32 protein-coding genes and 2 pseudogenes (1 of these 34 cut by a window edge) are annotated in these 41,165 nt (G+C 72.9%); 13 read left to right on the plus strand and 21 right to left on the minus strand.

Features of this window, described 5'->3' with window-relative positions; translation table 11 throughout:
• The 7 genes from AB0I11_RS12885 to AB0I11_RS12915 all read right to left on the minus strand — a co-directional run.
• Positions 1–259, minus strand: partial view of a glycosyltransferase family 4 protein gene (locus AB0I11_RS12885; RefSeq protein WP_357318146.1) — the 5' end (the start) only. 956 nt of this gene lie to the left of the window's left edge; only the first 259 of its 1,215 coding nucleotides appear in the window; it begins with the start codon at positions 257–259; its stop codon lies off the left edge, out of view.
• On the minus strand, positions 217–1,410 hold the full coding sequence (locus tag AB0I11_RS12890) for an O-antigen ligase family protein (protein ID WP_357318149.1): 1,194 nt from the start codon (positions 1,408–1,410) through the stop codon (positions 217–219). Before AB0I11_RS12890 ends, AB0I11_RS12885 begins: the two co-directional genes overlap by 43 nt.
• A gap of 130 nt (positions 1,411–1,540) precedes the next feature.
• On the minus strand, positions 1,541–2,722 hold the full coding sequence (locus AB0I11_RS12895) for a polysaccharide biosynthesis C-terminal domain-containing protein (RefSeq protein WP_357318152.1): 1,182 nt from the start codon (positions 2,720–2,722) through the stop codon (positions 1,541–1,543).
• Positions 2,723–2,930: 208 nt separating this feature from the next.
• Positions 2,931–4,010, minus strand: coding sequence for a hypothetical protein (locus tag AB0I11_RS12900; protein WP_357318155.1), 1,080 nt, complete (start codon positions 4,008–4,010; stop codon positions 2,931–2,933).
• Positions 4,007–4,636, minus strand: a complete 630-nt coding sequence (locus AB0I11_RS12905) for a sugar transferase (RefSeq protein WP_357318158.1) — start codon at positions 4,634–4,636, stop codon at positions 4,007–4,009. Before AB0I11_RS12905 ends, AB0I11_RS12900 begins: the two co-directional genes overlap by 4 nt.
• A gap of 166 nt (positions 4,637–4,802) precedes the next feature.
• Positions 4,803–5,918 (minus strand): GNAT family N-acetyltransferase, encoded by a 1,116-nt coding sequence (locus AB0I11_RS12910; protein ID WP_357318162.1) that lies wholly within the window; start codon positions 5,916–5,918, stop codon positions 4,803–4,805.
• Positions 5,919–5,949: 31 nt separating this feature from the next.
• A complete protein-coding gene (locus AB0I11_RS12915) occupies positions 5,950–7,083 on the minus strand; it encodes an aminotransferase class I/II-fold pyridoxal phosphate-dependent enzyme (RefSeq protein ID WP_357318165.1) in 1,134 nt (377 codons plus the stop codon).
• 255 nt (positions 7,084–7,338) lie between these two features.
• On the opposite strand from AB0I11_RS12915, the gene AB0I11_RS12920 reads away from it, so the two are divergent.
• Positions 7,339–8,304, plus strand: a complete 966-nt coding sequence (locus tag AB0I11_RS12920) for a DUF389 domain-containing protein (RefSeq protein ID WP_357318168.1) — start codon at positions 7,339–7,341, stop codon at positions 8,302–8,304.
• Between the two features lie 6 nt (positions 8,305–8,310).
• Here AB0I11_RS12920 and AB0I11_RS12925 read toward each other — a convergent pair whose 3' ends face one another.
• Together AB0I11_RS12925 and AB0I11_RS12930 are read right to left on the minus strand one after the other, a co-directional pair.
• Positions 8,311–8,745, minus strand: coding sequence for a hypothetical protein (locus tag AB0I11_RS12925; RefSeq protein WP_357318171.1), 435 nt, complete (start codon positions 8,743–8,745; stop codon positions 8,311–8,313).
• A gap of 103 nt (positions 8,746–8,848) precedes the next feature.
• The gene (locus AB0I11_RS12930; RefSeq protein WP_357318174.1) at positions 8,849–11,242 is read right to left on the minus strand and encodes a Tex family protein; all 2,394 of its coding nucleotides are present in this window, start codon (positions 11,240–11,242) and stop codon (positions 8,849–8,851) included.
• A gap of 153 nt (positions 11,243–11,395) precedes the next feature.
• Between AB0I11_RS12930 and dgt the strand changes: the two genes are divergently transcribed.
• Entirely contained in the window at positions 11,396–12,907 is a 1,512-nt protein-coding gene (gene dgt / locus AB0I11_RS12935; protein WP_357318176.1) for a dGTP triphosphohydrolase, read from the plus strand.
• 60 nt (positions 12,908–12,967) lie between these two features.
• Here dgt and AB0I11_RS12940 read toward each other — a convergent pair whose 3' ends face one another.
• The 7 genes from AB0I11_RS12940 to AB0I11_RS12970 all read right to left on the minus strand — a co-directional run bounded on the left by AB0I11_RS12940 (position 12,968) and on the right by AB0I11_RS12970 (position 20,799).
• Positions 12,968–13,621 (minus strand): GNAT family protein, encoded by a 654-nt coding sequence (locus AB0I11_RS12940; protein WP_357318179.1) that lies wholly within the window; start codon positions 13,619–13,621, stop codon positions 12,968–12,970.
• 132 nt (positions 13,622–13,753) lie between these two features.
• The gene (locus AB0I11_RS12945) at positions 13,754–14,896 is read right to left on the minus strand and encodes an MBL fold metallo-hydrolase (protein WP_357318182.1); all 1,143 of its coding nucleotides are present in this window, start codon (positions 14,894–14,896) and stop codon (positions 13,754–13,756) included.
• A 65-nt stretch (positions 14,897–14,961) separates the two neighbouring features.
• Positions 14,962–15,906 carry an SDR family NAD(P)-dependent oxidoreductase gene (locus tag AB0I11_RS12950; protein WP_357318185.1) on the minus strand — a complete coding sequence of 315 codons (945 nt, stop codon included), beginning with the start codon at positions 15,904–15,906 and terminating at the stop codon, positions 14,962–14,964.
• Positions 15,903–17,087 (minus strand): zinc-dependent alcohol dehydrogenase, encoded by a 1,185-nt coding sequence (locus AB0I11_RS12955; protein ID WP_357318190.1) that lies wholly within the window; start codon positions 17,085–17,087, stop codon positions 15,903–15,905. The genes AB0I11_RS12950 and AB0I11_RS12955 overlap by 4 nt, the downstream gene beginning before the upstream one ends.
• Positions 17,088–17,421: 334 nt before the next feature.
• Positions 17,422–18,183: a succinate dehydrogenase/fumarate reductase iron-sulfur subunit gene (locus AB0I11_RS12960; protein ID WP_357318193.1), complete on the minus strand. Its 762-nt coding sequence runs from the start codon at positions 18,181–18,183 to the stop codon at positions 17,422–17,424.
• A complete protein-coding gene (locus AB0I11_RS12965; RefSeq protein ID WP_357318196.1) occupies positions 18,180–20,114 on the minus strand; it encodes a fumarate reductase/succinate dehydrogenase flavoprotein subunit in 1,935 nt (644 codons plus the stop codon). The genes AB0I11_RS12960 and AB0I11_RS12965 overlap by 4 nt, the downstream gene beginning before the upstream one ends.
• Position 20,115: 1 nt before the next feature.
• Positions 20,116–20,799: a succinate dehydrogenase cytochrome b subunit gene (locus tag AB0I11_RS12970; protein WP_357318261.1), complete on the minus strand. Its 684-nt coding sequence runs from the start codon at positions 20,797–20,799 to the stop codon at positions 20,116–20,118.
• Positions 20,800–20,876: 77 nt separating this feature from the next.
• Between AB0I11_RS12970 and AB0I11_RS12975 the strand changes: the two genes are divergently transcribed.
• Positions 20,877–21,809 (plus strand): LysR family transcriptional regulator, encoded by a 933-nt coding sequence (locus AB0I11_RS12975; protein WP_357318264.1) that lies wholly within the window; start codon positions 20,877–20,879, stop codon positions 21,807–21,809.
• 3 nt (positions 21,810–21,812) lie between these two features.
• Here the strand turns inward: AB0I11_RS12975 and hrpA are convergent, their stop codons facing one another.
• Positions 21,813–25,853, minus strand: coding sequence for an ATP-dependent RNA helicase HrpA (hrpA, locus tag AB0I11_RS12980; protein ID WP_357318199.1), 4,041 nt, complete (start codon positions 25,851–25,853; stop codon positions 21,813–21,815).
• A 122-nt stretch (positions 25,854–25,975) separates the two neighbouring features.
• Between hrpA and AB0I11_RS12985 the strand changes: the two genes are divergently transcribed.
• Positions 25,976–26,449 (plus strand): cytidine deaminase, encoded by a 474-nt coding sequence (locus tag AB0I11_RS12985; protein WP_357318202.1) that lies wholly within the window; start codon positions 25,976–25,978, stop codon positions 26,447–26,449.
• Positions 26,450–26,468: 19 nt separating this feature from the next.
• Here the strand turns inward: AB0I11_RS12985 and AB0I11_RS12990 are convergent, their stop codons facing one another.
• Both AB0I11_RS12990 and AB0I11_RS12995 read right to left on the minus strand, forming a co-directional pair.
• Complete coding sequence (locus tag AB0I11_RS12990) at positions 26,469–26,828, minus strand: YciI family protein (protein ID WP_357318205.1); 360 nt, start codon at positions 26,826–26,828, stop codon at positions 26,469–26,471.
• Between the two features lie 36 nt (positions 26,829–26,864).
• Positions 26,865–27,797: a MerR family transcriptional regulator gene (locus AB0I11_RS12995; RefSeq protein WP_357318208.1), complete on the minus strand. Its 933-nt coding sequence runs from the start codon at positions 27,795–27,797 to the stop codon at positions 26,865–26,867.
• A 124-nt stretch (positions 27,798–27,921) separates the two neighbouring features.
• Between AB0I11_RS12995 and AB0I11_RS13000 the strand changes: the two genes are divergently transcribed.
• From AB0I11_RS13000 to AB0I11_RS13035, 8 genes and pseudogenes are all read left to right on the plus strand, one after another.
• Positions 27,922–28,968, plus strand: a complete 1,047-nt coding sequence (locus AB0I11_RS13000) for an iron ABC transporter permease (RefSeq protein WP_357318212.1) — start codon at positions 27,922–27,924, stop codon at positions 28,966–28,968.
• Positions 28,965–30,041 carry an iron ABC transporter permease gene (locus tag AB0I11_RS13005; RefSeq protein ID WP_357318215.1) on the plus strand — a complete coding sequence of 359 codons (1,077 nt, stop codon included), beginning with the start codon at positions 28,965–28,967 and terminating at the stop codon, positions 30,039–30,041. The genes AB0I11_RS13000 and AB0I11_RS13005 overlap by 4 nt, the downstream gene beginning before the upstream one ends.
• Positions 30,042–30,046: 5 nt before the next feature.
• Complete coding sequence (locus tag AB0I11_RS13010) at positions 30,047–30,880, plus strand: ABC transporter ATP-binding protein (protein WP_357318267.1); 834 nt, start codon at positions 30,047–30,049, stop codon at positions 30,878–30,880.
• A gap of 37 nt (positions 30,881–30,917) precedes the next feature.
• Positions 30,918–31,862: an iron-siderophore ABC transporter substrate-binding protein gene (locus tag AB0I11_RS13015; protein ID WP_357318218.1), complete on the plus strand. Its 945-nt coding sequence runs from the start codon at positions 30,918–30,920 to the stop codon at positions 31,860–31,862.
• Positions 31,790–32,119 (plus strand): annotated as a pseudogene (locus AB0I11_RS13020) (IucA/IucC family protein); the annotation flags it as partial. The gene AB0I11_RS13015 and the pseudogene AB0I11_RS13020, both read left to right, overlap by 73 nt.
• A gap of 256 nt (positions 32,120–32,375) precedes the next feature.
• On the plus strand, positions 32,376–35,195 hold the full coding sequence (locus AB0I11_RS13025) for an AAA family ATPase (protein ID WP_357318221.1): 2,820 nt from the start codon (positions 32,376–32,378) through the stop codon (positions 35,193–35,195).
• 32 nt (positions 35,196–35,227) lie between these two features.
• Positions 35,228–35,377: a hypothetical protein gene (locus AB0I11_RS13030; protein ID WP_357318224.1), complete on the plus strand. Its 150-nt coding sequence runs from the start codon at positions 35,228–35,230 to the stop codon at positions 35,375–35,377.
• Between the two features lie 269 nt (positions 35,378–35,646).
• Positions 35,647–39,420 carry a S8 family serine peptidase gene (locus AB0I11_RS13035; RefSeq protein ID WP_357318228.1) on the plus strand — a complete coding sequence of 1,258 codons (3,774 nt, stop codon included), beginning with the start codon at positions 35,647–35,649 and terminating at the stop codon, positions 39,418–39,420.
• 166 nt (positions 39,421–39,586) lie between these two features.
• Here the strand turns inward: AB0I11_RS13035 and AB0I11_RS13040 are convergent, their stop codons facing one another.
• A complete protein-coding gene (locus AB0I11_RS13040) occupies positions 39,587–40,846 on the minus strand; it encodes an Nramp family divalent metal transporter (protein ID WP_357318231.1) in 1,260 nt (419 codons plus the stop codon).
• Positions 40,847–40,872: 26 nt separating this feature from the next.
• Positions 40,873–41,067: a hypothetical protein gene (locus tag AB0I11_RS13045; RefSeq protein ID WP_357318234.1), complete on the minus strand. Its 195-nt coding sequence runs from the start codon at positions 41,065–41,067 to the stop codon at positions 40,873–40,875.
• On the opposite strand from AB0I11_RS13045, the pseudogene AB0I11_RS13050 reads away from it, so the two are divergent.
• Positions 41,068–41,165 (plus strand): annotated as a pseudogene (locus AB0I11_RS13050) (antibiotic biosynthesis monooxygenase); the annotation flags it as partial.

Raw genomic sequence — 41,165 nt, forward strand, 5'->3', positions numbered from 1 at the left:
GGGCATAACTGAACCAGCTCAACACCCGACGATGGTTGTTGCGGGTGTAGCTGGTGACCGGCACGGCGATGAAGTGCGGGTCGTCCGGGACGTACGCCTGCTTGGAGATGTGGTCGAGACCGGCGGTGACGATCGTCCAGTCCCAACCCTCGAGCCGGCCGAAGAGCTCCACGTGCCGGGTACCGCCGGAATGGGAGAGCGGCTTGGCGTAGTGGTTCAGGATGAGAACTCGGCGTGCCGCCGGACGGTGCTCTGCCACGGTGCGGCCTCCTTCATCTGTCCGGGGTGGTCAGGTCTGGGTGCGGGGCGGAGGACGGCGGTGACGGCGAGGATCCAGCAGAATCGGGTGTCGAAGTAGTCGCCCGAGAACATGGCGGCGATCAGCACGTAGATGGCCCCGACGGCGCAGGTGAGCTGCTCCTTGGGGACCGACGTCCAGGGCCGGCCGTCCCGCCACCAGCACGCGGCCGTGAATCCGATCAGGATGAGGGCGGGCAGCCCGGACTCGGCGGCCAGCCCGGCCAGGTAGTTGTGCGGGTAGCCGATGCCGACGGTCGCGTAGAAGCTGTCCAGACCGCCGCCGAGGAGGGGGTGGTCGAGGAAGATCCGCCAGGCCGAACGGAGCAGCTCCGGCCGGGCGGAGAAGTCACTGCTCTGGATGCCGGTGCTGGAGTAGCGGGTCTCCATCATCGTGGCGAGCCAGGTGTCCACGAAGTAGGAGACGGCCCAGATGGCCAGCCCGCCGACCGCGAGGGTGCCGAGCAGGATGCTGAGCCGTCGGCGGGCGAAGACGACGAAGTACGCCGTCCCGGCGCCGATCAGGGCGATCAGTCCGCCCCGTGATCCGGAGAGCAGCGCGGCGACGGCCAGCAGAGGTATCGGCAACATCAACCACCACCGACGCCAGACGACCGACAGCCCGATCGAGGCGATGATCCCCAGCGAGATCACGCGCACGAAGACATTCGGACCGCCACCGAAGGCGGAGTACCTTCCCTGTCCCTGCGGGCCGACGGCGAGCGCGCCGAGTGCGTAGACCAGCGCGGCGACCACCATCAGGACGAGCAGCGTGCGGGCCGCCCGCCGCGGGTCGGCGGCCACCAGCACGGTGGCGACCAGCACGAGGAACCAGAGGGCGATCAGATCCCAGCCGGCCTTCTGCAGGCGGGCCCCGTCCGGGGCCCAGAACGCGGAGGCCAGCTGGAGCGCGATCAGCATGCTGAACAACGCGAAGACCCTGGGCCACGGCGGCGTCATGCCGTTCACGGATCGGTCGATCTGCCAGAGCAGCACCATCAGCAGCAGCAGGGCGTAGGCGGGAACGCGGGGATCGTGGATTCCGTACGTGGGGAGTCCGACCCGATCGAGGGAGAAACGTCCGGCGAGTGCCAACACGAACAGCAGCGTCATCAGCGTGACGGAGTACCGGGCCCCGGCGGCCCGCTGACCCGGGGCCGACATGGCCGGCCGACCGGCACTGAACAGGGTGTCCGGAGGGCGTGGGCGGGTGATCGACGGCATCGCTGCTCGCCTCCCTTGGTCAATCGAGCGCGGCCGAGGAGGCCGGCCGTCGGTCGTCGGTACGGAACGGGTGCGCTGCGGTGGCGGTCGTCCGACGGGGTTCCCTGGCGCACGCGCAGACCGCGAGGACAGCGCCGACGCCGTACGCGATCGCGGAACCGACCGCCGCACCGAGGGCCCCGTAGCGGGGGATGAGGAGGAGGTAGGCGACGAGAGCGACCGCCATGGCGGGTACGTCCGCGATCAAGGCACCCCGGGCACGCCCCGCCGCCAAGCCGAGTGCGATGGCCACCCGGCTGACGCTGTAGCAGGCCGCCGCCACGGCCAGCGGCACCAGCAACCCGACCGACTCCCGGTACTCCTCGCCGAACACCGGCACCACCAGCAGCCGGCCGGTGACCAGCAGGGCGAGCCCGGCCAGCACGCCGTACCCGGCGGCCAGGAACAGCGGGCCGGTCCGGCGCAGGTCGCCCGCGAGATGGCGTTGGTGCCAGCGCGGCGACTGGGCGTCGGTCCAGCTGATCACCGGCCAGATGGCGAACTCCGCGACGGTGGCGACGACGATGTAGAGCCCGAGCTGTTCGTAGGACCCGAGCCAGGGCAGCAACAGCCGGTCGGCGCGCAGCATCACCAGTCCGGCGACGGTGGCTGGTAGCAGCCGCAGACCGAGACGGCGGGCCGGGCCCAGATCGTGCGGTGGGTCGTCCGTGGCGGGGGTCCGACGCAGCAGCACCCAGGCGACCGCCGGTCCGGCACCCAGCGCGACACCGTAGGCGAGCAACCAGAGCTGTGGCGTGTCGATCTTGGCCGTCGCGAGCAGCACGGCAATCGCGACCAGGGCGGATTGACCGACCACCGTGGAGACCACGTACGGCCGCAGCATGCCGGCCGCCGTCGCGCCGGTCCGCAGCGTCGCCGCCGTGAGTACCGTGAAGCCGGTGACGAGGCAGCTGGCGACGGTTGCCAGGCCGCCGGCCGGCGTCCCGCTGCCCAGCGCGTAGAGGATAGGTGCGGCGGCCACTGACACCAGCAGGGCCGGCGGTATCACCAGCCGCAGCGCGTCCGCCGCGGCGCCTCGGGCGCCGCGCCGCAGCGGCACGGTCGCCAGATAAGACTTGTCGGTACCGGCCATCGCAAGCAAATTGGCCAGGTAGGTGACCTGGAGCAGTAGTGCGAAGCCGCCCCGACCGGTGGGACCCATGGCACGCGCCGACAGCGCGTTCACGGCGAGGCTCGCCGCCCCGGTGATGAGCTGTCCGGCGACCAGATGGCCGGCGGTTACCAGCGAGGAGCGCCGACGGGCTCCCGTCGTCGCATCTCCCGTTGCCGCGGACGGTGGCGTGGCGGCGAACGGTGTTCCGCCGGCGGCCGAGACGCCGTGTGGGCCGGGCCTCACCCGATCCGTCCCGTCACCGCAGCGCTCCGGCAGCGTCCGTGGCGAGACGGGGTGTCGGGCCCGGGGCAGGGCGGTCAGCCGGCGCGTCGCACAGTGCGCGGACCGTGGCGGCGACGCGGTCCAGGTCCGTGTCCTGCCACCGGATGTCGCTGTGCAGATAGAGCATCCGGCGGGACAGGTCCAACTGGCGGCTGGGTGTTGCCCTCGCCGGGAGCGTCCAGAGCACGGCCGGGTAGATGTTCCGGGCGATCAGCCCTGCACGGACGGTGTCCCGGCGTTGTGGGGTGTCGAACTCAAGGACGACACCGAAGGTCCGACCGTGCACGGTCATGCCGGGTTGGTGGCCCAGGGCGGCGGCCAGGTGGACCGAATTGGCGATCCGGCGGCGGCGCAGCTCAGCGACGGGGAGGACGGGCAGCACCTGGCGGGAGTAGTCGGAGATGGCGCTGACGACGGTTGATCGCAGGCCCGCCTCGGCCGCCGCCGTGAGCGTCAGGTAGGTCTCCTTGTCGATGGACGCACCATCCAGATAGGCCCGTTTGAGGCACATGGCTGCGAGGTTCCTACCGGCGTTGGCCAGGTGTTCGGAATCAGCCTCGGGGGCTGGCGGCAGGGGCCGTCGCCGGTGGGACCACACCGCGCCGCCGTCGGGCAGCGGCAGGGTCTTGCGGAGTGACGCGAAAAGATAGTCGGTGGCGAGTTGGTCGGCCCACGGCGCAGTCGGATCGTGGGTGAGGTCCACGATCACCTCAGCCTCGGTGGCAGGGAGGGTGGGCTGCGCACCGAAGTAGGCGACCACGACCACCACCTCGGTCGGACCGGCGTTCGGCGGCTCCTGCTGGCCCACGGGTCCGGCGTCGTACCGCCGGATCGGCAACAGGCCGGTGACGCTTTCCACGACCTCGGGGCAGTAGTACGCGGGTAGGTGTACCGCCGTCCAGCCCCGATCCCGCCGGCCGAACTCGATCAGCGCGCGCAGCGCCTGGCGTCCGGAGCCGTACAGGCGCATCGGCGGCAGTTCCGTGCGGGCATCCCCCGTGGGGATGAACAGTGGAAAGGCGGACCCGTACTCCCAGCGGTCCGTCGCGATCAATGGACCTGCTCCAGTACCGGCGGCACCAGGCCGATGTCATCCACCTCGGCCGGGGTCTGGCCGACGATCTCGCCGCGCCGGAACGGTTCCGCCACGGTACGAAGCAGGATCTTCAGGTCGAGCCAGAGTGACCAGTTGTCGAGGTAGGCCACGTCAAGGTCGAGTCGCTGGCCGAAGGTCAGCGAGCGGCGCCCACTGACCTGCGTCAGCCCGGTGATGCCGGGGCGGACGTCGTGCCGGCGGGCATGGTGTGCGCTGTACCTCGGCAGGTACTCCATGACCAGCGGGCGAGGGCCGACGAGGCTCATCCGCCCGGTGAGCACCAGGGTCAGCTCGGGCAGTTCGTCGAGGCTGGTGCGGCGCAGGAACCGCCCGAGGCGGGTGGTCCGCACCTCGTCGGTGGTCCAGGCCTCCTCGTCCGGGCGGGGGTCCCGCATGGTGCGGAACTTGTGGAGGGTGAACGGCTCACCGTGCAGGCCGGGCCGTACCTGACGGAACAGCACCGGCCCTCCCGATGTCACCAGGATCGCCAGCGCGATCACGGCGATGACAGGGCTGAAGAGCACGAGGAGCAGTGCCGCGCCGACGACGTCGATGACCCTTTTCGCGCGTGATGCCGCTACCACCACTAGCTCCATTCTCGCCGCGGGGGCGTCGAATCTCCGCCGCGCCGACGGTCGGGCCCTCTCGGGGGCCGTTGCCCGGTGCGCAGCCGGATCAGTTCTATCAGGAGATTTGTAACTTTTTGGGGTCTTTAGGCAATTCGTGGACTGCTGGCGGGATGTGACCGGATCAACCGGTCTCCGGTGGGCGTCGTCCGCCGGCACCTGGAGCCGGGAGTTGTTGCCGGTACTGCGGGAAGAAGCTCGGGTCCGGCTGCCAGCCCGGATCGAGCCGGATCGCCTCGGCGTGATGGTCCCGGGCCAGTCGGTCGTAGCGGGCCTGGTCCAGCACCCGGCTTCCGGTCGAGTACGTCACCAGGTTGTCCGGTGCGAACGCGCGCTTGTAGCGGAAGATGCCGTCGTCCGGCGTGTACCCGCCGCCGAGGATGAAGCGGGACCGGCCCTGCTGCCGTCCCCAGTGGAAGATCTCGAACTTGAGCAGATCGTTCGGTCGCAGGTCGAACGCTTCCTCGTCGGTGCCGCCGAGGAAGGAGTACATGTTCCGGCCCGAGACCAGCACCAGCTCGGTGGAGACGACCCTGCCCGCGTGCCAGGCGTGGAACAGCACCGCCTGGCCGGGCAGGTCACGGAGCAGGGAGGTGAAGAACGAACGAGGGAAGTGGTAGCCGTCGGCCGCCTGCCTACGGTGCATGGTCGCCTGGTAGATGCGCAGGAAGTCGTCCAGATGGTCGGCGGACTCGTCGACCTCGACCGTCACTCCCTCGCGGCGGGCCCGATTCACGTTCTTGCGGACCTTGTGTTCGAACTCGCGCCACATCTGGTCCGGCGCGGTGTGCAGGTCCCGCACCACGTTCACCAATCGCGGTTGGACCCGGCCGGGATACGGCAGAAGCTGGTCGGGGAACAGGTGCAGGCGGCAGAACTCGCTGACCACCCGGCGGGAGCGGCAGAACTCGTCGAAGGCGAGCCAGAACTCCTTGGCCTCGACCTCGTCGACGCCCTCGTGAAAAGCGCCGCCGCTGCCCCCGTACGGGCTGGTGATGTCGTACGCCGGTGTCGCGCAGTCGGACAGATGAGGCGCGTCGACCGGCCGCAACAGGAATGGATAGAGGACGAAGCCGTTACGGGTGCGCGCGTACGCCGCCAGGGGTTCGTCTCGCTCCGTGGCGAAGAGCCGTACGTAGCCGGGGTGCGCGCACACCTCTCGCTCGGCCCACGCCTCGTGCACCGCCCGCCAACGCGCCTGGTCCCGGCATTCGCGGGCGTTCCAGATCTCCAGTTCCATCAGCACCACCTGGGGTCGGGCCGGGGCACGGTCAGCGGCGGTCGAGAAAGCCCGCGATCGCGGCGGCCACCCGAGCCGCCTGGTCCTCGGTCATGCCGGAGCCGCTGGGCAGGGTGAGTCCGTCGGCGAAGAGCCGTTCGGCGGCCCCGGAGAGCACCCGGTCCGCGTCGGCGAAGACGGGTTGCAGGTGCAGCGGCTTCCACACCGGCCGGGTCTCGATGTTCCGCGCCGCCAGGTGACTCGCCAGGTCCGCCGCCCGCCAGCCGGCGGCCTGTGGGTCAACCACGACGCTGGTCAGCCAGCAGTTGGCACCCATGTCGTGGTCGGCGAGCACGCGGACGCCGGGGGCGGCGCCGAAGAGCTTGGCGTACCGGTCGCGGTGGGCTCGCCGCCGAACCAACATCCCGTCAAGCCGGCGCAACTGGGCCCGACCGAGCGCGGCGAGCAGGTTGCTCAGGCGGTAGTTGTAGCCGGTGTCGAGGTGCTCGTAATGCGGTACCGGTTGCCGTGCCTGGGTCGCCAGGTAGCGGCAGCGCGCCACCAGCGCGGCGTCGTCGGAGACCAGCATCCCGCCGCCAGAGGTGGTGATGATCTTGTTGCCGTTGAAGGACAACACGGACGCCTGGCCGAACGAGGCGGCCGGGCGGCCGTTGCGTACTGCGCCGAGCGCTTCCGCGGCGTCCTCCACGACGGGGACGCCGGCCGACGCGCAGATCGGCAGGATCCGTTCGTAGTCGGCGCACGAGCCGAACATGTCCACCGGCAGCACGGCGGCCACCCGTCGGCCGGCTCGCCGCAGGTCGTGCAGGGCCCGTTCGAGCAGCGCCGGGTCGAGATTGCCGGTCTCCGGCTCGCAGTCGACGAAGACCGGCTCGGCTCCGGTGTAGACGGCCGCGTTGGCGGTGGCGACGAAGGTCAGCGTAGGCACCACCACGACGTCACCGGGCCGCGTGCCGAGGGCGAGCAACGCCAGATGGAGTCCGGCGGTGCCGGAGGACAGGGCCACGGCGTGAGCGCGTCCGACCCGGTCGGCGACCTCCCGCTCGAACGCGTCGATCTCCGGGCCGACCGGCGCTATCCACCCGGAGCGCACCGCGCTGAGCAGGTACGACTCCTCCAGCGGACCGACGTCCGGCGGCGAGAGCAGGACCGGGTCGTCCGCCATGTCCGCCGGTGGTCGACCGGCAATCTGTTCGCGTACCACCATTTACGGCAACCCCCGGTCATCGGCGGGGCGTGCGCCCCACTCGCCTCCGGGGAGGTCAACGACGAAGCGGTCCGGCGGTGTTGCCCTATTGAAAACTAAGATCCTCTTTCGCGTTTCTCGTCCGCTTCATCCCTCCTGGTGGCAGCCGCCCCCCACCGGTAGAGTGCGGCGGCCGGCGGTGCTGGATCGCCCTGGAACCTGGGGAGTTGCGCGATGTTGCACCTGCGGATCATCGCGCCGGCCGACCGGTCCACGGCGGTTGCCGACCTGCTCGCGGGCGACCCTGGGGTCGCGCACCTGGCCGTCATCCCGGGCGTCGCCCGACAGCCAGCCGGCGACCTGATCCTCTGCGACGTCGTGCGGGAGAGCGCCGACCGGGTCCTCGTCCGCCTGCAGGAACTCGACGTCGAGGCGCGGGGCGGCATCTCCGCGGACGACGTGGAGCTGACCCTGTCCGAGACGGCGAAGAAGGCGGCCCGCGACGCGCCGGGGCACGGCGAGGACGCGGTGGTCTGGGACGAGATCGCCGCGAAGACCGGCGAACAGACCGTGCTGACCGGCACCTATCTGGTGCTCATCATGGTGGCCACCATGATCGCCGGGATCGGGGTGTTGCTCGACCAGCCGATCCTGATCGTCGGGGCGATGGTGGTCGGCCCCGAGTTCGGCCCGCTGGCCGCGCTCTGCGTGGCGCTGCTGCGGCGCAACCGGCAGGTCATCGGCCGCTCGGTCACGGCTCTCACGGTCGGCTTCCTGGCGGCCATGGTGGTCACCGTGCTCAGCACGTGGGCGCTCACCGCCGTCGGGCTGGTCGACCGGGGCATGCTGCTGGCCGAACGGCCGCTTACCGACTTCATCTGGCGACCGGACGCGCTGTCCTGGGTGGTCGGCCTGCTCGCCGGGGTGGCCGGCATGCTCTCCCTGACGTCGAAGAAGTCCGGGTCGCTGGTCGGTGTGCTGATCTCGGTGACCACCGTGCCGGCGGCCGCCAACGTCGCCGTCGCCGCCGCCTACGGCGTCTGGCGGGAAGCCGGCGGTTCGGCGCTCCAGCTGGTGATCAACCTGTGCGCCATCGTGGTCGCCGGCCTGCTCACCCTGGGCGTGCAGCAACTCTGGTGGTGGCACCTCGGCGGGCGGGTCCGGCGTCGGACGGCCCGGCAGCGGGTGACCGGCCGCTGAGCCGGCTCAACCCCAGTCGTCGCCCGCGTCCAGCCGTCGGGTGAGCAGGTCACGCAGCGGGACGGACTCGCCGTCCCGGCCGCCCCGCCCGACCACCAATGGCGCGGGGTCGGGCCGCGGGTCTGCGCCGAAGAGCCGGGACCGCATGCTGGCCGGCACGGTGAGCAGGTGGAAGCGCCCGTCGGTGTCCACGGCCCGGGTCAGCGCCCGGTCCACGTACCAGCCGGTGAGCCGGGTGCGGTAGCGAGCCCGCCCGTCGTAGGACCGGGCAGTCAATCGGCTCGTGCGCAGGCCGCGGCGGGTCGCCTCGGCGGTGAACCAGGCCACCAGCTCGGCCGCCGCCGCCTGCTCGGCGGCGCGGGCCTGCTCGTCCGCTTCGGCGTGCGCCCGTACCGCGCGGCGTTGCCGCTCGCGCCACTCCAGACCGTCATTCGCACCCACCCCCGCGACGGTACGCCCCACCCCTCCCAGTCCACCTGCCCGCTTGCCCACCCGAGCCCTGTCCTCGACCCCGCAGCGAAAGGGTTCAGGCAGGCCGGGTGCGTCAGGCCAGGCCGGCGCGGCGCAGTGCCTCCAGCATCTCGCTGTTGGCCGGCGCGGGCGCGCCTCGACCCTGCCGCTGCTGCGGCCCGCCCCGCGAGCCGCCCCGGTCGCCGCGCCCGGCGCCGCGCGGAGCGCCCTGACCACCGCGCTGACCGCCCTGGCCACCGCGCTCCCGGCCGCCGCGGTCGCGGCGTCCGTCACCGCCCGGGGCCTCGTCCTCCAGCCGCAGGGTCAGCGAGATGCGCTTACGGGGCACGTCGACGTCGAGCACCCGGACCCGGACCACGTCGCCGGACTTCACCACGTCGCGCGGGTCCTTGACGAAGGTGTGCGACATGGCGGAGACGTGGACCAGGCCGTCCTGGTGCACGCCCACGTCGACGAACGCGCCGAAGGCGGCCACGTTGGTGACCACGCCCTCCAACACCATCCCCGGCGTCAGGTCGCTGATCTTCTCGACGCCCTCGACGAAGGTGGCCGTCCGGAACTCCGGGCGCGGGTCGCGGCCCGGCTTCTCCAGCTCGGCGAGGATGTCGGTGACGGTGGGCAGGCCGAACGTGTCGTCGACGAACTCGGTGGCGCGCAGCCCGCGCAGGATGGCGCTCTGCCCGATCAGCCCGCGTACGTCGGTGCCGGTGCGGGCGAGGATCCGCCGGACCACCGGGTACGCCTCGGGGTGCACGCTGGAGGAGTCCAGCGGGTCGTCGCCGCCCGGGATACGCAGGAAGCCGGCGCACTGCTCGAACGCCTTCGGTCCGAGCCGGGGCACCTTCTTCAGCTGGGCGCGGGTGCGGAACGGCCCGTTGGCGTCCCGGTGCAGCACGATGTTCTCGGCCAGCCCGGCGCCGATGCCGGAGACCCGGGTGAGCAGCGGCGCCGAGGCGGTGTTGACGTCGACCCCCACCGCGTTCACGCAGTCCTCGACCACCGCGTCGAGCGAGCGGGACAGCTTCACCTCGGACAGGTCGTGCTGGTACTGCCCGACGCCGATCGAGCGCGGGTCGATCTTCACCAGCTCGGCCAGGGGGTCCTGGAGGCGGCGCGCGATGGAGACCGCGCCGCGCAGCGACACGTCGAGCCCGGGCAGCTCCTGCGAGGCGTACGCGGAGGCGGAGTAGACCGACGCGCCGGCCTCGGAGACCACCACCTTGGTCAGGTTCAGCTCCGGGTGCTGCTTGATCAGGTCACCGGCGAGCTTGTCGGTCTCCCGGCTCGCCGTGCCGTTGCCGATGGCGACCAGTTCGACGCCGTGCGCGGCGGCCAGGCGGGCCAGGGTGGCCAATGAGGCGTCCCACTGCCGCCGCGGCTCGTGCGGGTAGATGGTGTCGGTGGCTACCACCTTGCCGGTGGCGTCGACCACGGCCACCTTCACGCCGGTGCGCAGGCCCGGGTCCAGGCCCATGGTCGGGCGGGTGCCGGCCGGCGCGGCGAGCAGCAGGTCACGCAGGTTGGTGGCGAAGACCCGGACGGCCTCCTCCTCGGCCGCCTGCCAGAGCCGCATCCGCAGGTCGGCGCCGAGGTGGATGAGGACCCGGGTACGCCAGGCCCAGCGCACCGTGTCGGTGAGCCACCGGTCGGCGGGCCGCCCCTGGTCGCTGACCCCGAACCGGCCGGCGATGGCCGCCTCGTAGCGGGTGGGGCCGGTGACCACGGCGTCGGAGTCGCCGTCGGCCTCCGGGTCCATGGTCAGGTCGAGCACGCTCTCCTTCTCGCCCCGGAACATGGCGAGGATCCGGTGCGAGGGGAGCTTCGTGAACGGCTCGGCGAAGTCGAAGTAGTCGGCGAACTTGGCGCCGGCCGTCTCCTGGCCCTCGCGTACCCGGGAGACCAGTCGGCCCCGCGACCACATCTGCTCGCGCAGCGTGCCGATCAGGTCGGCGTCCTCGGCGAACCGCTCGACGAGGATGGCACGGGCCCCGTCGAGCGCGGCGGCGACGTCGGCGACCCCCCGGTCGGCGTCGACGAAGCCGGCGGCCGTGGCCCGCGGGTCCTGCGCCGGGTCGGCCAGCAGCGTGGCGGCCAAGGGCTCCAGCCCGGCCTCGCGGGCGATCTGCGCCCGGGTCCGCCGCTTCGGCTTGTACGGCAGGTAGATGTCCTCCAGGCGCGACTTCGAGTCGGCCGCCATGATCTGCGCTTCCAGGGCCTCGTCGAGCTTGCCCTGGCCGCGGATGGACTCCAGCACCGCGGCGCGCCGCTCGTCCAGCTCGCGCAGGTAGCGCAGCCGCTCCTCCAGGGTGCGCAGTTGCGCGTCGTCGAGCAGGCCGGTGGCCTCCTTGCGGTAGCGGGCGATGAACGGCACGGTGGCGCCGCCGTCGAGCAGCTCCACGGCCGCCCGCACCTGCCGTTCGGCGACGCCGAGTTCCTCGGCGATCCGCTGGTGCACAGACTGGGTCACGATCTGATCCGCCTTCTCGGGTGGGTTCGGCAGTCATTGTGCCGGTCGGGTCATCGCCGGCCGCGCCGCACCCGCCCGTCCCATCCGGCACACCGGTCCCGCCGGCGGGCAGGCGCATCACGACCCGGGGCACGCTGCGCTAGCGTGGCGATCATGGAACAAGCTGCGGATCCGCGGGCCCGGCGGCTCTTCGGGGGCAGCGCCCGGGCGCTCGGCGACCTGGCCGCCAGCCCGTTCCGGGCCGACCGGGACCGGATCGTCGGCTCGCCGTTCTTCGCCCGGCTCAACGGCGTGACCCAGGTCATCAGCCCGGGTGGCTCCGGGCTGCTGGTGCACAACCGGCTCACCCACAGCCTCAAGGTGGCGCAGGTGGCCCGGGCGATCGCCGAGCGGCTGACCGCCGACCCGGTCCACCGGGACCTGCTGGAGAAGCTGGGCGGTTGCGATCCGGACGTGGTGGAGGCCGCCGCGCTCGCCCACGACCTCGGTCACCCGCCGTTCGGGCACCTGGGTGAGCGGGTGCTGGACCGGCTGGCCCGGCAGCGGCTCGGCCTGTCGGACGGCTTCGAGGGCAACGCCCAGTCGTACCGGATCGTGACCAGCACCGAGATCCGCGGCGCGGCGACCACCGGGCTCGACCTGACCGCCGCCGTCCGCGCGGCGATGCTGAAGTACCCGTGGACCCGGCTGGACCACCCCGACCCGCACCCGCGGCACCTCGACCCGGCGCCCCGGGGCGCGGCGCCGCCGCCCGACGACCCGGAGAGCGGCTCGGTCAAGTTCGGCGCCTACCGGACCGAGCTGGACGACCTGCGGCAGGCCCGCGAGCCGTTCGCCGGCCGGATGCCGGACTGGCAGCAGACCCCGGAGGCGTCGGTGATGGACACCGCCGACGACATCGCGTACGCCATTCACGACGTGGAGGACTTCTACCGGGTCGGGGTGCTCCAGCAGGGGGCGGTGGCCGCCGAGCTGATGGCCTGGCAGCGCGAGTACGGGCACCTGCGGTCGATCACCGCCTCGGCGTTGGAGGCCGCGGGCCGGCGGCCCGGGGCGGCGATCGAGCGACTGCGCCGCCAACTGCACCGCAAGGACGCCTGGATCGCCGACGACGACGCGTTCGCCGCCGCCGTCGAGCACGTCCGGGAGGAGCTGGTGGAAGGGCTGCTGGCGCTGCCCTTCGACGGCTCGATCGAGGCCGAGCAGTACGTCGCCCGGTTCTCCGCCCGCTGGTCCACCCGCTTCGTGGCGGCCATCACGGTCACGCCGGAGCCGGACGTCCGCTCCGGCTACGTGCGGCTCGACCAGGCGCAGTGGCACGAGGTGCAGGTGCTCAAGTTCGTCCATCACCGGTTCGTGCTGGCCCGCCCGGACCTGGCCCTGCACCAGCGCGGCCAGGCGCGGCTGCTGGACACGCTGGTCGAGGCGCTCTGGGAGTGGCTGCTGGACCCGGACGAGGAGTCCCGGTTGCCCCGCCGCCTGCACGACCTGGTCGAGCTGGCGGAGGCGGAGTTGCACCCGCGCACCCCGGACCGGATCGGCCGGGCCCGGGGGCGGGCGATCGTCGACTTCGTCGCGCAGCTCACCGACGGCCAGGCGGTGGCGATGCTGGACGCGCTCTCCGGCCGCTCCGGCGCCCTCTGGACCGACGCCTTCGTGCTGTGACCTCCCGGTGGGGCGGGCGGGAACGGAAACCGGCCCCGCCCCACCGTCGGGCGATGAACCTCAGCCTCTTCCCGGCGGCCCGGTGCTGGCGAACGCGACCGGGTCGTGGTCGTGACCCCGCTCGGGCTGGACCGGGACCGAGGGCCGCGGCCCGCAGACCCGCTCGATGTACTCCTCCGCCGCCGGCAGGGCGTCGAAATCGGCTCGCAGGGCGGCGACCCGTAGGAGGTCGTGCCACTGGCCACGCCGGAACACCGCCTCGCGGTCCCGGCCCTCGATCCGCCAGCCGCAGTGACGTACGTAGGCTCCCAGGCTCGCCTCGTTGAACGGCAGAATGGTGCTGTGCAGGCGCCGGAGGCCGACCTCGTAGAAGCTCCAGGCCATGGTGAGCATGATCGCGTCGGTGCCGGCCCCGCGCGGGGTCAGGCCGGGCATCAGCTTGATCCCGGTGAGCGCGCTCTGGTTGTGCCAGTCGATCTCCCACAGGCCGGTGAACCCCCACGGCTGCCCCGACACCGGATCGGCGACGGTCATCCGCTGGACGCTCGGATCGGCGTGGGACCGCCGTAGCCATTCCGGCTGGGCATCCCGGGACACCGGCCAACCCCAGCCCCCGACCTTGTGCCGGACCTGTTCGTGGTTCGCCAGGTCGGCCAGGAAGTTCAGGTCTTCCGTGTGCGTGGGGCGGATCGCCACCAGGCGGCCGTTCAGCATGGTGCTCCTCGATGAGACGGCGAGCCGGCGGAGGGGGCACCGGATGACGGGCGGAGCCTGCCGAGGGACGGCTCACCCAGATGGTCTACCAGACATAGCGGGGGAACAGGGGTTCAAACGCCCGGCAGGTCCTCAGGCGACCGCCTGCCACCAGCCGTCGACCGCCGGCGGGTCGTCCACCACCACCCGCTCACCCGGGCGTGGCACCGCCAGCCGGATGTCCCGCGCCTTTGCCTCGGCCCAGAGCCGGTCCACCGGCTCGGACCAGTCGTGCAGGGCCAGGTTGAAGGTGGCCCAGTGCACCGGGATGAACAGCCCGCCGCGCAGGTCCAGGTGGGCGGCGACCGCCTCCTCGGGGAACATGTGGATGCTCGGCCAGGCCCGGTCGTACGCGCCGATCTGCATGAGCGTGACGTCGAACGGGCCGTGCTCGGCGCCGATCCGCGCGTACCCGTCGAAGTAGCCGGAGTCGCCGGTGTAGAAGACCCGGCGGTGCGCCCCGGCGATCACCCACGAACTCCACAGCATGCCGTCCCGGCGCAGGCCACGGCCGGAGAAGTGCTGCGCCGGGGTGGCGGTGAGGGTCAGCCCGGCCACCTGGTGGCGCTCCGCCCAGTCCAGCTCGATGATCCGTTCCTCGGGTACGCCCCAGCGGTCCAGGTGCGCGCCGACGCCGAGCGGCACCACGAACGGCGCGGACTGGTGGGCGAGCAGCCCGCGCACGGTGGTCATGTCGAGGTGGTCGTAGTGGTCGTGCGAGATGAGGATGGCGTCGAGGCGGGGCAGCTCGTCGAGGCGGACCGGCGGCTGGTGGATGCGGCGCGGGCCGACCAGCGCCGACGGGGAGCAGCGGTCGCTCCACACCGGGTCCAGCAGCACCCGGCGCCCTTCGATCTCCACCAGGGTGGTGGCGTGGCCGTACCAGACGACGCCGAGTTCGCGGCCGGCGTCGACGGGCGCCGGGTCGGCCGGGCGCAGCAGCGGGACCGCCGCGGTGGGCCGGCGCTTCTGCTTGCCGAAGAGCAACTCCTTGAGCAGGTTGCGGCCGGGATCGGCGATCGTCGTCCGGGTGCCCGCCGGATTGTGGAAGGTGCCGTCGCGGAAGCGCGGCGAGCGCGCGGCCCGCTCGGCGCGGGCGCCGCGCAGCCGGCCGCCGAGCTGGGCGGGCACGTCCCGGGCCGCCCAGGCCAGGCCGCTCACCGCGGCCAGGCCGGCCATCCGCCACAGCCGCCCGCCGAGGGCCCGCTCGATCTCCCGGTCCGCTGGTTCCCGCATGTTCTGTCCCTCCGCCGTCTCCCGCAGTACACCGTAGCCACCCGGGACCCGCTCCGCTTCCGCGCTCAGCGCAGCCGGCGCAGCACCGCGGAGCCGACCGCCGCCGTCGCGCCGCCGACCGAGCGGACCACCTGGGGCAGGTCGGGCAGCCAGCCGCCGCGTACCGCCGCGCTGCCCGGGTCCGGGGCGAACAGCACGCCGTCGTGCGGCGCGACCGGCTGCCGGGACAGCCCGGCGAGCCGCATGAGCGGCCCGACCAGCACGTCGTAGACGCCGGGCAGCAGGGTGAAGCCGAACCGCATGACCACGTTGAGCCGGCCCACGGAGACCTCCCGGCGGGGCCGGTCGACGCAGTGTGCGATGGCCCGGGCCACCCGCTCCGGGGTGGTGACCGGCGGCGGGGGCCGGCCGGGCCGGCCCAGGTAGTTGCCCGCCCGCCGGTAGATCGGCGTGTCGACGCTGCCCGGGTTGACCAGGCAGATCCGCACGCCGGGGGTTTCCCGGGCCTCCTGCTGCAACGCCCGGGCCAGCCCCTGCAGACCCCACTTGGCCGCCACGTAGCCGCTCATGTAGGGCGCGGTGATGTGCCCCAGCACCGAGCCGGTGAGCACGAGCGTGCCGCCACCGGCGGCCCGGAAGCGGCGCAGCGCGACCCGGGCCACCTCGGCGGCGGCCAGCAGGTCGGTGCGGACCACCTGGTCGAAGACCTCGGCGGGGGTCTCGTCGAAGCGGCCGTAGGCCATCACGGCGGCGCTGTGCACCCAGGCGTCGATCCGGCCGAACTCCGTCTCGGCCGCGCCGGCCAGCGCGGCCACTGCGCCGGGCGAGGTGATGTCCAGGGGTACGACCAGCACGTCGGCGCCGGCGGCCCGGCACTCGTCGCGTACCTCGGCCAGGCTGGCGGGGGAGCGGGCCGCGAGGACCAGACGGTCCCCGCGGCCGGCGAACTCCCGGGCCGCCGCCCGGCCGATCCCGCTGGTCGCGCCCGTGAGCACCACCGTCCGGCTCACGGTTCGAGCACGACCTTGACGCAGCCGTCCTGCTTCTTCTGGAACATCTCGTACGCCTGTGGCGCCTGGGCCAGCGGCAGCCGGTGGGTCCGCAGGTCCTCGACGCCCAGCGGGTCGTCGCCGCCGGCGAGCAGCGGCACGATGTCGTCGACCCAGCGCTTCACGTGGCACTGGCCCATGCGCAGTTGGATGCCCCGGTCGAACATCTCCATCAGCGGCATCGGGTCCTGCTCGCCGCCGTACACCCCGGAGACGGAGACGGTGCCGCCGCGTCGGACCGCCTTGACCGCGGCGTGCAGCACGACCAGCCGGTCCACGCCGACCTTGTCGGTCATGGTCTGGGCCAACTTGTCCGGCAGCAGCCCGGCGGCGGTCTGGGCGACCTTGCCCAGCGGCGCGCCGTGCGCCTCCATGCCGACCGCGTCGATCACGGCGTCCGGCCCGCGCCCGTCGACCAGGTCGATCAGCGCGCCGGGCACGTCGTCCAGTTCGCTGACGTCGAGCACCTCGATGCCGTGCCGGCGGGCCATCTCCAGCCGCTCCGGGACCAGGTCGAGCCCGATCACCCGGCCGGCGCCGAGGTGCCGGCCGATGCGGGCGCAGAACTGGCCGACCGGGCCGAGACCGAACACGGCGAGGGTGCCGCCGGGCGGGGTGTCCGCGTACTTCACCGCCTGCCAGGCGGTGGGCAGGATGTCGGAGAGGTAGAGCCAGCGCTCGTCCGGACCGGTCTCCGGGATCTTGATCGGACCGAACTGCGCCTGGGGGACGCGCAGGTACTCGGCCTGCCCGCCGGGGACCGAGCCGTAGAGCGAGGTGTAGCCGAACAGCGACGCGCCCTTGCCCTCGCTCTTCACCTGGGTCGTCTCGCACTGGGCGTAGAGCTGGCGCGCACACATCCAGCAGTGCCCGCAGGAGATGTTGAACGGGATGACCACCCGGTCGCCGGGCTTGAGCCGGGTCACCCCGGGACCGACCTCCTCGACGATGCCCATCGGCTCGTGCCCGAGCACGTCGCCGGGCTTCAGGTAGGGGCCGAGCACCTCGTACAGGTGCAGGTCGGAGCCGCAGATGGCGGTCGAGGTGATCCGGACGACCGCGTCGGTGGGCTCCTCGATCCGGGGGTCCGGGACGTCCTCGACGCGGACGTCCCGCTTGCCGTGCCAGGTCAGTGCCTTCATGCCGGTATGTCCCCTCTCCGGTGCCGTCCATCGGACTGCTACCCGCAGGGGACGGCTTGAACCGGGCGGCGGTCGGCCCCGCGGCGGCCGATCGGGGCAGGGGTTTCCGGACGCTACGGACGTGATGACCCAGCTGACCCAACGCGCGGAGGGGCTTTGAGTCGATTCGTTTACGTCATCAAGTCGGTAGCGAGACCGACGGCACCTGGCGAGTGGCGCTGCCCGCGCACCGCGCGGGAAAGGGCGACCGCCGCGCCCCCAGAGCGGGACGCGGCGGTCGGGTGGGTCCGGTGGGTCGGGTGGGTCCGGTGGGTCGGGCGGCCCGCCGCGCGGCTCAGGAGCCGGGGGTGCCGGCGCGCTTGGTGGTCGCTTTGAGGTAATCCCGGTTGAGCCGGCCGATGGTGTTCAGCGGGATGCCCTTCGGGCAGGCCGCCGCGCACTCGCCGATGTTGGTGCAGCCACCGAAGCCGGCCTCGTCGTGCGCGTCGACCATGCCGATCACCCGGGTGTACCGCTCGGGCTGGCCCTGCGGCAGCAGCGAGAGCTGGGTGATCTTGGCGGCGGTGAACAGCATGCCGGAGCCGTTCGGGCAGGCGGCCACGCAGGCGCCGCAGCCGATGCAGGCGGCCGACTCGAACGCGGCGTCGGCGTTGTTCTTGGCCACCGGCACCGAGTGCGCCTCGGGGGCGCTGCCGGTCGGCGCGGTGATGTACCCGCCGGCGGCGATGATCTTGTCGAAGGCGTTCCGGTTGACCACCAGGTCCTTGACGACCGGGAAGGCCCGGGCCCGCCACGGCTCGATGTCGATGGTGTCGCCGTCGGAGAACTGCCGCATGTGCAGCTGGCAGGCGGTGGTGCCGCGCTGCGGGCCGTGCGCCTCACCGTTGATCATGAGGCTGCACATGCCGCAGATGCCCTCGCGGCAGTCGTGGTCGAACGCGACCGGCTCCTCGCCTTCGAGGATCAGCCGCTCGTTGAGCACGTCGAGCATCTCCAGGAAGGACATGTCCGGGGAGACGTCCTGGACCTGGTAGGTCACCATCCGACCCTTGTCCTGAGGGCCCTGCTGGCGCCAGATGCGCAGGGTCAGATTCACTTGTAGCTCCGCTGCGTGGGGTGGACGTATTCGAAGGTCAGGTCTTCCTTGTGCAGCACGGGCTGGTCGCCGGTGTACTCCCAGGCCGCCACGTAGGCGAACCGGTCGTCGTCGCGCTGCGCCTCGCCGTCGGGGGTCTGGTGCTCGGCCCGGAAGTGGCCGCCGCAGGACTCCTCGCGGTGCAGGGCGTCGATGCACATGAGCTCGGCCAGCTCGAAGAAGTCGGCCACCCGGCCGGCCTTCTCCAGGGACTGGTTGAGCCCCTCGCCCTCGCCAGGGACCCGGACCCGCTGCCAGAACTCGTCGCGCAGCGTCCGGATCTCGTCGATCGCCTTGCGCAGCCCGGCCTCGGAGCGCTCCATGCCGCAGTGCTCCCACATGATCTGGCCCAGCTCGCGGTGGAACGAGTCCACCGTGCGGTCGCCGTTGATCGCCAGCAGCTTCTGGATCCGCTGCTCGACGGCCGTCCGCGCGGCCACCGCCTCCGGGTGGCTGGCGTCGATCTTCTCGAACGCGCCGGCGCCGGCCAGGTAGTTCGCGAGGGTGTTGGGCAGCACGAAGTAGCCGTCCGCGAGGCCCTGCATCAGCGCCGAGGCGCCGAGGCGGTTCGCGCCGTGGTCGGAGAAGTTCGCCTCGCCGATCACGAACAGGCCGGGGATGGTCGACTGGAGGTCGTAGTCGACCCAGAGGCCGCCCATCGTGTAGTGCACGGCGGGGTAGATCCGCATCGGGACCTCGTACGGGTCCTCGCCGGTGATCCGCTCGTACATCTCGAAGAGGTTGCCGTACTTGGCCTCGATGGCCTTGCGGCCGAGCCGGTTGATCGCGTCGGCGAAGTCCAGGTAGACGCCGAGGCCGGTCGGGCCGACGCCGCGCCCCTCGTCGCAGACGTTCTTCGCGGCGCGGGAGGCGATGTCGCGGGGGACCAGGTTGCCGAAGGACGGGTAGATCCGCTCCAGGTAGTAGTCCCGCTCGTCCTCCGGGATGTCCCGAGGGCTGCGCTGGTCGCCCTTGGCCTTGGGCACCCACACCCGGCCGTCGTTGCGCAGCGACTCGCTCATCAGGGTCAGCTTCGACTGGTGGTCGCCGGAGACCGGGATGCAGGTCGGGTGGATCTGGGTGTAGCAGGGGTTGGCGAAGTGCGCGCCCTTGCGGTGCGCCCGCCAGGAGGCGGTGACGTTGCAGCCCTTGGCGTTGGTGGAGAGGTAGAAGACGTTGCCGTAGCCGCCGGAGGCGAGCACGACCGCGTCGGCCATCTCGGTGCTGATCTCACCGGTGACCAGGTCGCGGACCACGATGCCGCGGGCCCGGCCGTCGACGACGACCAGTTCGAGCATCTCGTGGCGGGCGTTCATCTCCACGTTGCCCAGGCCGATCTGCCGCTCCAGCGCCTGGTACGCGCCGAGCAGCAGCTGCTGGCCCGTCTGGCCCCGGGCGTAGAAGGTGCGCTGTACCTGCGCGCCGCCGAAGGAGCGGGTGTCGAGCAGGCCGCCGTACTCGCGGGCGAACGGGACGCCCTGGGCGACGCACTGGTCGATGATGTTGACCGAGACCTCGGCCAGCCGGTGCACGTTCGACTCGCGGGAGCGGAAGTCGCCGCCCTTGACGGTGTCGTAGAAGAGCCGGTGCACCGAGTCGCCGTCGTTGCGGTAGTTCTTGGCGGCGTTGATGCCGCCCTGCGCCGCGATCGAGTGGGCCCGGCGCGGGCTGTCCTGGTAGCAGTAGGACCTGACCTGGTAGCCCTGCTCGGCGAGGGTCGCGGCGGCCGACCCGCCGGCCAGCCCGGTGCCCACCACGATGACCGTCAGCTTCCGGCGGTTGGCCGGGTTGACCAGCTTCATCTCGAACCGGTGGCGCTCCCACCGGGTCTCGATGGGGCCGTCCGGGGCCCGGGTGTCGGCGATCGGGTCGCCTTCGGTGTAGAGATCCATGTCAGGCCACCAATCCGGTGAGTACGGCGAACGGGACCACCAGGTAGCCGGCGCAGAGCGCGACGGCGAAGACCAGGGCACCGGCGCGGGCCCGGCGCTCGCCCGCCGGGGTCTGCTGGCCGAGGCTGCGGAACGCGCTGAAGGCGCCGTGCCGCAGGTGGAAGCCGAGCGTGACGATCGCCAGGGCATAGAAGAGGGTGACGTACCAGCGCTCCGGCGCGAAGTCGGCGACCACGTTGCCGTACGGGTTGGCCGGGTCGCCCTGCGGGTTCAGGTGGCCGGTGGTCAGGTCCAGGATGTGGTAGATCACGAAGAGCAGGATGATCACGCCACCCCAGCGCATGGTGCGCGCCGCGTAGTTCACGTGGATCTTCTTGCGGTGCGCGTACGGCACCGGGCGGGCGGCTCGGGACCGGATGGCGAGCACGGTGGCCGAGGCGATGTGCGCCAGCACGGCCACGGTGAGGACCGCGCGCTGGATCCACAGGTACCAGGTCGACGGCAGCAGCGGCGTGCCGATCTCGCGCAGCCAGTGCGCGTAGTGGTCGAACGAGGTCTCGCCCGTGAAGATCTTGAGGTTGCCGAGCATGTGCGCGACCAGGAACAGCACCAGGATGATGCCCGTCACCGCCATGACGACCTTGAGGCCGACGTTGGAGCGGATGGGCGACCGAGTTTTCGTGATTACCACCCGACCGACGCTAGGAGCAGTTCGATCAGGCGTCCAATGCATCGACTTCGCAGTCTTGATAGCCGTAGGCTATAGAGATGCAGCTCCATCAGCTCCGGTACTTCGTCGCGGTCGCAGAAGTACGACATTTCACCCAAGCTGCTGATCTGGTGGGCATCACCCAGCCCTCCTTGAGTAAGCAAATTCACGCCCTGGAGACCGACCTCGGGGCCCCGCTCTTCGAGCGGGTAAGAGGCAACATCACCCTCACCGCGGCGGGGGAGGTGCTGCTGCCGCTGGCCAAGCGGATCCTCGCCGACGTGGAGACCGCCACCCGCGAGGTGCAGGAGCTGGTCGGCCTGCGCCGCGGCCGGGTCCGGCTCGGCGCCACGCCCAGCCTGGCCACCTCGCTGGCGCCTCCGGTGCTGCGCCGGTTCCGCGACGCCCACCCCACCGTCGACCTGCGGGTGGAGGAGGGCGGCTCCCAGGACCTGGTCCGCGACCTGCTCCGCGGCGACCTCGACCTGGCCCTGATCATCGAGCCGTCCGCGGGCACCGATCCGGGGCTGCGCGCCGACCCGATCCTGCGGGAGAGCCTGGTGGTCGCCTCGGTCGACCCGCTGCCCGGGGCCCGCGACGGCGAGCTGCGCATCACCGACCTGCGCGACCAGCCCCTGGTCATGTTCCGGGAGGGCTACGACCTGCGCGACGCCACCCTCCAGGCCTGCCGGGAGGCCGGCTTCGAGCCGACCCTGTCGGTGGACGGCGGCGAGATGGACGCCGTGCTCAGCTTCGTCGAGGCGGGACTGGGCGTGGCGCTGGTCCCCGGCATCGTGGTGGCCCGCCGGGCCGGCATCCGGGTCACCCGGCTCGCCCCGCCCGGCGTGCGCCGGACCATCGCGGTGGCCCGCCGCCGCGACGTGGTGCCCACCCACGCCGGCCGCGAGCTGCGCCGGATCCTGCTGGAGTACGTGCACGACGCCACCGCCACCGACCAGCTCCCCGCCGGCGTCGAGCCGCTCTGACCCTCAGCGCCCCTCGGCGTCGTCCATGGCCCGGTAGATGCGCTGCTCGGAAACCGGGTACGGGGTGCCGAGGGCCTGGGCGAACACGTTCACCCGCAGCTCCTCGATCATCCAGCGGATCTGCCGGGCCGCCGTGGACTGCCGCCTCGCCGGTGGCAGCGCGGCGAGCATGTCCTGGTACTCCCGCTGCACCACGGCGATCCGGTCCTGCTGCTGCTTGTCCCGCTGCGGGTTGCCGGGCAGCCGGTCCAGCCGGCGCTCGATCGCGGTCAGGTAGCGCAGCAGGTCGGGCAGGCGGGCGTAGCCGGCCTCGGTGACGAAGCCGGCGTGCACCAGGCCGCCGAGCTGGTTGCGGATGTCGGCCAGCGCGGCCACCACGGCCAGGTTCCTCGTCGCGCCGAGCCGCTGCTCCACCGCGTGCGCGGCGGCGAGCACCTGCCGGACCCGGTTCATCACCTCGACCACGGTGTCGACCAGGTCGGCGCGGACCCGGTCGCGCAGCGCGGCGAAGCCCTCGGCGTCCCAGGCCGGGCCGCCCGCGTCGGCCATCAGCTTGTCGATCGCCGCGCCGGTGGCGTCCTCGATCAACGCCGGCACCCCGCCGTGCGGGTTGCGGCTCAGCGCCAGCTTCGCCTCGTTGCTCAGCCGCCCCTGCAGGAACCGCGCCGGGGAGGCCAGGGTGAGCCGGAGCAGCCGGCGGGTGCCCGCCCAGTGCGCGGCCTCCTGCTCGGCCGGGGAGTCGAAGACCTTCACCCCGACGGTGGCGCCCTCGTCGACCAGGGCCGGGTACGCGGTCACCGCGTACCCGGCGCGTACCTGCTCGATGGTGCGCGGCAGCGTGCCGATGCTCCAGTCCGTCAGGCCGGTGCGGGCCACGTCCGGCGCGGCGGCGGCGACGACCTGGCGTACCTCCCGGCGCAGCTCGCGTTGCAGCGCGGGCAGGTCCTTGCCCTCGGCGACCGGCTTGTCGTCCTCGCCGAGCACCCGGAAGGTGACCCGCAGGTGCGGCGGCAGCTTGGCCAGGTCCCAGGCGTCCGGCGGCACGGTGACCCCGGTCATCCGGCGCAGCTGCCGGGTGAGCGCGTCGAGCAGCGGCTCCGCGCCGGGGGTGATCGCGGCCAGGGCCGCCCGGGCGTAGTCGGGCACCGGCACGAAGTTGCGCCGGATCGCCTTGGGCAGCGACCGGATCAGCGCGATCACCAGTTCCTCGCGCAGGCCCGGCACCTGCCAGTCGAAGCTCTCCGCCGGCACCTGGTTGAGCAGCGGCAGCGGGATGTCCACGGTGACGCCGTCGGTCGGGGTGCCCGGGTCGAAGGTGTACGTCAGCGGCAGGGTCACCCCGTCGGCGCGCCACTCGTCCGGGTAGTCGGTCTCGGCCACCCCGCCCCGGCCGGCGTTGACCAGCAGCTCGCGGGTGAAGGTGAGCAGCTCCGGCCGCTCCCGGCGGGTCTGCTTCCACCACGAGTCGAAGTGCCGGCCGGAGACCACGTCGGCGGGGATCCGCTCGTCGTAGAACTGGAAGATCGTCTCGTCGTCGACCAGGATGTCCCGGCGCCGGGCCCGGTTCTCCAGCTCCTCCACCTCGGTCAGCAGCCGCTGGTTGTCCCGCCAGAACTGGTGGTGGGTCTGCCAGTCGCCCTCGACCAGGGCGTGCCGGATGAACAGCTCCCGGCTCAGCGCCGGGTCGATCCGGCCGAAGTTGACCTTGCGGGAGGTGACGATCGGGATGCCGTAGAGGGTGACCTTCTCGTAGGCCATCACGGCGGCCTGCTTCTTCTCCCAGTGCGGCTCGCTGTAGCTGCGCTTGACCAGGTGCTGCGCGAGGGGTTCCACCCACTCCGGTTCGACCCGGCCGGCCACCCGGCCCCAGAGCCGGGAGGTCTCCACCAGCTCGGCGGCCATCACCCAGCGGGGCGGCTTCTTGAACAGCGCCGAGCCGGGGAAGATGGCGAACTTCGCGCCGCGCGCGCCCAGGTACTCGTGCTTCTGGGCGTCCTTGAGCCCGAGATGGGAGAGCAGCCCGGGCAGCAGGGACTGGTGCACCTTCGGGGTGTCGATCTCCTCCGGCAGGTCCGCGCCGGCGCCGCGCCGGCCCCCGTCCTCGCCGGCCCGGTCGGGGCCGCGCCGGCCCCGCCGCCCGTCACCCTGTTCGGGGGTACGCAGCACCTGGCGCAGCTGGCTGACGATGTCCTGCCACTCGCGCACCCGCAGGTAGTTCAGGTATTCCGCCTTGCACATCCGGCGGAAGGCGCTGGACGACAGCGCCCGCTGCTGCTCGCGCAGGTACCGCCACAGGTTCAGGTACGCGACGAAGTCCGACTCCTGGTCGGCGAAGCGGGCGTGCGCCTGGTCGGCCTGGGCCTGCTTGTCGGCGGGGCGCTCGCGCGGGTCCTGGATGGAGAGCGCGGCGGCGATCACCACCACCTCGGTGGCGCAGCCGTTGCGCTCGCCCTCGAGGACCATCCGGGCCAGCCGGGGGTCGACCGGCAGCTGCGCCAACCGTCGGCCCAGCGGGGTGAGCCGCTTGGCCGGGTCGGGCTCGGCCGGGTCGAGCGCGCCCAGCTCGTGCAGCAGGTTGACGCCGTCGGTGACGTTGCGCCGGTCCGGCGGGTCGATGAACGGGAACGCGGCGATGTCGCCGAGCCCGATCGAGGTCATCTGGAGGATGACCGAGGCCAGGTTGGTGCGCAGGATCTCCGGGTCGGTGAACTCGGGCCGGTTGTCGAAGTCCGACTCGTCGTAGAGGCGGATGCAGATGCCGTCCGAGGTGCGCCCGCAGCGGCCCTTGCGCTGGTTGGCGGAGGCCTGGGAGACCGGCTCGATCGGCAGCCGCTGCACCTTGAGCCGGCTGGAGTAGCGGGAGATGCGGGCGGTGCCCGGGTCCACCACGTACTTGATCCCGGGCACGGTCAGTGAGGTCTCCGCCACGTTGGTGGCGAGCACCACCCGGCGCCCGGCGTGCGGGGCGAAGACCCGGTGCTGCTCGGCGGTGGAGAGCCGGGCGTAGAGCGGGAGGATCTCGGTGCCGAGCAACGACCGCTTCTTCTGCACCAGCTTGCCGAGCGCGTCGGCGGTGTCCCGGATCTCCCGCTCGCCGCTGAGGAAGACCAGGATGTCGCCCGGTCCCTCGGCGGCCAGCTCCTCGACCGCGTCGCCGATGGCCTGGATCTGGTCCCGGACGTTCTCCTCGTCGGCCTCGTCCTCCTCGTCGGCCCCGGTGACCTCGACCAGCGGCCGGTAGCGCACCTCCACCGGGTAGGTCCGGCCGGACACCTCGACGACCGGGGCCGGGTTGCCCTCGGCGTCGGCGAAGTGCTTGGCGAACCGGTCGGTTTCGATGGTCGCCGAGGTGATGACCACCTTGAGGTCGGGGCGGCGGGGCAGGAGCTGCCGGAGATAGCCGAGGATGAAGTCGATGTTGAGGCTGCGCTCGTGCGCCTCGTCGATGATCAGCGTGTCGTACTGGCGCAGCATCCGGTCGGTCTGCAACTCGGCCAGCAGGATGCCGTCGGTCATCAACTTGACCAGGCTGTTCTCGCCGACCTGGTCGGTGAAGCGCACCTTGTAGCCGACCACGTCGCCCAGCTCGGTGCCGAGCTCCTCGGCGATCCGGTCCGCCACCGTACGGGCGGCGAGCCGGCGGGGCTGGGTGTGCCCGATCAGCCCGGTGACGCCGCGCCCCAGCTCCAGGCAGATCTTGGGCAGCTGGGTGGTCTTGCCGGAGCCGGTCTCGCCGGCGACGATCACCACCTGGTGGTCGCGGATCGCGGCGGCGATGTCGTCCTTGCGCTCGCTGACCGGCAGCTGCGCCGGGTAGGTGATCACCGGGACGGCGGCCCGCCGGGTCGCCAGCCGCGCCTCGGCCCGGGCCACCTCGGTCGCGATCTCGGCCAGCGCCGCGTCCCGGCGCTGCGGGTCGCGCAGCTTGCGCACCCCGTCCAGCCGCCGCTGGAGCCGCCGCTGGTCGCGGAACATCACGGCGGAGAGGCGGCGGTGCAGGTCGCGGGCGGTCTCGGGTACGGCGGGTGCGGCTGGATTCTGCATGTCGTCGCCAAGGATAGGCAGCCCGCCGGCACACCGCTCCCGGGTTACGGCCCGGCCCGGTTGAGCGGCGTCGCGGGCCGGACGGGCTAAAGTTCGGCCGACCGGGGTCGACGAGGGGACGGATGAGCATGCGGGACATCGACCGGGCGCTCGTGCAGGCCGCCACCGCGGTCGCGAAGCTGCGCTGCCGCAGCGACAACCACACCGTCGCGGCCGCCGCGCGCACCACCGACGGGCGGGTCTTCAGCGGGGTGAACGTCTACCACTTCACCGGCGGCCCGTGCGCCGAGGTGGTCGCCATCGGCGCCGCGGCGACGGCGGGGGCCGGCGACCTGGAGGCGATCGTCGCGGTGGGCGACCGGGGCCGGGGCGTCATCCCGCCGTGCGGCCGGTGCCGGCAGGTGCTCCTCGACTACTTCCCGGCAATCAAGGTGATCGTCGGCCCGCCGGACGCGCTGCGTGCCGTCCCGGTGGCCGACCTGCTGCCCGAGACGTACGTCTGGTCCGACCACCAGGTCGAGGTGCCCGCGGTGCCGCGTACCGGGGTGTGGCCGATGCCGGTGGTGCCGGGCAGCCGGCAGGCCGCCGAGGACTGAGCCCGCGCGGGGCCGTCGGTCAGTCGCCGGAGGCGGTCTCCAGCATGGCGGTCGGCACCGGCACCGTCGCGAACCGGAGCACGCCCTCGGGCACCTGCCAGCTCAGCACCCGCGCGACCAGTTGGCCGGCGCTTACCGCGGGGTCGTTGGCGTAGAGCTCGCGGGCCATCTGCGGGTCCACCGAGAGCACGGCGAAGCCGGTGAACCGCGGGTCGTCGCCGTCGAGGAAGGGGCCGGCGGCCAGGACGGCGCCCTGCTCCACGAGCCCGGCCTGGTGGGCCAGGTGCGCCTGCTGGATCCGGTCGGCGGCGTCCAGCGGCAGCTCGGGCGGATCGTCCGGCCGGCCCAGGAGCACCACGGTGTGCTGGTCGAATCGCATGCTGCCAGGGTAGGGCCGCGAACCGGTCAAAAAGGGCTAACCGCCGGCGCGGGCCCGCAGGGCGCGGATCGACCAGTCCAGCACCGGGGCCAGGCTCTCGCCCACCGACCAGCCGTTGACCACGGAGAGCAGGTGCAGGTACCGCTCGCGGCGCGGGTCGTTCGCGGCGGTCAGCCGGGTCAGCAGCCGCCGCCGCAGGTCGGCGTCGTCGGGCCGCCCGCAGAGCCGCGCGTACCGGGCGCTGGCCGCGGCGACGACCGGCTCGGCCGCCGGCGAGGCCGGGTCGACGCCCGCGGCCAGGGCCGGTGCGACCTCGTCGCGGACCAGCGCCACGGCATCCCGGTGGACGCCCACGCGCCCGGCGCGGTCAGCCGCGTGCTGCTCCACCAGGCGCCGCAGGCCGGCGCGGAAGCCCGGGTCGCGGGTCAGCTCGGCCAGCTCCAGCCACGCCTCGACCTGCTCGGGCTCGGGGTCCTCGGGCAGCTCGGGGGTCAGTGAGTGCCGGACCCCGACGAACGCCGGGTCGGCCGCCGGGTCGCCGAGGGCGGCGTCCAGGAACTCCTCGACCAGCCGCCGCCGCTCCTCGGCGGAGAGCCGGGCGAGCCGGTGCAGCAGGTCCGCCTGCTCCGGAGTCGCCGCCCGCCGCGCCAGCACGGCGAGCACCGCGCGCCGCAGCCGCAGCACCCGGATCTGCGCCGCCAGCGCCTCGGCGTGCGCCGCGGCGACCTCGGGCAGGCCGGCCTCCCGGTCCACCACCGCGCGGATCGTGGCCAGGTCGAGTCCCAGGTCGCGCAGCGTACGCACCAGGTCGAGCCGGGCCGCGGCGGCCGCGTCGTAGCGCCGGTGGCCGGTCGGGCCGCGGTCGGTCGGCGGCACGATCCCGCGGTCGGCGTAGAACCGGATGGTCTTGACCGTCAGTCCGGTCCGCCGGGCCAGGTCACCGATCGAGTAGCTGGTCTCACCGTTCATGCCGCCCACCTTTCCGCCTCCCCTCGGTGGAGGCGCAACCCGGGGATCGACGGTGACCGGTTAGGTGTGCCTGACCAGCTCGGATAAGGTAAGGCGAACCTAATTCGAGAGGGACGCCCGACCCGTGACCACCGTCGCCGTCCGGCCCGAACGGGCCGGCACGCCGAGCCGCCGAGGCATCGGCCGCCGCCTCGCCGTCGCCCTGGCGGCCGGGCTGGTGCTCCTCCTCGTGCTGCTCGCCAGCCTGGCGCTGGGCAGCCGCCCGCTCGCCGTCGATCAGGTCTGGGGCGCCCTGGTCACGCCGGACGGCGGCGACGCCACCACCATCGTCCGCGAGCTGCGGCTGCCGCGTACCGTGCTCGGCCTGGTGGTGGGCCTGGCCCTCGCCCTGGCCGGGGTGCTGTTCCAGGCGGTCACCCGCAACCCGCTCGCCGAGCCGCGCATCCTCGGGGTGAGCGCCGGGGCGTCCGTCGGCGTGGTGCTGGCCATCGCCGTGTTCGGCGTCACCACCCTCAGCGGGTACGTCTGGTTCGGCGTGGCCGGGGCGCTGCTGGCCGGCCTGCTGGTCTTCGCCGTCGCCAACCGCACCCGGGACGGGGCCAGCCCGGTCACCCTGGCGCTGATCGGCGCGGCCCTCGACGCCAGCCTCGGCGCCGTCGTGTACGCGCTGCTCAGCATCGACGCCCGCACCTTCGAGGAGTACCGGTTCTGGGTGGTCGGCGGGCTGACCGGCCGGGACACCGGGGTCGCCGCCCAGGTGCTCCCGTTCGTCCTCGCCGGGGTCCTGCTGGCCGCCCTGGTGGCCCGCGGGCTCGACGCGCTCGCCCTCGGCGACGACGTGGCCACCGGGCTGGGCCACCGGACCGCCCTGGTCCGCCTCGGCGCCGGCCTCGGCGGCGTGCTGCTCACCGGCGCGGCCGTCGCCGCCGCCGGGCCGATCGCCTTCGTCGGGCTGGCCGTGCCGCACCTGGCCCGCGCCCTGGTCGGCGCCGACCACCGGTGGACACTGCTGGTCGCCGCGCTGCTCGGGCCGGCCCTGCTGCTCGCGGCCGACATCGCCGGCCGGCTGGTCGCCCCGCCCGGGGAGGTCCCGGCCGGGATCATCACCGCGCTGATCGGCGCGCCGCTGCTCGCCTTCCTGGTCCGCCGCGCCAAGGTGGTGACCGCATGAGCACGCGGAGCGAGCCGGCTCTGCGGACGGCACCGGGCGGCACCGTGCTGCCCGGGCGGTCGCTGCTGCGGCTCGGCCCGGTCACCGTGCGGGTCCGCCGCCGGCCGGTGCTGGTCGCCGCCGCCCTGCTGGTGCTGCTCGCCGCCGCCATGGTGGTCAGCCTCTGCCTGGGCACCCCGTACGTCGCCCCGGCCGACGTGCTGCGCTCGCTGTCCGGCGCGGGCACCCCGTACGACCTGGTGGTGCTGAACCTGCGACTGCCCCGCGCGGTGCTCGCGGCCCTGGCCGGCGCGGCGTTCGGGGTGGCCGGCACGCTGATCCAGAGCGTGGCGCGCAACCCCCTGGCCAGCCCCGATGTCATCGGCGTCACCCAGGGCGCCGGGCTGGCCGCCACGGTGGCGCTGACCAGCGGCGCCGCGGCGGTCCTGGTGGCGCCGGCCGCGCTGCTCGGCGGCCTGCTCGCCGCGCTGCTGGTGTTCGCCCTCGGGGCCCGGCACGGGCTGGCCGCGCAGCGCTTCGTCCTGGCCGGCGTGGCGGTGGCGTTCGCGTTCCGCGCGCTGACCGAGGTGGTGATGCTGGCCGCCGACCCGATCGACGGGCTGCGCGCCCAGGTCTGGCTGATCGGCACCCTGGCCGGCAAGGGCTGGACCGAGGCCACCTGGATCGCCGGCACCCTGGCCGTCCTGCTGCCCGTGCTGCTCTGGGCCGGCTGGGCGCTGCACAGCGCCGCCCTCGACGACGACACGGTCCGGGGCATCGGGCTGCGCCCGGTCGCCCGCCGGATCGGGCTGGCCGCAACCGGGGTGGTCGTCGCCGCCACCGTCACCGCCCAGGTCGGCGCGGTCGACTTCGTGGCGCTGGTCGCCCCGCAACTGGCCCGGCGGCTGGTCCGCGCCGAGCGGCCGCCGCTGCTCTGCGCCGCGCTGCTCGGCGCGCTGCTGCTGGTCCTCGCCGACCTGGCCGGCCGCCGCCTGCTCGCCCCGACCCAGCTTCCGGCCGGCGTGCTGACCGCGGCCATCGGCGGCCCGTACCTGATGTTCCTGCTGCTGCGTACCCGAGGGAGGCGCTCGTGACGCCGATGCTGTCCACCCGCGACCTGGCCGTCGGCTACGAGAGCCGTACCGTCCTGGACGGGCTCGACCTCGACCTGCCGGCCGACGCGTTCACCGTGATCGTCGGCCCGAACGCCTGCGGCAAGTCGACCCTGCTGCGCACCATGGCCCGGCTGCTCAGCCCGCGCCGGGGCGCGGTGCTGCTCGACGGCACGGCGATCCGCGACCTGCCCACCCGGGAGGTGGCCCGCCGGCTCGGTGTGCTGCCGCAGAGCCCGCTGGTGCCCGAGGGCATCACCGTGGCCGACCTGGTCGGCCGGGGCCGGCAGCCCTACCAGCGCTGGTGGCGGCAGTGGTCGACGGAGGACGGCCGGGCCGTCGATGCGGCCATGGCCATGGCCGACGTGGCCGGGCTCGCCGAGCGGCCGGTGGACACCCTCTCCGGCGGGCAGCGGCAGCGGGTCTGGATCGCGATGACCCTCGCCCAGGACACCGAGGCGCTGCTGCTCGACGAGCCGACCACCTTCCTCGACCTGGCCCACCAGGTGGAGGTGCTGGACCTGCTGCACCGGCTGCGCGCCGAGCGCGGCCGGACCGTGGTGGCCGTGCTGCACGACCTCAACCAGGCCGCGCGCTACGCCGACCACGTGGTCGCGATGCGCGCCGGCGCGGTGGTCGCCGCCGGTCCGCCGCGCGAGATCATCACCGCCGACCTGGTCCGCGACGTCTTCGGGCTCGACTGCGTGGTCGTGCCCTGCCCGGTCACCGGCGCCCCGCTGGTGGTGCCCGCGCTCACCCACTCCTCGGCCACACCGGCCGGCGTACCGGCCCAGGCCGGCTCCTCCGTCGACGACGCCTGAACCGTCGCGTCGACCCGTACCGCTCGAAAGGATCACGATGCGTCGTCTCGCCGCCGCTCTCACCGCGGCCCTCGCCCTCGGCGTCGGCCTCACCGCCTGTGGGGAGAGCGACCCCGTCGCCGACACGGGCGCGGGCCAGACCCGGGAGATCACCCACGCGATGGGCACCACCAAGGTGCCCGCCCAGCCCAAGCGCGTGGTGGTGCTCGACACCGACAAGATCGACACCGCGCTCTCGCTGGGCGTCACCCCGGTCGGCGCGGCCACCGCCGGCGAGGCGAAGAGCTGGCCCACCTACTTCGGGGCCGACAAGCTCGCCGGCATCAAGGAGGTCGGGGTGCTCACCGAGCCCGACCTGGAGGCGATCACCGCGCTCAAGCCGGACCTGATCCTGGGCAGCAAGTTCCGCCAGGAGAAGTTCTACGACGAGCTGTCCGCGATCGCCCCGACCGTGTTCACCGAGAAGGTGGGCATCACCTGGAAGGAGAACTTCCTCCTCGACGGTCAGGCGCTGGGCAAGGAGCAGCAGGCCAAGGAGCTGCTGGCCGCCTACGAGAAGCGGGCGAAGGACTTCGGCACCCAGCTCGGCGATGCGGCGTCGCGCAAGGTCTCCATCGTGCGCTTCGTGCCGGGCAACATCCGGGTCTACGGGCCGGATTCGTTCTCCGGCATCGTGATCGGCGACACCGGCCTGGGCCGCCCGGAGCGGCAGCTCCTGTCGGGCAAGGAGGACAAGCGCTTCGACCTGGTCAGCCCGGAGCGGGTCAACGAGGTCGACGGTGACGTCATCTTCGTGACCGCGTACGGCGAGAAGGCCGCCGCCGAGCAGACCAAGGTCACCGGCGGCAGCCTGTGGCAGGGCCTGTCGGCGGTGAAGGCGGGCAAGGCCCACGTGGTCTCCGACGAGATCTGGATGACCGGCATCGGCGTCGGCGCCGCCAACAAGATCCTGGACGACCTGGCGAAGTACCTGGCCGTCTGAGCCGGCTGATCGACCGCGCCCGCCCGGCACCCCGCCGGAACGACTGGCTGGCCGGCCTGATCGCCGCCGATCCGGTGTTCGCGCGGGCCGGGCTGTCGATCATCCGGGAGCGGGCCGCGATCGGCTACCGGCAGTTCGAGGCGGCCACCGACCGGTACTCGCCGTACCGGAAGATGCTCGCCGCGCTCTGGCGGGAGAGCCGGGTGCCCGGCCTGGCGCCCGGCCGCCGGTTGGCCACCATGGCCTCGCTGCTGCACGGCGCCCGGCACCGGTGACGGGGCCCGGCGCGGCCGCGCCGATGCCGAGGCCACCGGGCAGGCGAATTGATCCTGCTTGCGGACGGATCGACCCTTCGCGATCATGGGCCCGGGAGCGCTCGGCGCTGATCAGCTCCCTGGTCCGAGGGTTGGGGGTGCGCGACCGTTGCCTGACCGGTTGGATTCGCCTGGTGAGGGTGCGACCGACCCGGATGGGCCGGGCCGTCGGGTGGTCGCGCCTGCGCTGGTGGGGCGGGTGGGCGAGTTGGCCGCACTCACCGCCGCGGTCTCGGCCCCGCCGTCGGTGGTCACCGTGGTGGGTGAGGCGGGTGTCGGCAAGACCCGGCTGGTGTCCGAGCTGCTGAGGCTGCCCGAGGTGACCGGCCGGCGGGTACTGGTCGGCCGGTGTCATCCCGTCCGGGAGGCGTTCCCGTTGGGCCCGGTCGTCGAGGCGCTGGCCGGTGTGGGAGACGATGGACGCGGGCTCCGGCTCTCCGAGGTGGCCGGCGCGCTACGGCCGTTGCTGCCGGAGCTGGCGCCCTGGTTGCCGCCCGCGCCGGAGCCGCTGGAAGACCGGGCGTCGCAGCGGCACCGGGTCTTCCGCGGGCTGATCGACGTGCTGGGTGCTCTGTCCCCGGCCGTGCTGGTGATCGAGGACCTGCACTGGGTGGACGAGCAGACCAGCGACTTTCTCGCGTACCTGTTGGCGGCGGCGCCCCCGGGCCTGACTGCCGTGCTGACCTATCGAAATGAGCAGGCCAACAACGTACGGGCCGTACCGGCCACCCTGCCTGCCGGGACGACCCGCGCGCACGTCGCGCTGGCGCCGTTGGATGAGGCGGGAACCGGAGCGCTGGCGGCCGCGATCCTCGGTACGGACGGGGTGTCGCAGGAGTTCGCGCGGCATCTGTGGGAGTGCACCGCGGGGCTGCCGTTCGCGGTGGAAGAGGTGATCGCCCTGGTCCGCGAGCGTGGACTGCTGGTTCAACGCGGCGACCGGTGGGCGCGTCGGACGTTGGACCGGCTGGAGGTGCCGCGGGGGATCCGCGAGTCCACGCTGGAGCGGGTGCTGCGGTTGTCGGCCGGGGCACGCCGGGTGGCCGAGGCCGCAGCCGTGCTGCAGGCCCCGGTCGGCCTACCGGTGCTGGCCGCCATGGTTGGCGGCGAGGGCCTGGTCGAGGCGCTGGAGGAGGCGGTCGGACACAGCGTCCTGGTCGAGGAGGGGGACGCTTTCGGCTTCCGGCACGCGCTCGCGGCACAGGCGGTCTACGAGAGCCTGGGTGCCGCTCGCCGCGGCGCGCTGCACGGGCGGGCGGCGGCCGCACTGGACGGGCTCTCGTCACCCCCGCTGGGCCGCATCGCGCACCACCTGTGGCACGCGGGCGAGCTGGCGCGATGGGCGGTGACCGCCGAGGCGGCAGCGGACCAGGCGGTGACACTGACCGACGACGCCGAAGCCGTCCGGCACCTCGCGGCCGTGTTGCGCCACGCGCCGCTCGATGCCCGGCAGCGCGGCCGGGTCGCGGTGAAGCTGGGTTGGGCCGCGATCCGAGCCCTGCGCGTCGACGACGCGCTCGAGTTGTTGCCGACGGTCATCGGCGAGGACCTGTCACCGCCGGTCCGCGGTGAACTCCGGCTGCTCATGGCGCAGCTGCTCGACGAGACCGGGGGAGACCCACACGTCAAGCGGCGCCTCTTCGTCGAGGCGGTCGCGGACCTGGACGGACGGCCCGATCTCCAGGCCCGGACCATGATGGCGTTGGGCGTCCCCACCAGTCCCGGTGTCCCGATGGCCGAGCACCTGACCTGGGTCAGCCGCTCGCTCAAGCTGGCCGTCGAGGCCGGTGACCGGCTGGTCGAGGCACACATTCTCGGTAAGGCCGGCATGGTGCTGATACCGGCGGGAGATCCGTCCTGGCGTGAGCTCACCGACCGGCTGCTCCGGATCACCGGTAGCTCTCCCCGGCACCCGTGCGAGGCGAACGCGTACCTGTCGATCGGCTTTGTGGCCGGTTACACGGGGCACCTGGACACCGCCGAGTCCCTGCTCGCCACCGGGCTGAGGTCCGCGGTCACCCGGGAGAGCCAGCGGCTGGAGAACGGGTTCCGGTCCGCGCAGGCGTGCCTGGCGTTCCACCGTGGGCAGTGGGTCGGGCTGGTGGAGGAGGTCGATCGGCTGATCGGGGAACTGTCGGAGCATCCCCGTCTCCGGATCGACCTGGACATCGTCGCCGGGTGTCTCGCCCTGGCGCACGGTGCCGTGGACCTGGCCCGGCGGCGGCTGACCGACGCGATCGACCTGGCCGAACAGCTCTACGACCTACCGGTGCTGCCGCTGGCCGTGGACGCCGTGGTCCGGGCCGCCCTGTTCCGAGGTGGAGTCGGAGAGGCGGTGGTGAGCGTACGGCGGTGCCGGTCGTTGCTGACCGCCAAGGGCAACTGGGCGCCGCTGGCCCGGCTGCTGCCGGCGGCGGCGGAGGCGCTGGTCGCGGCCGGCGAGCGGGCCGAGGCGGACGATCTTGTCCGCCAGGTGACGAAGGAGCTGCGCGATTTGGATGTCCCGCTGCTGCCCGCGGGGCTGCACCACGCCCACGGCATCCTCGCCGCCGACGCCGACGAGCTGCTGGTCGCCGCCGAGGAGTACCGGCGGGTGGGCGCCGGCTACGAGGAGATCCGGGCGCGGGAGCGAGCAGCCGGCCTGTTGCTGGAGGCGGGCCACGAGCGGGGCGCGCCGCTGCTGCGCGAGGCCGTGGCCGGGTACGAGGCGTTGGGTGCGACCTGGGATCTCAACCGCGCCCTGGGCCTGGCCCGGCGGCACGTCGTCGGGCTGCCGGCTCGGCACCGCGGCGGCCGGCGCGGCTACGGCGGGACGCTGTCCCCGCGGGAACGGCAGGTGGCCGAGTTGGCCGCCACCGGGCGGACCAACAAGGAGATCGCCGAGGCGCTCGTGCTCTCCGCCACCACCGTGGAGAAGCACCTGGGCGCGGCGATGCGGAAGCTGAACATCCGGTCCCGCACCGAACTCGCCCGCCTGATGGCCACGTCGACGAGCAAAGATGGTGGGTTTCCGTCATAGCTAGCCGGCTGCCGGCCCGGCAGGGTGTCGGCATGGACGAGATCAATCCCTCGGCTGGCGACGGCGTGGGCGCAGCGCACGACCACGACCGGGAGCAGCAGGAACCGGCCGCGCACGGCCCCGCCGAGCCCACGTCGACCGCGCCCAGCGAGGTCGGGGATGACGACTGGCTGCCGGTGTGAACCGCCCGACCAGCAGTCGAACGGAGTCTCCTCCACCCCGGTAGACCCCATCTCCCGGTACTCCTCCTGGAAGGTGACGCATGCGTCTCAGACTCAGTCGATCTCCCGTCGCGCTCGTCATGACGGGCGCGCTCCTGGTGTCCGCCGCCCCGGCGGCCGCCGCCCCAGCCCCGGAAACCGATCGACCCGCGGCGGCGTCGCCCGCCACCGCATCCGTCGATGCCGCACGTCGAGTGGCGCTGTCCGGCAAGCAGGTCACGATCACGCTGGTGACCGGTGACGAGGTGATGTTCCACCCCGGCTCGTCGAGTGTCACGGTGTCCCCGGCGGTACGTGGCGACGGAAGCGCGAGCACCTTCGTGTCGTACCGGCGCGACGGTGACGTCTACGCGATGCCGGTCGATGTGGAGCCGTACGTCCGGGCCGGTCTGGTCGACGAGGGACTGTTCAACATCACCTACCTGGCCGCCAACGGATACGGCGACGCCGAGCGGGGTGGCATTCCGGTGATCGCCGAGTACGCGACGACCACCCGACGGGCCGCGGCGTCGGTCGCCGGTGTGCAGGTGAAGCGGCACCTGGCCAGCGTGCACGCCGCGGCGCTGGACGTGCCGAAGGGCCGCGGCGGCCAGTTCTGGACGGCTCTGCGGACCGCTGCCTCCACCTCGACCGGCCTTTCCCTGGGCAAGGAGAAGCCGCAGCTCGCCGGTGGCGTCAGCCGGCTGTGGCTGGACCGGGTCGCGAAGGTGAACCTCGCCGAGAGCGTGCCGCTGATCGGCGCCCCGCAGGCGTGGAAGGCGGGCTACGACGGCACCGGGGTGAAGGTGGCGGTGCTCGACACCGGGGTGGACCGGCGTCATCCGGACCTGGCCGGGCGGATCGCGGCCGTTGCCGACTTCACGGGCGCGTCCGAGGACGCGGTCGACGGCCACGGTCACGGCACCCACGTGGCGTCGACGATCGCGGGCACCGGCGCCGGGTCGGCCGGCACGTACCGCGGTGTCGCCCCCGGCGCGTCGCTGCTGATCGGCAAGGTCTGCAACGACGAGGGGAACTGTCTGGACTCGGACGTCATCGAGGGCATGCAGTGGGCCACCGAGCAGGGCGCCGACGTGGTGAGCATCAGCATTGGTGGGGAAGCCCCGGCTGACTACCCGGACCCGATGGCGCAGGCCGTCGACGAGTTGACCGCCGAGACCGGCACCCTCTTCGTGGTCGCCGCCGGCAACGATGGACCTCGGGCCGAAACGGTGGCTTCCCCGGGGGTCGCGGCGGCGGCGTTGACGGTGGCGGCAACCGACAAGGACGACAGGTTGGCGTCCTTCTCCGGCCGCGGGCCACTCTGGTATCCGGACCGGGTGCTGAAGCCGGAGATCGCCGCCCCGGGCGCGGAGATCACGGCGGCCCGGGCCGCCGGAACGTCCATGGGTACGCCCACGGGCGACCTCTACACCACCGCGTCCGGTACCTCGATGGCGACCCCACACGTGTCGGGTGCGGCGGCGATCCTCGCCCAACAGCACCCGGACTGGTCGCCGGAGCGGCTGAAGGCGGCGCTGACGAGCAGCGCCAAGGATGTCGGCCTGACCGTCTTCGAGCAGGGCGCCGGCCGCCTCGACGTGGCCCGGGCCAGCACGCAGCGGGTGCACGCGCTGACTCCCGGCATCGACCTGGGCCTCATCGACCGCGGGCAGCCCGCGTTGAGCCGCACCGTCAGCTTCGCCAACACCGGGTCCGCGCCGGTGACCCTCTCGCTGGCCACCTCGCTGAGCAGCCGCTCGGGAGGCCAGGTGCCCGACGGGGCGATCACCAGCGACCGGACCGTCACGGTCCCGGCCGGTGGCATCGCCACGGTGACAGTCTCGGTCGACGCGCCGGCCCTGGCCCTGGATCAGTACAGCGGCGCGGTGGTCGCCACCGACGCCAGCGGACAGGCCGTGCGGGTACCCGTCGGTTTCGAGATCGCGCCGCCGTCCTTCCCGGTTCACATCGAGATCCTCGGCCACGACGGCAAGCTCTGCGGCACCACCGGCTGGTACCACTGCTCGCATGTCTCGGCCCCGTGGTCGATGAGCCTCGACGACGGTCGGATCAAGCCCCTGACCGCCATCTCCTCGACGGTACGGCTCCGGGCCGGGCGGCACGCGTTCCAGTCCTTCGTCGGCTGGGTCGACCCGGCCACCGACCGACAGCAGTTCGCCCTGGTCGTCGCCGACGACGTCGAGGTGACCGGGCCGACCACCGTGCGACTCGACGCGTCCAAGGCACGGCGGATCACGGTCGACACGCCGAAGCCGAGCGAGGGGATCAACACGGAACTCGGCCTCACGCGCTACGACACGGCCAGGTCTGCGACCGCCGTGTCGCTCCTGCCCAACCCCGGTACGTCCCTCTGGGCGACCCCGGCCTCGGGGATCCGGAAGGGCTCCCTGCTCCTGCAGCACCAGCGCGACGCCGTCGCCCCGCTCATCGAGATGTCGGCGCCGTCGATGCCCTTGCACCCCCTGTACAGCGGGTGGATGCCCTGGGTGCCGAAGTTCAGCGGTGTCCAGAATCTCGAACTGGTCGATCTCGGCGTCCTGAAGGGCGTGGAAGACGTGCCCGCCCAGCTTCCCGAGGACCTGAGCATCGTCAAGGGCAGGCTGGTGATGATCGAGCTGGACGACGGCTGGACCAGGCCCGGTGATCTCTGGGCCTGCACGGTGCCGGAGCCGTACGTCGATGCAATGGTGAAGGCGGGCGCCGCCGGTCTGGTGGCCTTCCCCCGGGACCACTGTCCCGAAGGCGTGCAGAACACGATCTTCGGCCCGTCGAGCATCCCAGCGTTGACTGTGCCGCCTGCCGAGGGAAGGGCGCTGCGGGAACTGCGTCGGACCGGCAGTCCACTCGCCATCCGGATCACCGGCCGACCGGAGAGCCCGTACTCCTACCACCTGAAGTTCTACCAGCACGACAAGGTGTCGGCCGAGCAGCACTACACCGCGACGGACCGGCAGCTCCAGCGGATCGACCGGGACTTCCACGCCGAGGCGAACGTCACCGTCGGGGACAGCTGGAACCAGCTCCTACCCGGAGAGGTGTCGCCCGCCCAGACGATGTTCTTCGACCGAGGGCCGCGGGAACGCGTGCGGTATGTCGGGCCGGTCAGCAACCCGGGCCAGTACGCCGAGAACATCGTGTACCGGGTACACGACATCGCGAAGAACCCGATGGGGGTGGAACCCGATGTGCCGCCCGCCGCTTCGTACTACACCCTGAAGCCCGGTTCGGCTGGCCACGAGGACTGGTACGGCGGACCGCCGGTCCCTGGCGCCGCGGAGACGACGCCGGACCGGTCCAACCTGCTGGCGTGTGGGGCGTGCCGGCAGGGCGACGTCTTCAGCCCACTCCTGCCGGCCACCTTCCCCGAGCCGCAGGTCGAGTCGTTCTACCTCGAACTCGCGCCGTCTGACCGGCTGCACCTTTACCGGGGCGACGAGGAGGTCCAACCCGCCCCGGACCTCGGTTACAACGCCTACACCCTCCCGGCCGAGCGGGCCCGCTACCGGCTCACCCACGAGCTGAACCCGATCGCGGAGAGCCTCCGGGACCGGTTCTACGACCGGCGGGTCAGCACCGAGTGGGAGTTCACCTCGGCGCGGGTCACCGAGCAGAACAAGAGCCCGCTGGACTGTTCCGGCACGTTGCTGGCGACCTCCACCGCGCCGTGTGCCGTGCAGCCGCTGGTCTACCTGCGGCACCAGCTCAACCTGGATCTCGACAACACCGTCCGCCGCGGCACGCACCGGATCCAGCTGCACGCGTACCACGAGGTGGCGGGGCGCCCGGCGCCGCGGATCGTCTCGATCAAGGCGTGGGTGAGCTTCGACGGGGAGACGACCTGGCAGGCGGCGTCGACCGGCGCCGTCGACGGGGGCACGGTCACCGCGACCCTGCCGGCGCCGCCCACGGGTGCCAAGACGGCCAGCCTGCGGGTGCAGGCGACGGACGCGGCCGGCAACAGCGTCAACCAGACCGTGCACGAGGCGTACGGCGTGCGCTGACGCGGCAGCGGTACCGAATCAGCAGACGCTCGCCGATCCCATCGACGCGCGGTGGCACATCGGAAAGGAGCCAGCAGCCGGCCGGGGCCCACCGGCCGGCTGCTCCGCGTTCGGCACCACACCGGATGCCGGGGCCGCCGGGGCGGGCACGGCCGGGTGCGGGCGGTCAGGCGACGAGCTGCCAGAGCAGGAACGCGTTGAGCGCCACCACCAGCGCCGTGATCACCACTGCCGCGGCGGTGGTGAGCCGACGGTTGACCAGGTCGCCCATCAGGTCCCGGCGGCGGGTGAAGGCCACCATCGGGATCAGCGCGAACGGGATGCCGAAGCTCAGCACCACCTGCGACAGCACGAGGGCCCGGGTCGGGTCGACGCCGACGGCGAGCACCAGCAGCGCGGGCGCCAGGGTGACCAGCCGGCGCGCCGCCAGCGGGACGCGGCGGCGCAGGAAGCCCTGCATGATGACCTCGCCGGCGTAGGTGCCGACGCTGGTCGAGGCCAGCCCGGACAGCAGCAGCGCCACCGCGAAGCCGAGCGCCGCCACCGCGCCGAGGCTGCCGGCCAGACCGGCGTGGACGCCCTCCAGGGTGTCGGTGCCGGGGATCCCGCTGCCGTGGAAGGTGGCCGCCGCGACGAGCAGCATGGCCAGGTTGACCGCGCCGGCGGCGGTCAGGGCGAGCAGCACGTCGGTGCGCAGGCCCCGGGCCACGACCCGCCGTTCGGTCTCGTCGGCCACCGGGATGCGGTTCGGGGTCAGCGCGGAGTGCACGTAGATGACGTGCGGCATGACCGTCGCACCGAGGATGCCGGCGGCCAGCATCATGCCGTCGGTGTCGTGCATCCGGGGCAGCAGCCCGCCTGCCGCGGCGGACATGTCGGGCCGCGCGCTGAGCAGGTTCACCGCGAAGGCCAGCATGATCACGCCGAGCAGCACGGCGATCGCGATCTCGAACGCCCGGAAACCCCGCGACCGCAACGCGAGGACGGCGAACGCGGCCGCGCCGACGAGCAGGCCGCCGGCCAGCAGCGGGATGCCGAAGAGCAGGTAGAGGGCGACGGCGCCGCCGATGACCTCGGCCAGGTCGGTGGCCATGGCCACCAGTTCGGCCTGGACCCACATGACCCGGTTGACCGGGCGGGGCAGGTGTTCGCGGCACAGCTCGGGCAGGCTGAGCCCGGTCGCCAGGCCGAGCTTGGCGGTGAGCGTCTGCACCAGCATGGCGGCCAGGTTCGCCGCCACGACCACCCAGACCAGCAGGTAGCCGTAGCGCGCGCCGGCGGTGGAGTTCGTGGCGAAGTTGCCCGGGTCGACGTAGGCGACCGCGGCCACGAAGGCCGGCCCGAGCAGGATGAGGCGGCCGCGTACCGGGCGCCGGGCGCCGGCGGTCCGCAGCGGTGGCGCGATGGTGATGTCGTTGGTGACCACGGTGTGCTCCTCGGCGGGCGGGCGGGTCAGACGGGTTCGCGCTCCGGCGTCGGCCGGCTGGCCGGCCGTGCCGCGGGCGTGCGGTCCAGCGCGTCGGCGACCGGGATGAGCGCCGTGACGGCGGCCAGCGCGAGGACGGCCGGCGGGGCCGCGCCGGTGCTCGCGGCGCCGACCGTGAGCAGGGCGAAGACAGCCAGCTTGGTGCGGTTGACGGTGGACATGTGGTGAAGATCAACGCGATCGACGTCCCACCCGGTGCCGGCGAGGAGCTGGAGAAGCGCTTTGCGGCCCGGGCCGGCGCGGTGCAGAACTCCCCCGG

It is taken from the genome of Micromonospora sp. NPDC050495 (assembly GCF_040655175.1).
Classification (GTDB): domain Bacteria; phylum Actinomycetota; class Actinomycetes; order Mycobacteriales; family Micromonosporaceae; genus Micromonospora.

Excerpts from the sequence above, each read along its gene's own strand:
- hrpA (WP_357318199.1), bottom strand. The coding sequence starts at position 25,853 with ATGCAGAATCCAGCCGCACCCGCCGTACCCGAGACCGCCCGCGACCTG.
- AB0I11_RS12940 (WP_357318179.1), bottom strand. The coding sequence starts at position 13,621 with ATGCTGAACGGCCGCCTGGTGGCGATCCGCCCCACGCACACGGAAGAC.
- AB0I11_RS12985 (WP_357318202.1), top strand. The coding sequence starts at position 25,976 with ATGAGCATGCGGGACATCGACCGGGCGCTCGTGCAGGCCGCCACCGCG.
- AB0I11_RS13045 (WP_357318234.1), bottom strand. The coding sequence starts at position 41,067 with ATGTCCACCGTCAACCGCACCAAGCTGGCTGTCTTCGCCCTGCTCACG.
- AB0I11_RS12920 (WP_357318168.1), top strand. The coding sequence starts at position 7,339 with ATGTTGCACCTGCGGATCATCGCGCCGGCCGACCGGTCCACGGCGGTT.
- AB0I11_RS12995 (WP_357318208.1), bottom strand. The coding sequence starts at position 27,797 with ATGAACGGTGAGACCAGCTACTCGATCGGTGACCTGGCCCGGCGGACC.
- AB0I11_RS12895 (WP_357318152.1), bottom strand. The coding sequence starts at position 2,722 with ATGGGTCCCACCGGTCGGGGCGGCTTCGCACTACTGCTCCAGGTCACC.
- AB0I11_RS12890 (WP_357318149.1), bottom strand. The coding sequence starts at position 1,410 with ATGACGCTGCTGTTCGTGTTGGCACTCGCCGGACGTTTCTCCCTCGAT.
- AB0I11_RS13030 (WP_357318224.1), top strand. The coding sequence starts at position 35,228 with ATGGACGAGATCAATCCCTCGGCTGGCGACGGCGTGGGCGCAGCGCAC.
- AB0I11_RS12945 (WP_357318182.1), bottom strand. The coding sequence starts at position 14,896 with ATGCGGGAACCAGCGGACCGGGAGATCGAGCGGGCCCTCGGCGGGCGG.
- AB0I11_RS12965 (WP_357318196.1), bottom strand. The coding sequence starts at position 20,114 with ATGGATCTCTACACCGAAGGCGACCCGATCGCCGACACCCGGGCCCCG.
- AB0I11_RS13010 (WP_357318267.1), top strand. The coding sequence starts at position 30,047 with ATGCTGTCCACCCGCGACCTGGCCGTCGGCTACGAGAGCCGTACCGTC.
- AB0I11_RS13005 (WP_357318215.1), top strand. The coding sequence starts at position 28,965 with ATGAGCACGCGGAGCGAGCCGGCTCTGCGGACGGCACCGGGCGGCACC.
- dgt (WP_357318176.1), top strand. The coding sequence starts at position 11,396 with ATGGAACAAGCTGCGGATCCGCGGGCCCGGCGGCTCTTCGGGGGCAGC.
- AB0I11_RS12990 (WP_357318205.1), bottom strand. The coding sequence starts at position 26,828 with ATGCGATTCGACCAGCACACCGTGGTGCTCCTGGGCCGGCCGGACGAT.
- AB0I11_RS12915 (WP_357318165.1), bottom strand. The coding sequence starts at position 7,083 with ATGGCGGACGACCCGGTCCTGCTCTCGCCGCCGGACGTCGGTCCGCTG.
- AB0I11_RS13015 (WP_357318218.1), top strand. The coding sequence starts at position 30,918 with ATGCGTCGTCTCGCCGCCGCTCTCACCGCGGCCCTCGCCCTCGGCGTC.
- AB0I11_RS12910 (WP_357318162.1), bottom strand. The coding sequence starts at position 5,918 with ATGGAACTGGAGATCTGGAACGCCCGCGAATGCCGGGACCAGGCGCGT.
- AB0I11_RS12955 (WP_357318190.1), bottom strand. The coding sequence starts at position 17,087 with ATGAAGGCACTGACCTGGCACGGCAAGCGGGACGTCCGCGTCGAGGAC.